36 protein-coding genes (2 of these 36 running past the window's edge) are annotated in these 57,671 nt (G+C 70.0%); 18 read left to right on the top strand and 18 right to left on the bottom strand.

The features are described 5' to 3' along the window. The 5 genes from A6I89_RS13460 to A6I89_RS13440 form a co-directional block, all read right to left on the bottom strand. On the bottom strand, positions 1-22,002 hold the 5' portion of the coding sequence (locus tag A6I89_RS13460; protein WP_044990988.1) for a non-ribosomal peptide synthase/polyketide synthase. 4,803 nt of this gene lie to the left of the window's left edge; 22,002 of the gene's 26,805 nt are visible here — the first part of the coding sequence; the start codon lies at positions 22,000-22,002; the stop codon falls past the left edge of the window. A 202-nt stretch (positions 22,003-22,204) separates the two neighbouring features. Then, a complete protein-coding gene (locus A6I89_RS13455) occupies positions 22,205-22,429 on the bottom strand; it encodes an MbtH family protein (RefSeq protein WP_022595992.1) in 225 nt (74 codons plus the stop codon). 158 nt (positions 22,430-22,587) lie between these two features. Beyond that, the gene (gene lnt, locus A6I89_RS13450; protein WP_060934560.1) at positions 22,588-24,219 is read right to left on the bottom strand and encodes an apolipoprotein N-acyltransferase; all 1,632 of its coding nucleotides are present in this window, start codon (positions 24,217-24,219) and stop codon (positions 22,588-22,590) included. Then, positions 24,209-25,810, bottom strand: a complete 1,602-nt coding sequence (locus A6I89_RS13445) for an amidohydrolase (protein WP_022595988.1) — start codon at positions 25,808-25,810, stop codon at positions 24,209-24,211. Before A6I89_RS13445 ends, lnt begins: the two co-directional genes overlap by 11 nt. A 12-nt stretch (positions 25,811-25,822) precedes the next feature. Beyond that, positions 25,823-26,314 (bottom strand): FxsA family protein, encoded by a 492-nt coding sequence (locus A6I89_RS13440; protein WP_013416060.1) that lies wholly within the window; start codon positions 26,312-26,314, stop codon positions 25,823-25,825. 213 nt (positions 26,315-26,527) lie between these two features. Here A6I89_RS13440 and A6I89_RS13435 point away from each other — a divergent pair, with 213 nt between their 5' ends. Further along, positions 26,528-27,178, top strand: coding sequence for a hypothetical protein (locus A6I89_RS13435; protein WP_005513165.1), 651 nt, complete (start codon positions 26,528-26,530; stop codon positions 27,176-27,178). A 70-nt stretch (positions 27,179-27,248) separates the two neighbouring features. Here the strand turns inward: A6I89_RS13435 and A6I89_RS13430 are convergent, their stop codons facing one another. Further along, a complete protein-coding gene (locus A6I89_RS13430) occupies positions 27,249-27,851 on the bottom strand; it encodes a hypothetical protein (RefSeq protein WP_005513167.1) in 603 nt (200 codons plus the stop codon). A 164-nt stretch (positions 27,852-28,015) separates the two neighbouring features. Between A6I89_RS13430 and A6I89_RS13425 the strand changes: the two genes are divergently transcribed. From A6I89_RS13425 to A6I89_RS13390, 8 genes are all read left to right on the top strand, one after another. Then, positions 28,016-28,651: a TetR/AcrR family transcriptional regulator gene (locus A6I89_RS13425; protein ID WP_022595987.1), complete on the top strand. Its 636-nt coding sequence runs from the start codon at positions 28,016-28,018 to the stop codon at positions 28,649-28,651. A 108-nt stretch (positions 28,652-28,759) separates the two neighbouring features. After that, positions 28,760-30,280, top strand: a complete 1,521-nt coding sequence (locus A6I89_RS13420) for a DUF1254 domain-containing protein (protein WP_022595985.1) — start codon at positions 28,760-28,762, stop codon at positions 30,278-30,280. Positions 30,281-30,347: 67 nt separating this feature from the next. Beyond that, positions 30,348-31,898 (top strand): TldD/PmbA family protein, encoded by a 1,551-nt coding sequence (locus A6I89_RS13415; protein WP_022595984.1) that lies wholly within the window; start codon positions 30,348-30,350, stop codon positions 31,896-31,898. A gap of 25 nt (positions 31,899-31,923) precedes the next feature. Beyond that, positions 31,924-33,291 (top strand): metallopeptidase TldD-related protein, encoded by a 1,368-nt coding sequence (locus A6I89_RS13410; RefSeq protein WP_022595982.1) that lies wholly within the window; start codon positions 31,924-31,926, stop codon positions 33,289-33,291. A gap of 8 nt (positions 33,292-33,299) precedes the next feature. Further along, positions 33,300-33,692 (top strand): YchJ family protein, encoded by a 393-nt coding sequence (locus A6I89_RS13405; RefSeq protein WP_022595981.1) that lies wholly within the window; start codon positions 33,300-33,302, stop codon positions 33,690-33,692. 24 nt (positions 33,693-33,716) lie between these two features. Then, positions 33,717-34,703: an LLM class F420-dependent oxidoreductase gene (locus tag A6I89_RS13400; RefSeq protein ID WP_022595978.1), complete on the top strand. Its 987-nt coding sequence runs from the start codon at positions 33,717-33,719 to the stop codon at positions 34,701-34,703. A 44-nt stretch (positions 34,704-34,747) separates the two neighbouring features. Beyond that, positions 34,748-36,181, top strand: coding sequence for a lipase maturation factor family protein (locus A6I89_RS13395; protein WP_022595977.1), 1,434 nt, complete (start codon positions 34,748-34,750; stop codon positions 36,179-36,181). Positions 36,182-36,407: 226 nt separating this feature from the next. Next, positions 36,408-37,610 (top strand): site-specific integrase, encoded by a 1,203-nt coding sequence (locus A6I89_RS13390; protein ID WP_022595975.1) that lies wholly within the window; start codon positions 36,408-36,410, stop codon positions 37,608-37,610. Here the strand turns inward: A6I89_RS13390 and A6I89_RS13385 are convergent. From A6I89_RS13385 to A6I89_RS13375, 3 genes are all read right to left on the bottom strand, one after another. Next, positions 37,576-38,022: an ABC transporter permease gene (locus A6I89_RS13385; protein WP_232244728.1), complete on the bottom strand. Its 447-nt coding sequence runs from the start codon at positions 38,020-38,022 to the stop codon at positions 37,576-37,578. The genes A6I89_RS13390 and A6I89_RS13385 overlap by 35 nt on opposite strands. A 27-nt stretch (positions 38,023-38,049) precedes the next feature. Beyond that, complete coding sequence (locus A6I89_RS13380; RefSeq protein WP_005513182.1) at positions 38,050-38,568, bottom strand: Rv2253 family sensor-like surface protein; 519 nt, start codon at positions 38,566-38,568, stop codon at positions 38,050-38,052. Between the two features lie 71 nt (positions 38,569-38,639). Further along, positions 38,640-39,026: a PPOX class F420-dependent oxidoreductase gene (locus A6I89_RS13375; protein WP_005513183.1), complete on the bottom strand. Its 387-nt coding sequence runs from the start codon at positions 39,024-39,026 to the stop codon at positions 38,640-38,642. Between the two features lie 141 nt (positions 39,027-39,167). On the opposite strand from A6I89_RS13375, the gene A6I89_RS13370 reads away from it, so the two are divergent. Continuing rightward, positions 39,168-40,235, top strand: coding sequence for a metallophosphoesterase (locus A6I89_RS13370; protein ID WP_005513184.1), 1,068 nt, complete (start codon positions 39,168-39,170; stop codon positions 40,233-40,235). Between the two features lie 4 nt (positions 40,236-40,239). Here the strand turns inward: A6I89_RS13370 and A6I89_RS13365 are convergent, their stop codons facing one another. Beyond that, the gene (locus tag A6I89_RS13365) at positions 40,240-42,549 is read right to left on the bottom strand and encodes an FHA domain-containing protein (RefSeq protein ID WP_060934559.1); all 2,310 of its coding nucleotides are present in this window, start codon (positions 42,547-42,549) and stop codon (positions 40,240-40,242) included. Between the two features lie 178 nt (positions 42,550-42,727). Between A6I89_RS13365 and A6I89_RS13360 the strand changes: the two genes are divergently transcribed. After that, entirely contained in the window at positions 42,728-43,366 is a 639-nt protein-coding gene (locus A6I89_RS13360) for a dihydrofolate reductase family protein (RefSeq protein ID WP_022595971.1), read from the top strand. A 60-nt stretch (positions 43,367-43,426) separates the two neighbouring features. Here the strand turns inward: A6I89_RS13360 and cobN are convergent, their stop codons facing one another. Beyond that, positions 43,427-47,023, bottom strand: a complete 3,597-nt coding sequence (gene cobN, locus A6I89_RS13355; protein WP_022595969.1) for a cobaltochelatase subunit CobN — start codon at positions 47,021-47,023, stop codon at positions 43,427-43,429. Between the two features lie 209 nt (positions 47,024-47,232). Between cobN and cobG the strand changes: the two genes are divergently transcribed. The 3 genes from cobG to cobJ are packed head-to-tail and all read left to right on the top strand — an operon-like array spanning position 47,233 to position 50,505. Continuing rightward, positions 47,233-48,372 (top strand): precorrin-3B synthase, encoded by a 1,140-nt coding sequence (gene cobG / locus A6I89_RS13350; RefSeq protein WP_022595967.1) that lies wholly within the window; start codon positions 47,233-47,235, stop codon positions 48,370-48,372. Between the two features lie 19 nt (positions 48,373-48,391). Then, on the top strand, positions 48,392-49,018 hold the full coding sequence (locus A6I89_RS13345; RefSeq protein WP_013416044.1) for a precorrin-8X methylmutase: 627 nt from the start codon (positions 48,392-48,394) through the stop codon (positions 49,016-49,018). Continuing rightward, positions 49,015-50,505: a precorrin-3B C(17)-methyltransferase gene (cobJ, locus tag A6I89_RS13340; RefSeq protein ID WP_013416043.1), complete on the top strand. Its 1,491-nt coding sequence runs from the start codon at positions 49,015-49,017 to the stop codon at positions 50,503-50,505. Before A6I89_RS13345 ends, cobJ begins: the two co-directional genes overlap by 4 nt. 85 nt (positions 50,506-50,590) lie before the next feature. Here cobJ and A6I89_RS13335 read toward each other — a convergent pair whose 3' ends face one another. Continuing rightward, positions 50,591-51,343, bottom strand: a complete 753-nt coding sequence (locus tag A6I89_RS13335; protein WP_022595965.1) for a hypothetical protein — start codon at positions 51,341-51,343, stop codon at positions 50,591-50,593. 110 nt (positions 51,344-51,453) lie between these two features. On the opposite strand from A6I89_RS13335, the gene A6I89_RS13330 reads away from it, so the two are divergent. The 4 genes from A6I89_RS13330 to A6I89_RS13315 are packed head-to-tail and all read left to right on the top strand — an operon-like array spanning position 51,454 to position 54,102. After that, positions 51,454-52,188 (top strand): DUF6226 family protein, encoded by a 735-nt coding sequence (locus A6I89_RS13330; RefSeq protein ID WP_232244727.1) that lies wholly within the window; start codon positions 51,454-51,456, stop codon positions 52,186-52,188. Between the two features lie 35 nt (positions 52,189-52,223). Continuing rightward, complete coding sequence (locus tag A6I89_RS13325) at positions 52,224-52,655, top strand: hypothetical protein (RefSeq protein WP_022595962.1); 432 nt, start codon at positions 52,224-52,226, stop codon at positions 52,653-52,655. Between the two features lie 32 nt (positions 52,656-52,687). Next, on the top strand, positions 52,688-53,422 hold the full coding sequence (locus tag A6I89_RS13320) for a FadR/GntR family transcriptional regulator (protein WP_005513195.1): 735 nt from the start codon (positions 52,688-52,690) through the stop codon (positions 53,420-53,422). Beyond that, the gene (locus A6I89_RS13315) at positions 53,419-54,102 is read left to right on the top strand and encodes a sterol desaturase family protein (RefSeq protein ID WP_005513197.1); all 684 of its coding nucleotides are present in this window, start codon (positions 53,419-53,421) and stop codon (positions 54,100-54,102) included. Before A6I89_RS13320 ends, A6I89_RS13315 begins: the two co-directional genes overlap by 4 nt. Positions 54,103-54,118: 16 nt before the next feature. On the opposite strand, the gene A6I89_RS13310 is transcribed toward A6I89_RS13315, so the two are convergent. The 6 genes from A6I89_RS13310 to cbiE form a co-directional block, all read right to left on the bottom strand. After that, positions 54,119-54,331, bottom strand: a complete 213-nt coding sequence (locus tag A6I89_RS13310) for a DUF4287 domain-containing protein (RefSeq protein ID WP_005513199.1) — start codon at positions 54,329-54,331, stop codon at positions 54,119-54,121. Between the two features lie 10 nt (positions 54,332-54,341). Further along, on the bottom strand, positions 54,342-55,031 hold the full coding sequence (locus A6I89_RS13305; RefSeq protein WP_044990984.1) for a rhomboid-like protein: 690 nt from the start codon (positions 55,029-55,031) through the stop codon (positions 54,342-54,344). Positions 55,032-55,064: 33 nt separating this feature from the next. Then, positions 55,065-55,871: an SDR family NAD(P)-dependent oxidoreductase gene (locus A6I89_RS13300; protein WP_044990981.1), complete on the bottom strand. Its 807-nt coding sequence runs from the start codon at positions 55,869-55,871 to the stop codon at positions 55,065-55,067. A gap of 219 nt (positions 55,872-56,090) precedes the next feature. Further along, a complete protein-coding gene (locus A6I89_RS13295) occupies positions 56,091-56,843 on the bottom strand; it encodes a cobalt-precorrin-6A reductase (protein ID WP_005513202.1) in 753 nt (250 codons plus the stop codon). A gap of 8 nt (positions 56,844-56,851) precedes the next feature. Continuing rightward, a complete protein-coding gene (gene cobM / locus A6I89_RS13290) occupies positions 56,852-57,601 on the bottom strand; it encodes a precorrin-4 C(11)-methyltransferase (RefSeq protein WP_005513203.1) in 750 nt (249 codons plus the stop codon). After that, positions 57,598-57,671, bottom strand: partial view of a precorrin-6y C5,15-methyltransferase (decarboxylating) subunit CbiE gene (gene cbiE, locus A6I89_RS13285; protein ID WP_080668407.1) — the 3' portion only. The gene runs 1,171 nt beyond the window's last position; the window shows 74 of its 1,245 coding nt (coding positions 1,172-1,245); the start codon falls outside the window, past its right edge — the gene reads right to left on this strand; it ends in the stop codon at positions 57,598-57,600. Before cbiE ends, cobM begins: the two co-directional genes overlap by 4 nt.

Raw genomic sequence — 57,671 nt, 5'->3', positions numbered from 1 at the left:
ACCGATGGTGATCTGTTCGCCGACGGTCATGGGCGCGCTGATGTTCGACATGATCGTCGTCTCGGTCGGCCCGTACGCGTTGTGCAGGTCCCGGCCCGGGGCCCAGCGCGCGACCAGTTCCGGCGGGCAGGCCTCGCCGCCGACCGCGACGTGGGTGAACTCGTCGAGCCCGGTCGGATCGACGGTCGCGAGGGCGGCGGTGGTCACGAACGCGTGGGTGACGTGACCGTCGGCGAGGACGCGGGCCAGGTCGGCTCCGCCGAACACCGTGGGTTCGGCGATCACCATCGTCGCGCCCACACCGAACGCCTGCAGGTACTCGAACACCGCGCCGTCGAAGCTGGGGGTGGCGAAGTGCAGGGTCCGGGATGTGGCGGTGGCCCCGAAGCGGGCCTGCTGGTCGAGGGCGAAGTTGTCGAGGCCGCGGTGCGCGACGACGACGCCCTTGGGCCGGCCCGTCGACCCGGAGGTGTAGACGACGTACGCGGCGTGTTCGAGCCCGAGCGGCGCGGTGCGGTCCGCGTCGGTGACCGGGGCGTCGGAGTGGGCCGCGCAGGCCGCCGCGACGTCCGGATCCTCGAGGGTGAGCCAGGTGACGGTGTCGGGCAGCCGGTGTCGATGCGCCGCGACGGTCAGACCGAGGCCGGCACCGGAATCGGCGAGCATGTGTTCGATCCGTTCGGGCGGATAGTTGGGGTCGATCGGGACGAAGGCGGCACCGGTCTTGGTGACCGCCCACACCGCGAGCACCGACTCCACGGACCGGGGTATCCCCAGCGCGACGTACGACTCCGGTCCCACACCCTGGTCGATGAGGACGCGGGCGATCCGCGACGACCGGGTGTCGAGTTCGCGGTAGGTGACCTCGCGACCGGAGAACGACAACGCGATCGCGTCGGGGTCCAGGGCCGCGGCGTCGGTGAAGATGTCGGGCAGGGTGCGGATCGATCCGCCGACCGGGCCCTCGACCGGCGCCAGATCGTGGCGCTCGGTGTCGGTGAGCAGGTCCAGGCGGGCGAGCGGACGGTCCGGGTCGGTCGCGATGTGTTCGAGGACGACGGTGACGCGTGTCGCGATCGACTCGACCACGGCGGGATCGAAGACCTCGGGGAAGTACTCGAACTTGAGGTTCAGGCTGCCGTTCACCGACGCCACCAGCGACAGCGGGTAGTGCGCGGCGTCGCGGCCGTCGATACCGGTGACCTTGAGGCCGGCGATGTCGGTGTCCGCGGTCAGAGCGTTGCGGTCCACCGGGTACGACTCGAACACCGTGAGAGTGTCGAAGGTGGCGGCGGGGCCGGTGGCGCGCTGGATGTCAGCGAGCCCGAGGTAGTGGTGGTCGAGGAGCGCGGCCTGCTCGCGTTGGACGCGATCGAGCAGTTCACCGAGGGTTTCGCCGGCGTCGAGGGTGACCCGCACCGGCAGCGTGTTGATGAACAGACCGACCATCGACTCGATGCCGGGAATCTGCGGGGGCCGACCGGACACGGTGCCGCCGAACAGGACATCCGTGCGCGCCGTCAGCGCGCCGAGCACGATGCCCCACGCGGCCTGCACGACGGTGTTGAGGGTCAGCCCGCGCTCCCGGACGAGGGACCGCAGCGTGTCGGTGTGCTCCGCGGTCAGGGCCACCTCCAGTTCGGCGGTCCCGCCGCCGGCACTGGGGACGGCGGGGGCCAGCAGGGTCGGCTCCTCGAGCCCGGCGAGCGCCTTGCGCCACGCGTCGGTGGACTCGGCCGGGTCCTGCGTCGCCATCCACGCCAGGTAGTCGCGGTACGGGTGCACTCGCGGCAGCACGGACGCATCGGCGTCGGTCGCGTACAAAGTCAGCAGATCGCGGATCACCAGGGGTGTGGACCAGCCGTCGAGCAGGATGTGGTGGTTGGTGACGACCAGGCGGTAGTCGCCGGCACCGAACTTCACCAGCGTCATCCGGATCGCGGGCGCCGCCGTCAGATCGAATCGGGTCCCGCGATCGGCGGCAATCAGTTCGTCGAAGCGGCGGGCGCGGGTGCCCGGATCGAGGCGCGAGAGGTCCACCTCGGTCCACGGCAGTTCCACGCGGTCGGGGATCACCTGCACCGCGCCGCTGTCCGACGCGGCACCCTCGACCCGGACGAACGCCGCCCGCAGATTCGGGTGCCGGTCGAGCAGCGCCTGTCCCGCCCGCCACAGCCGGTCGGTGTCGACCGTGCCGCCCAACGACAGCGTCAGCTGCACCAGATACGCGTCCACGGAGTCGTCGGCGAGCATCGCGTGGAAGTGCAGGCCCGCCTGCAGCGGCGACAGCGACCACACGTCGTCCAGGCCCGGGTACCGGTGCTCGAGTGCCTCGATCGCGTCCTGGTCGAGCCGGACCAGGTCCAGATCGGACGGGGTGAGCCCGCCCGCTCCGGGATGCGCGGCGTGCCGTGCGAGCGCGGACAGCGCCCGCACCCACAGGTCGGCGAGTTCCCCCACGTCGACGGTCGCGAGGACCCCGCTGGGGAACGCCCACGTGGCGCGCAGCCGCGGCCCGTCGGGGGTGTCGCCGACGACGGCATTGACGTCGAGGGCGGACGCGACCGGCATCGTGGCGCTCGGGGCGTCGTCGAGTTCGGTGTCGGACCTCGGAACCCACGGCACGTCGGTGCCGGTCGAGGTTCCCCCGAGCCGGCCGAGGTAGTTGAACCCGACCTGCGGCACCGGCAGTTCCGCCAGCACCGGCCCCGTGCGCGGATCGAGGTACCGGAGCATCCCGAACCCGATGCCGTGATCGGGGATCGCCAGCAACTGTTCCTTGACGGCCTTGAGGGCTGCCCCGGCGGCCGGCCCCGCGGCGAACGCGTCGTCGACGTCGATTCCGGTCAGATCCAGGCGGACCGGGAAGATCGTCGTGAACCATCCGACGGTTCGTCCCAGGTCGGCCCCGGGCACCACCTGATCCTCGCGGCCGTGGCCCTCGAGGTTGACCAGTGCGGCGTCGGTGTCGGCCCCGCGGGTGCGCCGCCACCGGGTCAGTGCCATCGCCAGCGCGGTGAGCAGGGCGTCGTTGACGTTGCCGCGGAACACCTCCGGCACCGTCGTGAGCAGTGCCTCGGTGACCGCGGACGGCAGTTCCACGGACACCTTGTCGACCGTCCCGTACACGTCGACCGCCGGGTCGAGCGGACGCGACCCGATCACCGGGTCCGGGGTGTCGAGGGTGCCCTGCCACAGCTCGAGCTCGCGGTCCCGGCCTGCGGTGGCATCGGCCAGACCGTGCGCCCAGCGCCGCATGGAGGTGCCGGTCGGCGCCAGGTCGGGCAGCTCCCCCGCGGCGATCCGCGTCCACGCGGCGGCCAGGTCCGGAACCAGGATGCGCCAGGAGACGCCGTCCACGGCGAGGTGGTGGATCACCAGGAGCAGCCGACCCCCGGTCTCGCCGGCGTCGAACCACACGGCCTGCAGCACGGCTCCGGCAGCGGGATCCAAGCGGCCGGCGGCGTCGTCGAGCGCCGCACCCGCCACGGCGGTGAAGTCGGGTCCGGACAGTGCGTCGACGGGGATCCTGCTGATCAGGTCGTCGGCGTCGACCGCCCCGACCGGCCGGACCAGCATGTGCGGGTCCGGGCCGGTGTGTAGTTGCGCGCGCAGCATGTCGTGCCGGTCGACGACGGCCTGCAACGTGCGCGCGAGACGATCCCGGTCGGTGCCGCTCGGCAGCGCCAGGAGGGCGGTCTGCGTGTACCGACGCACGTCGTCGCTGCGCTCGAGGAGCCAGTGCATGATCGGGGTGAGTGGGAACTCACCGACCCCGCCGCCGGGGAGTTCGTCGAGGTGCACCGGAGTTTCCCCCGAATCGGCCGCGGCGACGGCCGCGAGGCCCGCGACACTGCGGTGTTCGAACACGTCACGCGGCGTGAAACGCAAGCCCGCGTCCTTCGCCCGCGACACCAGCTGGATCGACATGATCGAATCGCCACCCAGCCCGAAGAACGAATCGTCCACACCGACCGAATCCAGACCCAGCACCTCCGCGAACAGGCCGGCGAGGGTGCGCTCGACGTCGGTCTCGGGAGCGCGGCCGCGGGCGGCCCCGGTGCCGAACTCCGGTTGCGGCAGCGCCTTGCGGTCCAGCTTGCCGTTCGCGGTGAGAGGAAGCTCGTCGAGCAGCATCAGGGTCGCAGGAACCATGTACGACGTCAGTTCCCGGCCCACGTGACCGAGCACGTCCTGCGGGTCGACGTCGAGTCCCTGTTCGGGCACCGCGTAGCCGACCAGCCGCGCTGGTCCGGCGCCGTCCCGGTGCACGGCCACCACGGCCTGTGCGACGCCGGGGTACCGCAACAGCGCGGCCTCGATCTCGCCGAGCTCGATCCGGAAGCCGCGGATCTTCACCTGGAAGTCGCTGCGGCCCAGGTATTCGAGCCGCCCGTCGCGGTTCCAGCGGGCGAGGTCGCCGGTGCGGTACATCCGGGATCCCGGCGCACCGAACGGGTCGGCGACGAACCGGCTCGACGTCAGGGCGCTCCGGCCCAGGTAGCCGCGGGTCAACTGCTCTCCCGCGACGTACATCTCGCCGACGACGCCCGGCGGGACCGAGTGCAGGCGTTCGTCGAGGACGACCACCCGCAGGCCGGGGATCGCGCGGCCGATGACGCTGGCGTCGGCGGCCTCGGCGAACGCGCGGTCGAGTTCGAGATGGGTGACGTGCACGGTGGTCTCGGTGATGCCGTACATGTTCACCAGCCGCGGCGCGCTGTCCGGATGCCGCGTGTACCAGCGGCCGAGCTGGCCGAGGTCGAGGGCCTCGCCACCGAACACGACATACCGCAACGCCAGATCGGTTGCCGTCGTGCCCTGTTCGCTCGCGAGGCGGTCGGCCTCCGCGAGTTGGTAGAACGCGGTCGGCGTCTGGTTGAGCACCGTGACCTGCTCGGTGCGCAACAGGTCGAGGAACATCTCCGGCGAGCGCGCGGTGTAGAAGTCGACCACGACCAGCCGACCGCCGTGCAGCAGCGGGCCCCACAGCTCCCAGACCGAGAAGTCGAAGGCGTAGGAATGGAACATCGTCCACACGTCGTGTTCGTCGAACCCGAAGGCACCGGTGGTGTTCGCGAACAGGGTCAGCACGTTGCGGTGGGTGACCTGCACGCCCTTGGGGCGGCCGGTGGAACCGGAGGTGTAGATGACGTACGCCACGTCGTCGGGGCGCAGGGGCGTGAGCCGGTCGGCGTCGGTGACCGCCCGGTCCGGCGCCGCCGCGAGCGCCGCGGCGGTCTCGTCGGTGTCGAGACGGATCAGGGGAACGTCGGTCGACGGGATGGCGTCGGCGTCGGCGCCGGTGGTCAGCACACACACCGGCGCGGCGTCGGTGAGCATGTAGGAGAGCCGTTCGGCCGGATAGGTGACGTCCAGCGGCAGGTAGCCGGCACCGGACTTGATGACGGCGAGCAGCGCGACGACGAGGTCCGCCGACCGCGGCAGCGCCACCGCTACCAGTGTCTCCGGGCCCACCCCGAGCGAGACGAGATGCCGCGCGAGGCGGTTGGCGCGGGCGTCGAGTTCGGCGTACCCGAGCGTCGACGCCTCGTAGGTGAGCGCCGGACGGTCCGGGAAGCGGGCCGCGGCGAGCGCGAACCGCTCGGCCAGCGTCTCGTCTGCCGCGCGGGCCCCCTCCGCGTTCCACCGGTGCAGCATCGTGTCGAGTTCGGTCGCGGTGGTGATCGTGATGTCGCCGATCGCCCGTTCGGGCTCCGCCACGAGAGCGTCGAGCAGTCGGGTGAACCGCTCCCCCAGCTCGCGCACCGTGCCCGGGTCGAACAGATCCGTCGCGTAGGTGAAGACCGCGGCGATACCGTCCGGGACGCCCGCGTCGTCGTGACGCTCGGCGAGGGTCAGTTGCAGGTCGAACTTCGCCACCGCCAGATCGGCGGCGACCGGGTCCGCGACGAGGCCGGGCAGCTCGAGCCGGGGCAGCTCGTTGTTCTGGAACTCGAGCATCACCTGGAACAGCGGCGAATGCGCGGTGGAGCGTTCCGGGGCCAGCACGTCGACGAGGCGCTCGAACGGCAGATCCGCGTGCCCGAACGCCGCGAGGTCGAATTCGCGGGTGCGGGCGAGCAGGTCCGCGAAACCGCCCCCCGGGTCGACGTCGGACCGCAGCACCAGGGTGTTGACGAACATGCCGACCAGGTCGTCGAGTTCCGCCTCGCCGCGGCCGGCGATCGGGGTGCCGATCGCGATGTCGTCGGTGCCGCTGAGCTTGGCCAGCAACACCGCCAAGGCGGCGTGCGTGGCCATGAACATCGTCGCGCCGTGCCGCCTTGCCGACTCGGCCAGCGCCCGGTGCACCTCCGCGGGGATCTCGAACTCGACGCGGGCGCCGTCGAAGCTCTGCCGGGTGGGACGGGGTCGGTCGGTGGGCAGCGTGATCGCCTCAGGGAGCCCGGCCAGCGCCTCCGTCCAGAACGCCAGCTGTCGACGCCCCGGCGAATCCGGGTCGTCCTCGGAGCCGAGCACCTGGTGCTGCCACAGCGCGAAGTCCGCGTACTGCACCGGCAGCGGCGCCCACTGTGGGACGTGGCCGCCCGTGCGGGCGACGTAGGCCGCCATGACGTCCCGCGCGAGGGGTGCCATCGAGAAGCCGTCGGCGCAGATGTGGTGGACCACGATCGTCAGGACGTGCTCCTGCGGGCCGAGCCGCAGCAGTTCGGCGCGCACCGGCACGGCGGTGGTGACGTCGAACCCACGGGAGATCAGCGCCGCGATCCGCTCCGGAACGCGGTCCGGTGGTACGTCGACGGCGTCGAGGCTCGGCGCGGCCTCGGCGGCCGGCACCACCAGCTGGACCGGTTCGCCGTCCCGCGACGGGAACAGGGTGCGCAGCGTCTCGTGGCGCTCCTGCACGTCCGCGACCGCCGCGGTGAGAGCGTCGACGTCGAGGTCGCCGGTGAGGCGGACCGCGAGCGGGATGTTGTAGGCGGCGGATTCGGTGTCGAACTGGTTGATGAACCACATCCGCTTCTGGGCCAGCGACAGCGGAAGCGGGTCGGGCCGGTCCTGGGGCCGCAACGGTGGCCGGGCCGCCGCGTCGAGGTGCGCCCGCGAGACCCAGCGCGCGAGTTCGTGTGCGGTCGGCGCCTCGAACAGCGCCCGCACCCCGAGGTCGACGCCGAGAGCCGCGCCGAGTCGGGCGATCACCCGGGTGGCGATGAGCGAGTTGCCGCCGAGGTCGAAGAAGCTGTCGTCGACGCCGATGCGCTCGAGCCCGAGGACCGCGGTGAACGTGTCGACGATGGTCTGCTCGGTGGGATCGGTCGGGGCCCGGAACGTGGTGGCGGCGGGCAGGAACTCCGGTGCCGGGAGTGCGGCGCGATCCAGTTTGCCGATCGGGGTCAGGGGGATCTCGTCGAGGATCATGATGCTCGCGGGCACCATCTGCGCGGGCAGGTGCTCGGCGACGTACTCCCGCAGCGCACCCGGCTCGGGCTGCGCGCCGGCGACCGGCAGCACGTACGTGACCAGCGCCGTCTCCCCGGTCGGTCCGGGCCGTCCCAGCGTGACCGCGAACCGGATGTCGGGGTGGTCGCCGAACGCGTTGTCGATGTCGCCGAGTTCGATCCGGAAGCCGCGGATCTTCACCTGGAAATCGGATCGTCCGACGTACTCGATCGTGCGGTCCGCGAGCACACGCACCACGTCGCCGGTGCGGTACATGCGTTCGCCGGGGACCCCGTGCGGGTTCGCCACGAACCGTTCCGCCGTGAGGCCCGGACGCCGATGGTAGCCGCGCGCCAGGTTCGGTCCGGCGATGTACAGCTCGCCGGGAACCCCCGCCGGCACCGGCCGCAGGTTGGTGTCGAGCACCAGCTCGGACACCCCGCGCAGCGGCGCGCCGATCGTGACGGTTTCGCCGGTGACCAACGGCGCGCTGACATTCGCCATGACGGTGGCCTCGGTGGGCCCGTAACCGTTGTAGAAGCGCCTCCCGTGCGCCCACCGCGCCACCAGTTCCGGTGGGACGGCCTCGCCGCCCACCATCACCTCGGTGAACTCGTCGAGACCGGCGGGGTCGACGGTCGCCGCCGCCGCGGTGGTGATGAAGGCGTGCGTGACGTGCTGGTCGCGGATCAGGTCCGCGAGTTCGCTGCCGCCGTACACGCTGGTGGGAGCGATGACCATGGTCGCGGCCGGACCGAACGCCAGCAGGTAGTCCAGCACCGCGGCATCGAAGCTCGGAGTCGAGAAGTGCAGGGTCCGCGACGAGGGCCGGGTCGCGAAGTGCGTGAGGTACTCCTCGGAGAGGTTGTCGAGGCCCTCGTGCGTGACGACCACACCCTTCGGGGTCCCGGTGGTGCCGGAGGTGTAGATCACGTACGCCGGGTGCGTCAGCCGCAGCGGCACCGGCCGCGCGTCGTCGCCGACGGGCGCGGTGGACTGCGCGGCGCGGCGGCTTTCGAACGCGGGATCGTCCAGGACGGTCCACGGCACGGTAGCGGGCAGCCGGTCGCGCGCCCCGGTCACCGTCAGGCCCGCCGTCGCGCCGGAGTCCTCGAGCATGAACGCGATCCGCTCCGCCGGATAGTTCGGGTCGACGGGCAGGAACGCGGCACCCGTCTTGGCGACCGCCCACACCGCGACGACCGAATCGATCGACCGGGGAATTCCCAACGCCACGAACGACTCCGGACCCACCCCGTCGTCGAGGAGGACGCGGGCCAATCGGTTGGATCGTTCGTCGAGTTCGCGGTAGGTGACCTCGGTGGTGCCCGACACCAGTGCGATCGCGTCCGGATCGGCCGCGGCCGCATCGGCGAACAGCTGCGGCAGGGTGCGCACGGACCGGCCGGGACGGCCACGCAGCGGCACCAATTCGGCCCATTCCGCGTCGGACAGCAGCCGCAGGCGCGCCAGCGGGCACTGCGGATCCTCCGACATCTCGACGAGGACGCGCTGGACCCGCTCCGCCAGCGACCGGGCCTGCCCGCGGTCGAACAGGTCGGGCAGGAACTTGAGCTTCATCCGGAGCCGGTCGTCGGCGTTGGCGACGAGGGTGAGCGGATAGTGTGCGGCGTCGGAGCCTTCGTGCACGCGCACCAGGCGCAGCCCGGAGATGTCCGCGTCGGTGATCGCCGACCGGTCCACCGGATAGGACTCGAACACCGTGAGGGTGTCGAACGCCAGCGCCGGTCCGACGGCGTCCTGGATGTCGGTGAGGCTCACGTGGTGATGGTCGAGGAGTCCGGCCTGTTCGGACTGGATCCGGCGCAGCAACTCCCCCACCGATTCCCGCGCGTCGAGCCGCACCCGGACGGGCAGCGTGTTGATGAACAGCCCGATCATGGATTCGATGCCGGGGATGTGCGGCGGGCGACCCGACACGGTGCCGCCGAACACGACGTCGTCGCGGCCCGTGGTGGCGCCCAGCACGATCGCCCACGCGGCCTGCACCATCGTGTTCAACGTGACGCCCCACTGTCGGCCGATCGACTGCAGCCGGGCGGTGCGGGTGACGTCGAGCGAGATGTCGATCTCGGCGGGCACGGTGGCCTGTTCGCGGCCGCGGTCGAGCGGCGCCAGCAGTGTCGGTTCGTCGAGACCGGCGAGCGACCGGGTCCACGCCCGCACCCCGGCCTCCGGATCCTGTGCGGCGATCCATGCCAGGTAGTCCCGGTAGGCGTGCACCCGCGGCAGCACGGTGGTGTCGCCGTCCGTGGCGTACAGGGTGAGCAGCTCCTGCATCATCAGCGGTGTCGACCAGCCGTCGAGCAGGATGTGGTGGTTGGTCAGGATCAGCCGGTGCTCGTCCGGGCCGGTCCGCACCAGCAGGAACCGGATCAGCGGGGCCTCCGCCATGTCGAAGCGTCGGGTCCGGTCGTCGGCGATCAGCCGCGCCAGTTCGGCCTCCCGCACCGGCTCGTCGTGCTCGGACAGGTCGATCTCGTTCCACGGCAACGGCACCCGCTCCTGCACCACCTGGACGGGGGTGCCGTCGGGCCCGTGCACGAACGCGGCCCGCAGGTTGGGATGGCGGTCGAGCATCGCCTGCCCGGCCCGCCGCAGCCGGCCGGGGTCGGCGCCGCGCACGTCGAGCATCATCTGCACCAGGTAGGCGTCGACCGAGCGGTCGGCCAGCTGGGCGTGGAACAGCAGACCCGACTGCAGGGGCGAGAGCGACCACACGTCGGCGAGGTTCGGGAAGCGCTGCTCGAGCGTCTCGATCTCCGGCTGCCCGAGGTCGACCAGATCCAGATCCGACGGGCTCAGTCCGCCCGCCCCCGGCCGGGACACGTGCCGGGCCAGCGCGACCAGGGCCTCGGTCCACAGCCCGGCCAGCTCGGTGACGTCCGCGGCGGTCAGGACGCCGGCCGGGAAGCCCCACGTGGCGCGGAGCCGGGATCCGTCGGCCCCGTCGGTGGTGACCGCGTTGATGTCGAGGACCGACGCGACCGGCAGGTCGGCGTCCTGCAGGACGCTCAGGTCGGCGTCGTCGGTCGGTACCCAGCCGGCGGCCCGCTGGTCCTCCGGGACCGCCGCGGTGAGCCGGCCCAGGTAGTTGAAACTCACCTGCGCCGACGCCAGGCCGCGCAGCGCGCGTCCGCCCTCGTCGTCGAGGTACCGCAACATCCCGTATCCGATGCCGTGGTCGGGCACCGCCAGCAACTGTTCCTTGACGGCCTTGACCGCCGCGCCGGCGCCGCGCCCGCCCGTGAAGGCGTCGTCGATGTCGATTCCGGTCAGGTCCAACCGGATCGGGAACAGGGTGGTGAACCACCCGACGGTCCGCGCGAGGTCCGCGCCGGGCAGCACGTGGTCCTCGCGCCCGTGACCCTCGAGCGTCACCAGCGCGGTGTCGGCGTCGACGCCGTGGTCCCGGCGCCAGCGGACCAGGGCCATCGCCAGCGCGGTGAGCAGGCCGTCGTTGACGCTGCCGCGGAACGCGTCCGGCACCGTCGTCAGCAACGCGTCGGTCACGTCGGGTGAGACCTCGACGGTGACGGTCCGGGCGGTGGAGGCCACGTCCACCGCCGGATCGAGCGGGCGCGCTCCCAGCAGTGGGTCGTCCCCGGACAGCATCGCGCGCCACAGCTCGAGCTCGTCGCGGCGGTCCGCGGCGGCGTCGACGAGACCGTGCGCCCACCGCCGCATCGACGTGCCGACCGGTGCCGGGTCGGGCCGTTCACCGGCGACGATCTGCGCCCACGCGGTCGCCAGATCCGGTACCAGGATGCGCCACGAGACACCGTCGACCACGAGGTGGTGCACGACGATCAGCAGCCGCCCACCGCCCGACGCGGATTCGAGCCACACCACCTGCATCATCTCGCCCGCGGACGGGTCGAGACGATCCTCGGCCGCGTCGAGCTCGGCGCGGACGGTGTCGGCGAAGGCGTCGGTGCCGGGCGCCGCGTCGACCCGGATGCGCCGGATCAGCCACTCGGCGTACACCGAACCTGCCGGCGGCACGATCATGCGGTGCTCGCCGGGACGGATCCGGGCCCGGAGCATGTCGTGCCGATCCAGGACCGCCTGGACGGCACCGGTGAGCGAGGCGTCGTCGAGCCCCTCCGGCGCGGTCAGCAGCGCCGCCTGCGAGAACCGGTCGTGGTGTCCGCCGCGGTCGAGCAGCCAATGGGCGACGGGCAGCAGTGGCACGTCCCCGACGCCGCCGCCGTCGAGTTCGGCCAGGGTGGCGGTGTCCGCCCCGCTCTGCGCCACCCGGGCGAGCGCCTCGACCGTCTTGTGTTCGAACACGTCCCGGGGTGTGAAGTGCAGTCCCGCCGACTTCGCCCGCGACACCAGTTGGATCGACATGATCGAATCGCCGCCCAGCCCGAAGAACGAGTCGTCGACGCCCACCGAGTCCAGCCCCAGGACCTCGGCGAAGAGGTCGGCCAGCTGTCGTTCGCGTTCGGACCGCGGAGCGCGTCCCGCCGTGCGGGCGCCGAAGTCGGGCGCGGGCAGTGCCCGCCGGTCCAGCTTGCCCGCCGGACCGAGCGGGAGCGCGTCGAGCACCATCACCGCGGACGGAACCATGTACGACGCGAGGAACGTGCCGACGAACTCGGTGACGTCGGCGGGGTCGACCGCGGCGCCGGCTTCGGGCACCACGTACCCGACGAGTCGGCTCGCCGGCCCGGATCCGTCGACCGTGACGACGGCACGCGCCACCCCCGGGAACCGGCGCAGGGCGGACTCGATCTCGCCGAGCTCGATGCGGAAGCCGCGGACCTTGACCTGGAAGTCGGTGCGGCCCAGGTACTCCAGCTGTCCGGAGCCGTTCCATCGGACCAGGTCGCCGGTGCGGTACATGCGGCTGCCCGGGTCCCCGAACGGGTTCGCGACGAAGCGTTCCCCGGTGGTACCGGGACGGGCGTGATAGCCACGCGCCAGGCCGCTGCCGAGAACGTACAGCTCCCCCGGCACGCCGGCAGGCACCGGATGCAGCCGCGCATCGAGCACCACGAGCGACGTGCCCAGCGGGGGACGTCCGATCGTGACCGGGACTCCCACCGCGAGCGGTTCGCTGATGCTCGCGACGACGGTGGCCTCGGTCGGCCCGTACGCGTTGAACATCCGACGGCCCGGCGCCCACTGCGCCACCAGTTCGGGCGGGCACGCCTCGCCTCCGGTGGCGACGCACTCGAGCGCCGTCAGACCGGCGGGGTCCACCGAGGCGAGCGCGGCCGGCGTGACGAACGCGTGCGTGACGCGGTTTTCGCGCAATAGGTCCCGCAGCTCGTCGCCGCCGAGGACCGTGGGCGGCGCGACGACCATCGTGGCGCCCGAGCCCACCGCGAGTAGCAACTCGAGGATCGAGGCGTCGAAGCTGGGCGACGAGAAGTGCAGGGTCCGCGAGCGCGGTGTGATGCCGAACCGGGTCCGCTCCTCGGCCGCGAAGTTCGCGAGGCCGCGGTGCGAGACCACGACACCCTTGGGAATGCCGGTGGAACCGGACGTGTAGATCAGGTACGCGGGGTCGTCGAGCCGGACCGGTCGGACCCGGTCGGTGTCGGTGACCGGCCCACCGGGCTGGCGCTGCATCCGATCCCGGACGGCACTGTCGTCGAGCACGAGCCACTCCGTGACGGGAGGCAACGCGTCGCGGTGCCCGTGCACGGTGAGCCCGACGACGGCCCCGGAGTCGGTGAGCATGTGTTCGATGCGGTCCGCCGGATAGTTGGGGTCCACCGGGACGAACGCCGCACCGGTCTTGGCGACCGCCCACGTCGCGGTCACCGACTCGAGGGACCTGGCCAGTGCCAGTGCGACCACCGACTCGGGCCCGAGGCCGCGGGCGATCAGCAACCGCGCCAGCCGGTCCGAGTCCGCGTCGAGCTGCCGGTAGCTGAGTTCGCGTCCCTCGAACACCACCGCGGTGGCGTCGGGATCGACGACCCCGGCCGTCGCCAACAGCTCGGGCAGGGTCCGTGCGGGCACCCCCGCGCCGCCGCTCACCGGGGCGATCGCGGCCCGCTCGTCCGCCGTCAGCAGGTCGACGTCACCCACCCGGACGGCGGGATCGGCGGTGACGGCGCGCAGGACGGCACCGAACCGTTCGGCGAGGCGGGTCACGGTCGCCGGATCGAACAGGTCGGTCGCGTAGGTGAATCCGGCTGCCACCCCGGCCGGTTCACCGGACTCGGTGAACTCCTCGGTGAGAGTGAGTTGCAGATCGAAGTTGGTGGAATCGGTGCCGGTGTCGACGACGGTGACCGTCAGGCCCGGCAGCTCCAGTCGTGGCTGCTCGTTGTTGCGGAACTCGAGCATCACCTGGAACAACGGCGAGTGCGCGGTGGAACGCTCCGGTGCCAGCGCATCCACGAGGCGCTCGAACGGCAGGTCGGCGTTGTGGAACGCATCGAGGTCGCCGTCGCGGACCGCGGCGAGCAACTCCGAGTAGGTGGCGGCGGGATCGAAGTGGCTCCGCAGCACCAGTGTGTTGACGAACATGCCGACCATGTCGTCGAGGGCGGCCGCACCGCGGCCCGCGATCGGTGTGCCGATCGCGACGTCGTCGGTGTCGCCCAGTCGGGCCAGTAGGGCTGCCAGCGCCGCGTGTACCGCCATGAACACGGTCGCGTTGTGGGTACGGGCGACGGCGGTGAGCCGACGGTGCACGTCGGGTCCGAGCCGGAACCCGTGGACCGCGCCGCGGAGCGTACGTTCCGACGGCCGCGGCCGGTCGGTGGGCAGATCGAGGACCTCCGGGAGTCCGTCGAGGGTGCGCGCCCAGTACTCGAGTTGCCTGGACAGCACGCTGTCCGGATCGTCAGTGCCGCCCAGCACCTTCTGCTGCCACAGTGCGTAGTCCGCGTACTGCACCGCGAGCGGTGTCCAGTGCGGGGCCCGGTCCTCGGTGCGGGCGATGTAGGCGCTCATCACGTCCCGCGCGAGCGGTGCCAGCGAGAACCCGTCGGCGCAGATGTGGTGCACGACGATCACCAGTACGTGGGTCTGCGGGCCCACGCGCAGCAGCAGCGACCGCACCGGCGGGGCGACCGTGACGTCGAACCCGCGTCCGGCGAACTCGGCGACCCGTTCCGCGACGTCCTGTTCGGCCACCGACTCCGGCTCCAGGTCTGGTGCGACGGCCGCGGTCGGAACGATCACCTGGACCGGTTCGCCGTCGATCATGGGGAACCGGGTGCGCAGCGATTCGTGCCGGTCGAGGACGTCGGCGACGGCCGCGCGGAGCGCTCCGCGATCGAGGTCGCCGTCGAGGCGGACGGGCAGCACCACGTTGTACGCGGCGGAGCTGGTGTCGAACTGGTTGATGAACCACATCCGCTTCTGCGCCAGCGACACCGGGACGGCCGCGGGCCGTTCGGCGGGTCCGAGCGGTGCCCGCTCGGACCCGCGCATCCCACCGGACTCGATGCGCAGCGCGAGAGCGGCCACGGTGGGGGCGTCGAACACGTCCCGCACCCCGATGTGCGCGTCGAGCGCGTCGTTGACGCGCGCCACCAGCCGCGTCGCGGTCAGCGAGTTGCCGCCGAGGTCGAAGAAGCTGTCGTACACACCGATCCGCGTCGTGCCGACGAGTTCGCCGAAGATCAGTGCGAGGATTTCCTCGACCGGGCCACGAGGTGCCACGAACTCGGCCTCGACGGAACCGAATTCGGGAGCCGGCAACGCCCGGCGATCCAGCTTGCCGGTCGAGCCGAGCGGGAACTCGTCGAGCACCAGGATCTGCGACGGCACCATGTACGCGGGCAACGACTCGGCGAGGGACTCCCGCAGTGCCGCCGGCTCGAGTTCGACGCCCGGATCGGCGATGACGTACCCGACGAGCGCCTCCCCCACGAGCTCGTCGCGGCGCACCACGACGACCGCCTGTGCCACACCCGGTCGGGAGAGCAGTGTGGCCTCCACTTCGCCGAGTTCGATCCGCAGCCCGCGCAGCTTCACCTGGAAGTCGGTGCGCCCCAGGTAGTCGAGGGAGTAGTCGAGGTGTCCGGCCTTGCGCCAGCGGACCAGGTCGCCGGTGCGGTACAACCGGGTGCCCGGAGCGCCGAACGGGTTCGCGACGAAGCGTTCCGCGGTCAGGTCCGGACGTCCCACGTAGCCGCGGGCCAGCTGGACACCGGCCAGGTACAGCTCGCCCGGCACCCCGACCGGCGCCGGATGCAGGCGGGCGTCGAGCACGTACACCTGGGTGTTCCAGACGGGCGTGCCTATCGGGACGGAAACGGTGTCGGCGGCGGTGTACTGCCGGTAGGTGACGTCGACGGCGGCCTCGGTGGGGCCGTACAGGTTGTGGAGTTCGGCGCCCGCCGGACCGACGAACTCGGCGAACGCCTCCGCGGTGCTGGGTGGGAGCGCTTCACCACTGCAGAACACGGTGCGAAGTGACCGGCACTGCACCGGGTCGGCGCCGACGACGAACGCGGCGAGCATCGACGGCACGAAGTGGGCGACGGTGACACCCCGGTCGTGGATCAGCTGCGACAGATAAGCCGGGTCGCGGTGCCCCTCGGGCAGCGCGATGGCCAGGCTCGCGCCGTTCTGCAGCGGCCAGAAGAACTCCCACACCGAGACGTCGAAGGTGGCGGGGGTCTTCTGCACGACGACATCGGTGCCGGTGAGGTGGTACCGGTCCTGCATCCAGGCCAGCCGGTTCACGATCGCGCGGTGGCTGACGGCGACGCCTTTGGGCCGGCCCGTCGAGCCCGACGTGTAGATCACGTACGCGACGTGGTCCGGGCGGAGGGCGCCTACCCGCTCCTCGGGACGGATCGGGCCGTCGCCGCGGCCGGCGAGGTCGAGACTGTCGATCTCGAGCACGTCGATGTCGGTCTGCAGACCGGCACGGTCGCGGCGGGTGGTCAACACGCACGCCGGGGCGGCGCTCGCGAGGACGTACTCGGTACGGGCGGCGGGGTGGTCCGGGTCGAGGGGGACGTACGCGCCGCCCGCCTCGGTCACCGCGTACATCCCGATCAGCAGGTCGAACGACCGCCGCATCGACAGTGCCACCCGGCTCTCCGGACCCACGCCGCGGGCGATCAGCTCACGCGCGAGGCGTCGGGCGCGGGAGGCGAACTCCGCGTAGGTGAGCTGTTCGTCGCCGAACGTGAGGGCGACCGCGTGCGGGGTGCGTCGGGCCTGGGCGTCGAACAGATCGGTCAGCGTCGCGTCCGGCACCGAGTGCGCGGTGGCGTTCCACTCGTCGAGGACGAGTTCGCGCTCGCCGTCGACGAGGACGTCGATGTCGCCGACCCGGACCGCCGGATCGACGCTGACCGCGTCGAGGATCCGCAGGTAGCGTTCCGCGAGGGCGGCGACCGTGTCGGGATCGAACAGGTCTGTCGCGTAGGACAGCGTGGCCTCGATCGGGCCCGGGCGGCCCTCCTCGTCCGATTGTTCGGTCAGGATCACCTGGAGATCGAATTTAGCTGTGCCGGTGTCGATCTCGTCCACCTCGACGGCGAGCCCGGGCAGTTCGAGCCGATTTCGCTCGGATCCCTGCAACACCAGCATCACCTGGAACAGCGGCGAGTACGCCTCCGAGCGGGGCGGGTCGAGCACCTCGACCAGACGCTCGAACGGCACGGCGGTGTTGCCGAGGGCCGCCAGGTCGGTGGTTCGGGTGTGCGCCAGCAGATCGCTGAACGTCCCGCCGTGGTCCACCCGGCTGCGCAGCACGAGGGTGTTGACGAACATGCCGACCAGGTCGTCGAGTTCGGCCTCCCCGCGACCGGACACCGGTGAGCCGATCGTGACGTCGGTCGCGCCGCTGGCGCGGGCCAGCAGCACGGCCAGGGCCGCGTGCAGGACCATGAACAGGCTCGCCTCGTACTCGCCGGCCACCTCCAGGAGACGGCGGTGCAGGTGCGGGGCGATGGTGCAGCTCACCGTGCCGCCGCGCATCGACTGCTGCGGCGGCCGGGGGCGGTCGGTGGGCAGTTCCAGCAGATCGGGTGCCCCGGTCAATTCGTCGCGCCAGAAGGCGATCTGACGGGCAGCGAGGCTGCGCGGGTCGTCCTCCGCGCCGAGCAGTTCCCGCTGCCACACCGCGTAGTCGGCGTACTGCACCGCGAGCGGCGGCCACGCCGGTTCGGTGCCGGCCGCGCGGGCCCCGTAGGCGACCATGACGTCGCGCGCGAGCGGCGCCATCGACAGTCCGTCCGCCGCCACGTGATGCGCAACCAGGGCGAGCACGTGCTCGGTGGGGCCGAGCCGCCACAGATGTGCCCGTACGGGCAGCTGCACGGAGACGTCGAAGGGTGCGGTCGCGACGCCCTGGAGGCGCTGTGGCAGCTGCGTCTCGGTGACGTCCTCGGGCTCGAGGTCGAGCGCCGCGTCGGCGACCGAACGCACCTGTTGCACCGGGCCGTCGGAGGTGTTCGGAAACACCGTGCGCAGCGTTTGGTGGCGTTCGACTACGTCGGCGAGCGCGCCGCGGAGTGCGGCAACGTCCAACGGGCCGCTCAGCCGGACCGCGATCGGGATGTTGTACGCGGCCGATCCCGGGGCGAGCTGATTGACGAACCACATCCGCTGCTGCGCGAGAGAGACCGGCACCGGTCCGGTGTGGTCGCGCGGCACCAGTGGCGGGCGTGCGCCGTGGCCCGGTCCGGCGGCCTCGACGCGTGCGGCGAGCGCCCCCACGGTCGGTGCCTCGAACAGGTCGAGGACCGAGAGTTCGGTCCCGAGGGTCGCATTGATGCGGGCCACGATCCGGGTCGCGGTCAGCGAGTTGCCGCCGAGATCGAAGAAGCTGTCGGTGGTGCCGATCCGCTCCACGCCGAGCAGTTCGGAGAACACCCCGGCGATCTTCTTCTCGTCCAGGGTGGCCGGCGCGTGGAACTCGCCGGTGCCCACGTCGAACCGGGGCTCGGGCAGGGCCCGGCGATCGAGTTTCCCGGCCGGGGTCAGCGGGAGCGAATCGAGCACGACGACGCTCGCGGGCACCATGTGCGGCGGCAGCACGTCCGCGGCGTGCGCGGTGACCTCGGACGCCAGATGCTCCCCGACGCCGGTCTCCCGGTTGCTCTCCGCCTGCACGTACGCCACCAGCAGTGTGTCCCCCGACGGTCCGACGAACCCGGTGGCGAGCGCGAACCCGACGTCGGGGTGCGACCGGAGGGCGGCCTCGACCTCACCGAGTTCGATCCGGTAGCCGCGGATCTTGATCTGGAAGTCGGTGCGCCCCACGTACTCGAGCGAGTGCCGCCGACCGAACCGGCGCCAGCGCACCAGGTCACCGGTGCGGTACATCCGGGTGCCGTCGAACGGGTTCGCCACGAAGCGTTCGGCAGTGGTCCCCGCCCGCGCGTGGTAACCGCGGGCCAGCCCCTCCCCGTACACGTACAACTCGCCGGCGACACCCGGCGGCACCGGCCGCAGCCGAGCGTCGAGCACCAGTACCCCGGTGCCGATGGGCGGGCAGCCGATCGTGACGTCCTGCCCCACCACCAACGGGTCGGACACACTCGACACGACGGTCGCCTCCGTGGGGCCGTACGCGTTGAACATCCGGTGCCGCGGCGCCCACTGTTCCACGAGATAGGGAGGGCAGGCCTCGCCGCCGGTCACCACGCACTCGAGCTCGGGCAACGCGTCCGCGTCGACCGATCCCAGCGCGGCCGGGGTGACGAACGCATGGGTGACCCGTTCGTCGCGCAGCAGCGCGGTCAACTCGGCGCCGCCGTAGACGGTCGGTGGTGCGATCACCATGGTCGCGCCCGCGCCGAACGCGAGCATCAGTTCGAGCACCGATGCGTCGAAGCTCGGCGACGAGAAGTGCAGCGTGCGCGAATCGGGCCGCACCCCGTAGCGCCGACGTTCGTCCTCGGCGAAGTTCGCCAACCCGCGATGAGTGACGGTGACGCCCTTGGGGGTTCCGGTCGACCCGGAGGTGTAGATCAGGTAGGCCGGGTTGTCGATGCGAACCGGGGCCGAACGGTCGGCGTCGGTGATCGTGTCGGGCGACCACTGGTGCACCTGTGCGCCGAATCCCGGATCGTCGACGACCAGGGCCGGCACGATGTCCGCGACCGCGGCCGCATGCGCGGCGACGGTCAGTGCCAGCGTCGCACCGGAATCGGTGAGCATGTGCTCGATGCGATCGGCCGGATAGTTCGGATCCACCGGTACGAACGCGGCACCGGTCTTGGCGACCGCCCACACCGACGCCACCGACTCGATGGAGCGGGGCATCGACAGCGCCACCACCGATTCCGGGCCGACACCCCGGGAGACGAGCAGCCGAGCCAGCCGATTCGAGTCCTCGTCGAGGGCGCGGTAACTCAGCTGTCGGCCCTCGTACGTCAGCGCCGTCCGCGTGGGGTCGGTGTGCGCGGCCGCGGCGAGGATCTCGGCGAGCGTGCGCGGCTCCACGCCGTCGCCGCCCCACACCCCGGACAGCTGTCGGCGCTCCTCCTCGGAGAGCAGATCGATGTCGGCGACGACCGTCGACGGATCCTCGAGCACCGCGTCGAGCACGCGCAGGAACCGCGCCGACAACGTCTCGATGGTCTCCGGATCGAACATGTCGGTCGCGAACGCGAACGACGCGTGCACACCGTCCGGGACCGCGTCCCCGGCAGCGTTGCCGGCGAAGCGTTCCTCCACCGTCAGCCGCAGATCGAGGGCGGAGATGTCCGGTCCGGTGTCGACGCCGCGCACCACCAGGCCGTCCTCGTCGAGATGCGGGGTGCGGCCGTCGAGGAACTCGAGCATCACCTGGAACAGCGGCGAGTGCGCGTTCTCCCGCGTCCGGTCCAGCGACTCGACCAGCTGCGCGAACGGTGTCTCGGCGTGCCGGAATGCAGCGGTGTCGGCGCGGCACACGTCGGTGAGCAGGTCGTCGAACGTCAGGCCCGGCGACAACCGGGTCCGCAACGTGAGGGTGTTGACGAACTCTCCTGCCGGGCTGCGGCCCGTCACCGGCGTGCCGATCGCGACGTCGTCGACGTCGGCCAGGCGTGCCAGCAGCACCACCAGCGCCGCATGGACGGCGGCGAACACCGTGCAGCCCCGGGCCTCGGACTGCGCGACGACGGCCCGGTGCACCGCCGCGGGGATCTCGAAGTCCACCCGGTCGCTGGCGAGGGCGCGCCGTGCCGGGCGGGGCCGGTCCGACGGCAGCGACAGGATGTCGGGCAGGCCGGCCAGCTCCCGCGACCAGAACTCGAGTTGCGCCGCGGTGCGCAACAATTGGGCGCCCACCACCGAACTCTCGGCGTGGATGTCGGCGACCCGGGTGTCGGCGGAGGCCTGCACGAACTCCTCCACCAGTTCGAGGAACCGGCGGTGGTGGGTGTGCAACGCTTCCTGCGAGTAGCGTCCGGGATTCGCCCGGAACTCCACGAATGTTCTTGTCGGACTGCCGCTCTGGAAGAAGTTGACGAGCAGGTCCTCGACCGGGCCGGAGGTGACGATGTGGTATTCGCCCTCGATGTCGCCGAGGGTCATCTTCTGGTGGAAGAGCATGACGTTGACCATCGGTCCGGCCAACCCGCGGGCGGTCCCGGTGAGACCGGCATCGCGGCGGATGTCCTCGATGCTGCACCGCTGATGCCGCAGGGCGCCCATCAGTTCCAGCTGGATCCGGCCCACGAGGTCGGCGACGGTGTCGTTGGGCAGGACCGTCGCACGCAGCGGTGCCACGTTGACGAGCATGCCGCCGGACCGCTGCAGCGGCGCCGTGGTGCGGGCCGAGACGGGCATGTTGACCAGCACGTCGGTGCGCCCGGTCATGCGGGCGAGGTAGCACGCGAAGGCCGCGATCAGCACGGCGGCCGGCGTGGCCTCGAGTGTCCGATCGGTGGAGTCGAGTGCGGTGATGACGGCCTCGGGCAGCGGTGCGCTCTCGAGCCGGCTCACCGCGGAGACCGGTGCGTCCGTCTCGGCCAGCGTGGACCCGGCCTCGATTCCGGCGATGTGGTCGGCCCAGTACTCACGATCGGCCTGGAAGCGACCGGACGCGCGATACTTCTGGTCGATCGCGAGGAGCTCGTGCAGATCGAGCGCCCGGTTCGGTTCCGGATCCCGGTGCTCGAGCGCGGCGGTGTAGAGCGCGGCGATCCGGTTCGCTACCGTCATGCCGCTGTACCCGTCGAGGGCGACGTGATGAATCCTCGTGTACCACAGGTACTCTCGATCACCGACCTGCAGGATGGTCATGTCGATGAGGCGATCGCGGGTGAGATCGATCGGGACCGAGTAGTCGTGTTCCATCCAGGCGTGCGCGGCGGCCGTCGGATCCGGGTGATCGCGTAGATCGACCTGTTCGATGGATGTGTCGGTGTCGGGGTCGATGAACTGGTAAGGCTCGCCGTCGACGTCGATCAGGTGCAGGAACGGCGACTGGAACTCCTCTGCAGCGGTGACCGCGCAGCGGCTCAGCAGGTCGACGTCCAGGTCGCCCTGGAGCGTGACGTACTGCGCGATGAAGATGGGGACCGCCGGCGTGAGTTGCTGGGCGAACCACATACTTCGCTGCACCGCGGAGAGCGGAAACGCTTCCGCGGGAAGAGCTGGTGTGCCGGAACCGTGACCGACCGGTTCCCGAGATCCTGACATCGTCATTTACACGCCCCCTGCGAGCAGAATGCCCTGGTTGCATCGGGACCACACCATATCAAGATCCACAACACGCACGGACGGTTTCCGGACCCGTGAAGGTTGCTCATATGGCCTGGTAGATAGTGGTATTTGACCCTTCGGTCCGGTTGGTCCCGGGCGGTGGTCCGGGGTCGGTCCGAAGGGGGTCGCGGCGCTCGTCCCGCGCCTAGCCGAGCGACGAATCATGCTCCGATGCGACGACCGTTGCCGGCGGCCGCAGATCGGTCCAGTGCGCATCGATGTAGGCGACGCAGGCGCGGCGCGTGTCCCGGCCGTGCACTACGGCCCAGCCGGACGGAACGTCCGCGAAGGCGGGCCAGAGTGAATGCTGGTTCTCCTCGTTGACCAGCACCAGGTATTCGGCATCGGCGTCGTCGAACGGATTGGTCACCGTCTCACCTCTCGATCGTTGTCGACGAAATGTGATGCACACCATTCTTTAGTTCGACCGCCGGACGCTGGCTGTTACACCATGTTAGGCGCGCGAAAACGCCCCTGCACCGACATCGAGACGGTGCAGGGGCGTTTTCGGTGAATCCGCCGGGTGGATCAGGCTTCGCCCGGACCCCGCCGGGCGGTTTCCGTCACCGTCCGGTCGGTCTCTGGATCCGCGTGGCCGCCCGACGTGCTCCTCGAGCGACGCCCGCCGACGACTGCCAGGGCGAGCGCGACGAGCGCACCCAGGCTCAGGAGGTACTCGGGGATCGGTCCGAGTCGGGTGGCGAGCGTGGTCTCGGTGCGCAGCGACACCTCCGACACCAGGGCCGCCGGCACGAAGAGCTCCGACTTCTGCAGCACCGAGCCGTCGGAACCGATGATCGCGCTGACTCCGCTGGTGGCCGCCACGACGACGTCGCGCCGGTGTTCGACGGCCCGTACCTGCGACATCGCCAACTGCTGATAGGTCATCTCGGTGTCACCGAAGGTGGCGTTGTTGGTGGGCACGGCGATCAGTTCCGCGCCGTCCCGCACCGATTCGGTGAGAGCGCGGTCGAACGCGACCTCGTAGCACGTGGCGACACCCACCGGAATGCCGTCGGCGTGGACGACACCGTTGCCGTCGCCGGGCACGAAGTTGCCGGCCTTGTCGGCATACTCCGAGAAGAACCGGAAGAAGTCGCGGTACGGCAGGTACTCGCCGAAGGGCTGGATGATCCGCTTGTCGTGCCGCTCGCCCGCACCGGCGGACCCGTCCCACACGATGACGGAGTTGGTGGTGGTGCCGTCGGAGTTGACGAGCACGGCGCCGACCAGGATCGGCGCTCCCACCGCCTCGGACGCAGCGGTGATCTCCTCGGCCGCGTCGGCGTTCCGGAACGGGTCGATGTCCGACGCGTTCTCGGGCCACACCACCAGGTCCGGCTGCGGCTGCCGGCCGGCGGCGACGTCGTCGGCCAGCTCGAAGGTGCGCCGCACGTGGTTGTCGAGCACCGCGCGACGCTGCGCGTTGAAGTCGAGGCCGAGCCGGGGCACGCTGCCCTGGATCGCGGCGACGGTGACGGTTCGGTCGCCGTCCGCATCGGTGTGCACGTAGGGCACGGTGGCCACGGCCACGATCGAGGCGCCGCACGCGACGAGGACCGGACCTGCGAGGGCCCGCAACGGCCGGCGGCGCCACGCCGTGAAGGCGACGGCCGCCAGGCCCGTCCCCGTGACGGCCACCCCGAAGCTGAGCAGCGGCGCACCGCCGAGCGCGGCCAGCGGAAGCAACCAGCCCTCCGGCTGGCCGAATGCCAGCCGGCCCCAAGGGAATCCACCGAACGGCAGCGACGATCGGAGCCATTCGGTGAGGCTCCACACCGCCGCGACCGCGACGGCCAGGACCCAGATCGGTGTCCGTAGGCGCGTGACGAGGACCGCGGCGAGGCCGAACAAACCGATGAAGACCGACTCGGCCGCCGCGAGCGCGAGCCACGGCAGCGGGCCGACGTAGACGCCGATCCACGGCAGCAGCGGGACGAGGAAACCGAGACCGGCTAGATAGCCGTAGCCGAACCCGGCACGCAGCGTGCGCCCGCCGCAGCCGTAACCGGTGAGGACAGCGGTGAGCAGGGCGATGCCGACCGGGGCGAGGAACCACAGTGGTCGCGGCGGGAAGCTCGCGAACAGCAGCAGGCCCGAAGCGACGGCGAGTGCGGCGTCGCGTGCGGTCGCCGTCAGGGCAGACCGGTCACGCTTCATGGACGGTGACTCCGCGATGCACCGAACGCAGGCACACCGGCACCGGGGCGTCGTCCTCGAGGCGAGGCAGCGCCGGCACCCGGGAGCGGGGATCCGTCGACCAGCGCTGGACGGAGTCCTGGGGAGCGGACACGACCAGTTCGTCGGCGTCCCACACCACGTAGGACGCGGGAGCCCCCGGGTTCAGGGTGCCCGCCATACCGTCGCGGACACCGCCCGCCCGCCACGCGCCGCGCGTCGCCGCGGAAAACGCCGCGCGCGGCGACACCCCGCTGCCCGGAGTGCGGTGGTTGACGGCGGCGCGGAGCATCGCCCACGGTTCAGCGGGAGTCACCGGCGCGTCGGAGCCGAAGGCCAGCGACATGCCCGTCGACGCGATGGGGGCGAACGCGTTCATGCGCGCGGCCCGCTCGGCGCCGAGGCGCTGCGCGTACATGCCCTCGGTGCCGCCCCACAGGGCGTCGAACACGGGTTGCATGCTGGCGATCACGCCCCAGCTGCCGAGCAGGGCGGCCTGCTCGGGGGTCACCATCTCGAGATGCTCGAGCCGGTGGCCGCGCGCGGCGACGGCAGGTCCGCCCAGTTCGTTCGCGACGGTCTCGAACGCCGCGACGGCGGTGCGGATCGCGGCGTCGCCGATCACGTGGAAGCCCGCCTGGATCCCGGCAAGGGTGCAGGCGCGCACGTGCGCCGCCACCGCGTCGACGTCGAGGTAGCGGTTCCCGTGACGGCCGGCGCAATCGTGGTACGGCTCGACCAGTGCGGCCGTGTGGGACCCGAGCGCGCCGTCGACGAACAGGTCGCCGCCGAGGGCGTGCGCGCCGGTGTGGGCCAGAAGCTCGGTGGCCTCCTCCGCAGTGGTGACCGCCTCACCCCAGTAGCCGCGGACCTCGACCCCGTGCGTGAGCGCGAGCAGTTCGCGGAAGTCGGTGAGGCCGCCGATCGCGGGACCGCCGCACTCGTGGACGGCGACGACGCCCCGGGCCGCACAGTGGTCGAGGGCCGCACGGCGGGCGCTCGCGCGCTGCGTCTCGGTCAACAGCGCCCGGGCCCGGTCGCGGACCAGGTGGTGGGCGTCGGCGGAGAGCGCACCGTCCGGCGTGAACCCGGTGGCCGCGGTCAGGTCCGGCGTCGCGGCACGCAACGGCGTCGAGCACAGCGCGGAATGCGCGTCGACGCGGCTGAGGTACACCGCCCGGCCGGGTGCGGCGGCGTCCAGATCTGCAGTGGTCGGGGCGGTGTCGGGCCACGTGCTGTCGTCCCAGCCCTGGCCCCAGACGACCGCGTCGTCGTGCTCGCTCGCGAAGCGCCGCAGCAGCTCCAGGCATTCGGACCGGTTGCGGGCTCCCCCGAGGTCGAGGCCCGTCAACTGCAGGCCGAGCGCGGTGACGTGGACGTGGGTGTCGACGAAGCCGGGAGTGACGAACGCGCCGTCGAGGTCGATCACCTCGGCGTCCGGGTGCAGGGCACGGCCCGGACGGTCCTCGCCGGTCCAGACGACCGTGCCGTCGGTGACGGCCATCGCGGTGGCGTCGGGGGCACTGGGACTGTAGATGCGGCCGCCGACCAACAGTTGGGTACTCACGAGCATCCAGTCTGCCTGCTACGGCAGGGCGCGGGGTCCCTGGGTCGGGGTGTCGGAGCCGAAGTCCGGGTCCACGTCCACGACTTCGCCGTCGATGACGGTTCCACGCCGTGCACCTGCCGTGCGGGATGCGAACTCGACGCCTGCCAAGGTCACGTTGGCGCGCTTGCCGGCGAGCAGGACCGCGACCGGGCGCAGCGCCCATCGGGTGGGCGGCAGCAGCATGAGCAGCCCCAACACTGAGGTCACCAGCCCCGGCACGAACATCAACACGGAGCCGGCCGCAACCATCGCGCCGTCGGCGACCGCTCCGGTCGGCGACGTCTCCCCTCGGGTGGCTCGGCGGAAGCCGGCCATGACGGCGCGCCACTGCGACTTCACCAGCACCATGCCGACAGCGGATCCGGCGATGAGCAGCAGCACGGTCCACAGGACGCCGATCGTGCTGCCCACCCAGATCAGCACACCGACCTCCACGACGACGTAGAGAACGAACAGTGCGGCGATCATCGGTTGATCCTTTCGGTGGCGCGGACCGCCGGGGGCGGCGGAATGCTCTGTCTGCTCAACGATCGGCGACCCGAAAATGCTCCCACGTCCGCTCGCCGGCATCGGAGTCGATGCGGTAACGGTCTAACCCTAAAGTTGACGTAGAGACTTCCGGCGTGGTGCAGTACCAGGACAGATCGGCTGGGAGGGCTGGTCACTCAGGGAGGAGTTCACATGTCACGACGCTTCGGGCGCACCGCCGCACGCCGTCTGGCCGTCCGTGTCACCGCCACCGTTGCGGCCGCCGCCGCGGGAGCCGTCGTGTTCTCGGGCGTGGCGAATGCCGCGCCTGCACCGGCCGCGCCGCCGTCGCTGCAGACGCTCCTCGGCGACCTGACCAAGAACGTCCCGCTACCCCAGGATCTGTTGGGAGGGCTGCTCGCCACGCCCGGCGTCACCGAGGTCATCGAGGGAGTGACGGGCCAGGAGGTGGGCACCACCACCGCGAAGGACTTCCTGTTCCCCGCCCCGACGTTCGGTTGCGGTGTCGCCGACAATCCGATGACGGTGACGGTGGCGAGCGCGCAGTCCGGGCCGAACTTCCCCCTGCCCCCGTGGGTCGAACGCGGCCAGCTGCGTTTCCAGGCACTGCCGGCGCATCTCGGGATCCCGAAGAAGTCGGATCTGCAGGTCGCGTGGTTCAACACGACGACCCTCAAGGGCGGCGTGGTACCGCTCGACGACTCGATCGCGAACGTGCCGACGTTGTCGAAGACCGTCGAGACCGGTGAGGGCAACGTGCTGGCCGCGATGTTCGGGCAGGTGGGGTACGAGTCCGGCGTCACCTGCACCGCGCTCGGCACGGTGGGGCAGTTCACCGCGTAGCGTCTCGGAGTCGAAGTCCCCCGTCGAATCGGTGATTCGGCGGGGGACTTCTCGTTTCGGCCGCACCGACTCAGGTGCCCGACGTCACTTCCTCCACCTCGTCGCAGCGGATCGTTCCCGCGGCCGCCGTCCACCGCGGCTCGCGGTCGATGCTCGTCGCCAGGCTGTTGATCATGAAGGTGAGCGTCATGTGGTCGGCGCTCACCGCAAGCGAGAGTCCGTCCTCCCGGGTACCGCCGAGGCGGTGGTGACTGCCACCGGGACCCGAGAACACGATGTCGACCGCGTCCGTTCGATCGGCCTCCGCGGATCGGATCCCCAGGGCCGCGCGCACCGCGAAGTCCCGTCCCGGTAACTCTCCCCCGCCGTCGTAGTCGGCGAAGTCGCTCGACTCCACCTCGTACTCCCAGTACTCTTCGCTGCCCCGCGAGTACGTGACGTGACGGCACGTCGTGGCACCCTCGGCGGGCAGAACCGCGCCGCCCGTCCACGAGATCCCGAGTTCCAGCCGACTGGCCGTGGCCGTGTCCGGATCCGGCAGGTCGAGCGCCCTACCGCCCTCCTGCCGAGTGAATCCCGCCTCGGACGAAGTGCGTTCGCCGTCGTCGCTGCTCGAGCACCCCGTGGAAACCAGGGCCGCCGGCACCAGGACCGCCACGGTCGCGGCGAGCATCCGTCGAGCGTGTTTCCGCCTCCCCACCATGTATCCCAACGTAACCGAACGATTCGGGCATGCCCGGCATCCCTCTCAGTGGGAGCCTCCCTGGGAAGCGCCGCATCGGTGAGACAAGGTGACTTAACCGCGCCGCAGGGGCGTCGGACCCGAGAGGAGTGGGCATGACGTCGACGGCATCCGGCACGGACGTCGAGTCGGTCCTGTCCGACGTCCAGCGCAGGCTGCTCGTCGCGGCCGAACGCCTCTTCGCGGAGCGAGGTGTCGCGAACGTGTCGCTGCGCGAGATCGGCGCGGGCGCGCAGCAGCGCAACCATTCGGCGGTCCAGTACCACTTCAAGACGAAGGCGGCACTCATCCAGGCGCTGTACGACTTCCGTCTCGTCCCGCTGAACCGACGCCGCCTCGAGATGCTCGCCGCCCGCGACGAGCACACCTTCGAAGATCTGGTCGAGGCGTACATCCGGCCGCTGGGTGACGCGGTCGTCGAGACCGGCGGAGGCAGCTCGTACGCCCGCTTCGTGCACCGCTACCTCGGCGAGGGCGCCGGCGACTTCGAACCGTTCGACGACCGGCACAACAGTGGCGTCAAGGCCATCACCGCCGAGCTGCTCGTACGACTCGGCGACCTCGACGAGTCGTACCGGATGGAACGAATCCAGCAGTTCAAGCGGTTGGTGACCGCTGTTCTCGCCGACGTGGAACGACGTCTCGAACATCGTCAGATCACCGGCGCCCAGGCCACGGTCGCGGTGGACACCCTCGTCGCGGGAGCCGCCGCCTACCTGCGGGCGCCCTGACCCGGTCGGCCTACCCCTTCTCCCCCGTCTTTCGACCGCGCCCCCGCGTGCGGTCTCCCGCTGCCCGCAAGTTAAGTCACTCTGTCTTACACCGTGAGAGGATTTTCGATGAAGCTTCGCCCCCACTCCCGTTCGACGGCTCTCGCCGCTGCCGGCGCCTCGGCACTGCTGCTGATCACTGCGTGCGGTGGACCGTCCGCCGCGCAGTCGACCGAGCACGCCCTGATCGACCCCGCGCTGTCCACCGAGCAGATCGCCGACCTGTCCGAGGAAGCCTTCTACTGGGGCCTCAACATCGCCGGCTACTACGAACTGCGGCACGTCTTCACCGAACTCGAGGGGCAACCGGCATACCGCGGTATCAACCGGGTCCAGCCACAGTTGAACCTGTTCGACGCGAAGACCCGCTACGCCACCACGGTGAACGCATCGACGCTGTACTCCGGCGGCGCCTTCGACATCTCCGACGACCCGATCGTGGTCGAGACCCCGGCGGTCACGGACGGCCGGTACTGGAGCGTGCAGGCCACCGACCAGAACGTCGAATGTTTCTTCAAGGCCGGCTCACAGTTCACCGGAAATGCGCCGCAGCGGTACCTGATCGTCGGACCCGACTGGAAAGGGAAGCTGCCCAGCGGTTTCCGCGGCACCGAGATCATCCGCGCGTCGTCGAACTCGTTCACGCTGGCGGTCCGGGTGGCGGTGACGACCCGCGACGAACAGGACATGGCCGCCGCCCGGCAGACGGTGACCGGGGTGCTCGCCGCGCCGCTCGCGCAGTGGGAGGCGAACGGCGGCAAGGTTCCCCCGCTCGACCAGCAGCCGGTCGTCAAGGGCGACTACCGAACCTTCCCGCGGATGGATCAGATCTCCGCCATCGGCAAGTCGATGACTCCCATCGACTACCTGCAACTGCTGAGCCTGTCGATCAACGATCCGTCGCTGACCAGGCGCACCGACTCGGTCAAGGAGACCGACACGCTCGACCGGCTCGCGAAGTTGGGGCTGCGCGAAGGCACCATCTTCGAGCCCGAGGAGGTTTCGGCCGAGCAGAAGGCCGCCATCGAGGATGGTTTCACCCGTGCCCGCCGCGAGGCCAAGGACGCCTTCGAGTCCTCGCAGGTCGACATGAACGGTTGGCGCCTGCAGTCGAGCCTGTTCTTCGACGACCTCGACTACGTCGCCAAGGCCGGCGCCGACGACGTCGCCTGGGGCACCCCCGTCCCGTACGAGTCGCACACGATCGCCTACATCTTCGACGACAGCGAGGGCCGTCCGCTCGAGGGCAAGTACGACTACACGCTCACCTTCGACGTGAACGATCTGCCGCCGACCACCGAGTTCTGGGAGTTGCCGGTGTACGACTCGGCCGGCTACTTCATCGACAACCCGGTGAACCGGTACAGCGCGACCAGTGAACTGCTGAAGGCCGGCGACTACGCCGTGGTCGACGGCAAGCTCACGTTCTATCTGCAGCCGGAGAGGCCCACCGATCCCGAGCAGGCCCGCAACTGGCTGCCGACCGCACCGTCGGACGGATTCCAGTTGGCGGCCCGGTTCTACGGGCCCACCGCGGGGCTGATCGACGGCGGGTATGCGATGCCGTGCATCGTCCGGTCCGGGGGCTAGTCGACCCAGGCGCGGCGAGGGTGCCGGGGCGGACCTTCGTCGCGCTGCCGCGCTCTAGACTGACCCGGTGATCGTGACGCATGGCGGTGCCCGCCACTCGGACCGCGCCCCGCACGCGGTCGACGACGAATTCACCGCGCTCCCCCTGCGCGCCCTCGCCGACGCAGCGCTCGCAGTGGCTCGAGCAGCCGGAGCGGAGCACGCGGATCTTCGGGTGCACCGCACCGTCACGCAGTCGCTGCGCCTGCGGGACGGGCGGGTACAGGCGGTCGAGGACGGCACCGAGACCGGCTTCGCGGTCCGCGTGATCGTGGACGGCACGTGGGGATTCGCTTCCCACGCGCAGTTGACGTCGGACACTGCGGCCGCCGTGGCGGCGGAAGCGGTCCGGGTCGCTCGTGCGCTCCGCGCTCTCAACCGCGAACGGGTGGAGCTCGCGCCGGAACCGGTCTACCCGGGCGCGGTGTGGGTCTCGGACTACGTGACGGACCCGTTCACCGTGGCGACGGCCGACAAGGTGGCGCTACTCGGTGACTGGTCGCGCCGTCTGCTGGATGCGGACGGCGTCGACCACGTCACCGCGAGTTGCCTGCAGGTCAAGGAGCAGACGTTCTACGCCGACCTCGCCGGGTCGACGATCACCCAGCAACGCGTGCGGTTGCATCCGGAACTCGAGGCCACATCCGTCGACTCCGATGCCGGAACCTTCGAGACGATGCGCACACTCGCGCCGCCGGTCGGCCGGGGCTGGGAGTACCTCACCGGTGCGGGGTGGGAGTGGGACGCCGAACTGGCCGAGATCCCCGGCCTGCTGGTGGAGAAGGTCGCGGCCCCGAGCGTCGAGGCCGGCCCGACCGACCTCGTCATCGACCCCACCAATCTGTGGCTGACCATCCACGAATCCGTCGGGCACGCAACCGAGTACGACCGCGCCATCGGGTACGAGGCGGCGTACGCGGGAACCTCTTTCGCAACCCCGGACCTGCTGGGCACCCTGCAGTACGGCACCCCGCTGATGCACGTGACCGCCGACCGGACCGAACGGCACGGGCTCGCGAGCGTCGGATACGACGACGACGCGGTCGCCGCGCAGCGCTGGGACCTGGTGCGCGACGGCGTGCTCGTCGGCTACCAGCTCGACCGGGTATTCGCGCCGCGGTTGGGGCTGGACCGATCCAACGGTTGCTCGTACGCCGACTCCGCGCACCACGTGCCGATCCAGCGGATGGCGAACGTGTCGCTGCAGCCGGACCCGGGATCCGACCCGAGCACCGCCGACCTGATCTCCCGTGTCGAGAACGGGATCTACGTCGTCGGCGACAAGAGCTGGTCGATCGACATGCAGCGCTACAATTTCCAGTTCACCGGCCAGCGGTTCTTCCGGATCCGGAACGGCCGACTCGACGGCCAACTGCGCGACGTCGCCTATCAGGCCACCACCACCGACTTCTGGGGGTCGATGGAGGCGGTCGGCGGCCCGTCGACGTGGCGGCTCGGCGGCGCGTTCAACTGCGGCAAGGCGCAACCCGGGCAGGTCGCGGCGGTGAGCCACGGCTGCCCGTCGGCGCTCTTCCGCGGCGTCAACGTACTCAACACGCGGGTGGAGGGCGGGCAGTGACCATGACTCAGCCGGAGGGCGGCCGATGATCCCCGCGCAGGAACTGGTCGAGCGGGCCCTCGCGCTCTCGACGGTCGACGAGGCGATGGTGCTGGTCACCGACGCCGCAGAGGCGTCGCTGCGCTGGGCCGGCAATTCGATGACCACCAACGGGGTCTCGACATCCAGGTCGTGGACCGTGCTGTCCGTGATCCGCTCCGCCGACGGGTCCGCACGCGTCGGTGCGGTGACGTCGTCGACGGTCGACGCCGGTGCGATCGCCGACGTCGTGCGCGCGAGCGAGGACGCGGCCCGCTCGGCTCAGCCCGCCGAGGACGCCATGGACCTCCCGGCCGGGGACGGCGTCGGCGGCGTGGACTGGGCCGACGGTCCGGCGAGCCCGGGCGTCGAGGTGTTCGAAGGTCTGGTGCCCGGTCTCGCAGACGGTTTCGCGGGGGCCGACCGGCTCTACGGCTTCGCGCACCACCAGGTCCACTCCACGTGGCTCGGGACATCGGCGGGGGTGCGCCGCCGGTACACCCAGCCCACCGGGTCGATCGAGATCAACGGCAAGCGCGGCGACGCCAGCGCCTGGGTGGGTTCGGCGAGCCTCGACTTCACCGACGTGTCCGTGCCGAAGCTGCTGGCCGACCTCGACACCCGGCTGGGCTGGTCGGACCGAACGGTGGCGCTGCCGGCCGGCAGGTACGAGACGGTGCTGCCACCGTCGGCGGTGTCCGACCTGATGATCCCGCTGATGTGGGCGATGGAGGGCCGCGGCGCACAGGAGGGGCACACCGCGTTCTCCCGCCGGGGTGGCACCCGGGTCGGTGAGCGACTCACCGACATTCCGCTGACGCTCTATTCGGATCCACACGCCGACCGGTTGGGCTACACCCCGTTCGTCGCGACCACCTCCTCGTCCGACACGCTGTCGGTGTTCGACAACGGGATGGACGCCGGACGGGTCGACTGGATCCGGGACGGCGTGATCAACGCGCTCGCCTACCCGCGTGCGGCGGCCGCCGAGTTCGATGCGCCCGCCGCCGTGCCGGGTGACAACCTGCTGCTGACCGGCGGATCGGCGGCCACGCTCGACGACATGGTGGCGCGGACCGAACGCGGCCTGCTGCTGACGACGCTGTGGTACATCCGGGAGGTCGACCCCGCCACCGCACTGCTCACCGGTCTCACCCGCGACGGCGTGTACCTGATCGAGGACGGCGCGGTGACCGCCGCGGTCAACAACTTCCGGTTCAACGAGAGCCCACTGGATCTGCTGCGGCGGGTCACCGAGGTGGGCGCGACCGAGCCGACACTGCCTCGGGAGTGGAAGGACTGGTTCACGCGAACCGCGATGCCGCCGATGCGGATTCCCGACTTCCACATGTCTTCCGTCAGCCAGGCACAGTGAGGGTCCCGATGCCGACGATCTCCGACGACGACCGCTGTCCCTGCCTGTCCGGTGAGCAGTACGGCCGGTGTTGTGGCCGCTTCCATTCCGGGACGGCCGAGGCGCCCACCGCGGAACAGCTGATGCGGTCGCGTTACAGCGCGTTCGCCGTCGGCGACGAGGCCTATCTGCTGCGCACGTGGCACCCGGACACCAGGCCGAAACGGCTGGACCTCGACCCGGAGCAGGTGTGGCGCCGACTGGACGTGCTGACCACGTCGGGCGGCGGTCTCCTCGACCGCACCGGCACCGTCGAGTTCGTCGCGCACTATGTGGACCACGGGACACGCGGATCGATGCGCGAACACAGCACGTTCGTCCGTGAGGACGGACGATGGCTGTACGTGGACGCCGTGCAGTAAACCTCTAGAGAACAGGATCCTGTCATGCGTTTCGGACTCTTCGTGCCCCAGGGTTGGCGACTGGACCTCGTCGGCATCGATCCCGCCGACCAGTGGGGCGTGATGCGCGATGTCGCGCTGCGCGCCGACAACGGTCCGTGGGAGTCGATCTGGGTGTACGACCACTTCCACACCGTCCCGGAGCCCACCGACGAGGCGACGCACGAGGCGTGGTCGCTGATGGCGGCGTTCGCGGCGGTCACCGAGCGGGTACGGCTGGGGCAGATGTGCACCGCGATGAGCTACCGCAACCCCGCCTACCTGGCGAAAGTGGCGGCGACGACCGATCTGATCTCCGGCGGACGGGTCGAGATGGGCATCGGCGGCGGCTGGTACGAGCACGAGTGGCGCGCCTACGGCTACGGCTTCCCGTCGGCGGGCGAGCGACTCGGCCGGCTCGACGAGGGTGTCCAGATCATGCGGCAGGCATGGTCCACCGGCGCCGCGACTCTGGACGGCAAGCACTACCAGGTGGACGGCGCGATCGTCCGCCCCCTGCCACTGCAGGACGGCGGCATCCCGCTGTGGATCGCCGGTGGCGGCGAGAAGGTGACGTTGAAGATCGCGGCGAAGTACGCGCAGTACACGAACTTCGACGGCACCCCCGAGGTGTTCGCGCACAAGTCGGAGATCCTGCGGCGCCACTGCGCGGAGGTCGGCACCGACTTCGACGCCATCACCCGGTCGGCGAACTACAACGTCGCGATCGGCCGCACCGAGGCCGAGGTACAGGACCGCCTCGAGGCGCTGCGGGCGCGGCTCGAACCGGTCGTCGGTGCCGAGAAGGCCGAGGCGTCGCTGAACGCGTTCCGCGGGCTACCGGCCGTCGGCACGCCGGAGCAGATCGTCGAGAACCTGACGGCGCTGAAGAAGCAGGGCCTCGAGTACGCGATCTTCTACGTGCCCGAGGCGGCGTACGACCCGTCCGGTCTCGAACTCCTCGAGAAGGAAGTGCTTCCTCATCTGATGTGAGCGCTTGACGGGAGCGAGTAGCGTCCACAGCAGAGAGGCCTGCTGTGGTGTGGTTCGACGCGGACGGTTACTGGCTGTCGCGGCTGCTCTTCAAGGAGGGGCTCGCCGCCATCTATCTTGCTGCCTTCCTCGTCGCGGTCAATCAGTTCAGACCTCTCATCGGCGACGACGGGATGCTGCCGATCAGGCGGTTCATCGCCGGCAGCCGTTGGCAGCGCTCGCCGAGCATCTTCCACCTGCACTACTCCGACCGGTTCTACGCGATCGTGGCGTGGTCCGGGGTGGTGCTGTCTTCGCTCGCGCTGCTCGGGCTGGTGGACCGGTTGCCGCTTCCGCTGTCGATGCTGGGCTGGCTGCTGCTGTGGGGGCTGTACCTGTCGATCGTCAACGTCGGCCAACTCTGGTACGGGTTCGGGTGGGAGTCGCTGCTGCTCGAGGTGGGATTGCTCGCGGTGTTCGTCGGGAACTGGGACACCGCCCCGCCGCTGCTGACGCTGTTGCTGCTGCGGTGGCTGCTGTTCCGGCTCGAGTTCGGTGCCGGCCTGATCAAGATCCGCGGCGACCCGTGCTGGCGGGATCTGACGTGCCTGAACTACCACCACGAGACCCAGCCGATGCCTGGGCCGCTGAGCTGGTACTTCCACCACCTGCCGCGGCCGCTGCACAAGATCGAGGTGGCCGGCAACCACTTCACGCAGCTGATCGTGCCGTTCTTCCTCTTCGCTCCGCAGCCCGTCGCGGGCGGCGCGGCCGCGATCATGGTGGTCACCCAATTGTGGTTGGTGGCGAGCGGGAACTTCGCGTGGCTCAACTGGCTCGCGATCGTGCTCGGACTGTCGGTGCTGCCCGACGGGTTCTGGGAGTTCGTGCTCCCGGTGTCGTCGCCGTCGGAGATTGCGTCGTCACCGCCGTGGTTCGTCAGTGTCGTGGTGGCCTTCACGCTGGCGATTGCGGCGCTGAGCTATCGGCCCGCCCGCAACCTGTTCTCGAGCCATCAGATGATGAACGCGTCGTTCGATCCGTGGCATCTGGTGAACACGTACGGAGCGTTCGGCCACATCACCCGTGTCCGACGCGAAATCGTGGTCGAGGGCACCACCGATGAACACATCACCCCCGACACCGAGTGGCGTGAATACGAGTTCAAGGGCAAACCCGGCGGATTGCGTCGCCGTCCCCGCCAGTTCGCGCCCTACCACCTGCGGCTGGACTGGCTGATGTGGTTCGCCGCGATCTCCTCCGGTTACGCGGCCTCGTGGTTCGGCGGATTCGTCACCCGCCTACTCGCGGGCGACGACGCGGTGCTGAAGCTCCTGCACCACAATCCGTTTCCCGACGCTCCCCCGGCGGTGATCCGGGCGCGGATGTACCGCTACCGCTTCACCACGCCCGCCGAACGCCGGGAGACCGGCGCGTGGTGGCACCGGACCCTCGAGGGCGAGTTCATGCCGCCGGTGTCGCGGCGTGAAGCGCGTTGAGGAACGGGTTCCCGGCCGCGCGCACCCACCTCACGCTAATGACAGTTAGCGCCGTGACCGACCCGGGAAGGCGGAGCGGCAAAGTCGCCACACCACCGCGGCCCGGCGGGTACTCCCTCCATGACCACTTTTCGTCACTGTGACAGTCGGCGGCCGCTGGCGCGGACATACGGAACTGTCGGTCGCACTCGGTAGGGTCGCTCGATGACGCGAGAGGAGCACGGGTGTGAGTGAAGAGGTCGACACGGTCCGTGTCGTGCCCGCTCTGCCCGCGATTGCCGAACGGCCGACGGAATCGACCGGGCCGGGACTCGAACCCGCCGTCCCGGTGCTGTCCGCGTCCGCCGAGGCCCGGATCGTCGCCGCCCTCGAACAGCGGCACTCCCCGTCCACCGCGCGAAACTATCGCACGGACTGGGACAAGTTCCGCAGCTGGTGCGCCGAGCGAGGACACGTACCCATGCCGGCGCACCCGCACACCGTCGCCGACTATCTCACCGAACACGCCGAGTTGCGCGCCGCCACCGGCGAACGGCGGTACGCGACGAACACCCTCACCCGATGGGTGGCGTCGATCAACTACTGGCACCGGGCGTGCGCCCGTCCCGCCCCCGGACAGGCCCAGATCGTCAAGGACACCTTGGCCGGCCTGCGTCGCACCTATGCCGCAGCCGGGGAACGTCCGACCAAACGCGTCGCACCGCTGCTGGGCGACGAGATCGGCTACATCCTCGCCACGATGCGGCAGAACGCGGACACATGGCAGGACCGGCTGCGCGAACGGCGCGACTCGGCGATCATCCTGATCGGGTTCCTGGGCGCCTTCCGACGCGCGGAGTTGTCCGGCCTGCAACTGCGCGACATCACCCTGCACCCCCAAGACGGGCTGCACATCCTGGTCCGGCGATCGAAGACCGACCAGGTCGGCGACGGCATGGTCAAGGCCACCCCGTTCGCGATCGGGCACCGCGCCTGCCCGCCGTGCGTGTACCGCCGGTGGCTCGACGTCGTACTCGCCCACCACCGGGGTGGCCGCGACGCCGTCGCCGAATTCCTCGGCGCCCCCGACACATTCCGCACGCACGTCTGCCACGTCCCCTACCCTGACCTGCGCCCCGAAGCTCTGACGGCGCCGGTGTTCCGGCCGCTGCGCGTAAACGGCAACATCGGTGACAGCGCCCTCACCGGGCAGGGCATCCACGGTGTGATCCGCCGCGCGGCCGCCGACGCCGGGCTCTCCCCCGCCAAGATCGCGAAACTCGGCGGGCACTCCCTGCGTGCCGGGTTCGTCACCCAGGCGTTCCGCAACGGCGCGCAGGCCCACGAGGTGATGCGGCAGACCGGACACAAGAACCCGGCCACGCTGGAAATCTATGCCCGCGAACACAATCCGCTCACGGGGAACGCGGTCGCCGGCTTCGAGATCTGATCGACCGTCCATCGGACACTCTCACCTTGGGACCCGGGCCGCGCTGCAACACGGTAGCGACGCACCCGAGAGCGGCCAGGGGCACAGCGAAGAGCAGTGATCCCCAGAAGGACGACCAGTTCACCAGCCCGGCGATCGACAAACCGGCGAGTACGGCGACCATCAACCAGGAGACCCACCTTCGCATCGACAGCGCCGCCGCCGCCGGCGGTGTGCCGAGCAACAGGCCCAGGCCGACCAGCGGCCACACGCCAAGCACGTCGACGATCGAGTCATCGCACCGGAAGGAGGAACCGCTCTCGCCGATCTTCGCGCACGACATCGAGATGTCGGCCATCGACGACGTGGTGGCGACCCACACGGTGATCGTCAACGCTGCCAGGGCGGCGGCCCACCACACAGTTCGCGACACGTCCGCAGCTTAGGACAATTGCTGGGGTCAGCTCCCGCTGCCGAACGCCGGCGGCGGGTCGACCGGATAGGCAGCGACGTCCATGATGACCGAGCCTGCGCAGGGGCCGCTCGCGATGTCGGTGCGCCACGAGCCGACCAGGGTGCCGTCCGGTTGTGGGGTGTAGTAGGCCTCCGAGTGGGCCGGCGCCCACACCTTCGGATTGCCCTCCCCCATCCAGCAGTCCCACTCCCAGTCGTAGGGGTGCACCCAACTGGCGCCGTCCCACGTGTACCGCGCCGGTTGCGGCAGCGTCGGATTGGCGGGCGCGGGTCCGCCGACGACGGTGGCCACGCACGTACCGTCCGTGCACGTCGTCTCGAACGTGTAGACGTCGGCGAAATCCGGTTCCCACTGGCTCGCAGCGAGACTCGTCCCGGTCTTGGTCGCGGCGAAGCGCTTGACGGAGTAGTCGCCGGACCATGACGGCTGTGCGGCGCCCGCGGGCAGGGACCCGGCAACCGACCAGACAGCGACCAATGCAACCGCCGAGAGCGCTTTTCGCATGGGCGAATTGAAGCACCGGGCGACCCTGCGGCGGCGGCGAACGCCCGAATGACCGATTCGCCGCCGACGCGTCAGGGGGACGGAGCGGTGATCGCCAATCCCACCGTGCCCTTACGGCCCCGCCGCAGAATGCTGCCCTTGACGGCGATCCACCCGATCAGGCCGTACTTGCGGGCGATCGCGTCGCGTGTCTCCTCGGTGCAGGCGTCGTCGAGCACCACCGCGGTGGCGTCGATCTGCGGGCCCTTCGGATTTCCGCGCGCGTCGCACACCCCAACGGTGACACGAGAGCGGTTCCGGATGCGCTTGACCTTCCACGACTTCGTCTCGGTCCACATCAGCATCCGATCGCCGTCCATTGCCGCCCACAGTGGGGTGGGCACTCCGGAGCCGTCCTTCTTGAAGGTCGTCAACAGAACGTATTTCGCGGCACCGATCTCGCTCAGCGTGGCAGTCATGATGGCCAGCGTACGTGCGACCCGCCGATGAACGTCTCGTGAATACCCGCTCGGATATCGCTGTTTCGGGCGTTCGGGTGTCGCCGGTGGGGTTTGCTGGGACCGGCATCCCGACAACCTGGACATCGACGAGGAACACCCGTGACAGAGTTCAACCCGATCGACCGCCGCCGCTTCCTCGCCGGAGTCGGCGTCACCGGTGCGGCCGTCTCGCTGGCTGCGCTGGCCCCGACCGCCTCCGCCGCCGCTGCACCTGCCGCCGGCAAGCTGCCCTTCCCCACCGGGTCGAGCGTGCGGGTGCTCGTGACCGGCGACGCCGGCACCGGCACGCCGCCGCAGTGGGCGGTGGCCGACGCCGCCCGCAAGCTGCACGAGGCCGAGCCGTTCGACATGGCGTTGGGGCTCGGTGACAACATCTACGAGGCCGGCCCGAACGGCGACCGGGACGTCCAGTTCGCCACCAAGTTCGAAGACCCCAATCACGGGCTGGATTTCCCCTGGGTGATGGCGCTGGGCAACCACGACAACAGCGCGGTGTTCCCCGGCGACGGCGGCTGGCTGCTGCGCGGCAACGACGAGGTCGAATACCACGCGACGTCGCGCAAATGGTGGATGCCGTACCGCTACTACTCGGTGCGAGTGCCCGAGGAGAACCCGGTCGTGGAGTTCTTCGTGCTCGATCTCAATCCCGTCGCCGCCTATCTGCCTCCGCTGTTCGTGCCGTACTGGGCGGTGGACGGCCAGTTCATGAACGAGCAGCGGGCCTGGCTCGACGCCGCGATCGCGGCATCACCGGCCAAGTGGAAGATCGCCTGCACCCACCACCCGTACCTGAACAATGGATCGCACGGCGATGCCGGTGCGTACGACGGCATCCCGATCGAACCCATGAACGGGGTCCACGCCAAGCGATTCTTCGAGGACCACGTGGTCGGGCGATGCCAGTTCATTCTCTCCGGCCACGATCATTCGCTGCAGGTTCTCGAGCCGACGGTCGAGTCCAAGGGCACTCGGCAGATCGTCTCGGGCGCTGCCGCGAAGAACAACCACGGCAAGTCGACCCGTCCGGATCGGGCGAATCTCTATCAGAACTTCGACGACGTCGGATTCATGGTGATGGACCTGTCCCCGGAGTCGGTGCGGCTGCGGGTCTACACCGTGGACCTTCCCACCGCCGAGCCGACACTCGCGTTCGACCGCCGGCTGTAAGCCCCTACCGACGCCGCAGCCGAAGCCTGCTGTAGGTGACCGCGGTGAGCACAACACTGATGAGCACCAACATGGCGATGCTGAGCCACCACCACGATGCGGTGTGCTCCCACAGCGTGTCCGGCTCGGTGCCGGTGGAATTGGTGACCAGGTCCACTGTCGAGGCGGCGGCCGCGAACCCCCAACGTGACGGGAACAGCCACGCGACCTGTTCGAGCACGGCGCGGCCGGTGATCGTGATCAGACCTCCGCACATCACCAGCTGCGCCATGATCGTCACCACCAGCATCGGCAGTACCTGCTCGCTCGAGCGCGCCACCGACGACAATGCCAATCCGAGCACGACGCAGCAGCAGGTGGTGGCGGCGATGTCCACGATCAGTTCCACGGAGCCCGACGGGAGAACACTGCCGCGGCCCGGGAAACCCTTGCCCAGGTACACGATCAGCACCATGATCACCGACTGCACGATGCCGGCGGCGCAGAATACGACGATCTTCGCCGCCAGGTAGGCGGACGGCAACAGGCCTGCGGCGCGTTCACGCTGATAGACCATGCGCTCTCCGACCAGATCGCGGATCGTCAATGAACAGCCCATGAAGGCTGCGCCGAGTATCAGCACCACCAGGATCTGGGTGAGTTCGCCGGACACGTCGGCGCCCGACGGCCCGAACCCGGTGTCGCCCGGCACGAGCAGGGCCAGGCCGCCGAGCACGAACGGCAGGAGCGACAGAAAGATCAGGTAGCCCCGGTCCGCGCGGATCAGCCGGACCTGGCGGCGCGCGACGGTGCTCACCTGCTTTCGCCGCGAGGTGTGCGCGGGAGTGCCGAGCGGTCCGGGCAGGGCCGGCGGCACCTCCGCGACCGTGCGGGTGGCGCGGTACTCGGCGAACACGCCGTCGGGATCGGAGGCGACCCGCGCGAAGATGTCGGCCCAGTCCGAGCTGCCGAGCGCTCTGCCGACCCGGTCGGGCGGCCCCACGTACGCGGTCTTGCCACCGGGTGCGAGCAGCAGGACCTGATCGCACATCTCGAGGTACGACAGCGAATGCGTGACGATGACGACGACGCGGCCCGAGTCGGCGAGGCCGCGCAAGGTCGCCATGATCTGTCGGTCGAGCGCGGGGTCGAGACCCGAGGTCGGTTCGTCGAGGATGAGCAGGGAAGGGCCTGTGAGCAACTCCAGCGCCACCGATGCGCGTTTGCGTTGCCCGCCGGAGAGGCGATCGACGCGGGTGTCGGCATGCTCGGTCAGTTGCAGCTCGTCGAGAACCCCGGCGATCACCGCTTCACGGTCGGCGCGGGTGGTGTCCGGTGGCAGCCGGAGCTCTGCGGCATAACCGAGGGCCCGCCGGAGGGTCAGCTGCCGATGGACGACGTCGTCCTGCGGGACCATGCCGATACGCGAGCGCAGTACCGAGTATTCGGTGTGCACGCTGCGTCCGTCGAATTCGACGACACCCTCGGTGGGGCTTGCCGCACCGGAGATGATCTTGGCGACGGTGGTCTTTCCCGCTCCGGAGGGCCCGATCACCGCGGTGAGGGTGCCGGGTCCCGCGGTGAAGGTGACGTCCTCGAGCAGACGCCGACCACCTTCGATGGTGAGCCCGACGCCGTCCACACGTAGACCTCCCGTGGTCGAGGACTCGACCTGGCGTGGAACGAGACGGCCTTCCTGTACGACGAAGTCGGTGTTGCCGACGGTGACGACGTCGCCGTCGGTCAGTCGTGCGCGTGACACCCGGGCGCCGTCGACGAACGTTCCGTTGACGCTTCCCAGATCGTCGAGTTCGAGGCCTGTCGGCCCGTCGTGGACCATCGCGTGCCGGCGTGAGGCCAGCACATCCCGGACCACGATGTCGTTGTCGGGGGCCCGTCCGATCGTGAGAGCCCCCGCCGGGGCGGCCGCGTGCGGTGTCAGGGGCGGGCTTGCCGGGGCCCCCACCTCGATCGTCGACTCGTCCCATCGGCCGCCCAGGTCCCGCCGCGTCGCGTCGGGATCTTCGATCGAGATCCGCACGGCGGGTCCGTCGACCGCGTCACCCAGGCGGACCAGGACGGTGTCGGTGACGGGTACCTGGTCGCAGCGTGTGCCGTCGACGTAGATCCCGTTCTTGCTGTGGGAGTCGACGAGCCGCCATCCGTCGTCCCACCGCAGTTGTGCATGCTCGCGGGACACCATCGGGTCGACGATCGTGATCTCGAGCTGCGGGTCCCGGCCGATGCGTACCGCTGTGCCCGCGCCGTGGCTGGTGCGGCCGTTTGCGGTCTCGACCACGACTCGCGGATGCGCGCTTCGCGTCCAGTCGTCCATCGCCACGGCCTCCGGTCAGCATCAGGCGTAGAGCGTCGGCTTTTCCATGGTCGCACGCATCGACGGACCGACGACAGAACGGTCAGTCTCGTATCCGCGCGGCGGGGACGCCATGATGAGTTTCGTCCCCACGGCGAGTCTGTCTTCTCGTAACCCCCACCGGAGAGCGGAGCATCACGTGAGTCAACTGTTGAAGGTCCAGAACTTCAATGTCTCGAGCGACGGGGTCGCGTGCGGCGAGAACCAGACCCTCGAGAACCCGTTCGGCCTCGACCCCGGCGAGATGTTCGCGTGGGCGGGCGCCACCGCGAGCTGGCCCATGCGCACCGACGGCGGCGGCAGCCGCGGCCTCGACGACTACTTCACCCGCGACTTCTCCCACAACATCGGCGCCGAGATCATGGGCCGCAACAAGTTCGGCCCGCAGCGCGGCCCGTGGGAGAACCTCGACTGGGAGGGCTGGTGGGGCGAGGAGCCGCCGTTCCACACGCCGGTGTTCGTTCTCACCCACCACGCCCGGCCGTCGATCACCCGCGGCGAGACCACCTTCCATTTCGTCGACGGCGAACCGGCCACGATCCTCGAGGAGGCCAGGGAGGCGGCACAGGGCAAGGACGTCCGGCTCGGCGGCGGGGTCACCACGATCCGAGAATTCCTCGACGCCGACCTGGTCGACACGATGCACGTGGCCGTCTCCCCGATCACCTTCGGAACGGGCCTGCGGCTGTGGGACACCCCGGACGAACTGCGCGACCGATTCCATCTGGAAACAGTGCCCAGTCCGAGTGGAGTCACCCACCACCTGTTCTGGCGATAGGCGGCTCCGCCGCCTGTGCGCCTTTCTGGTAGTGGGCGCTACCGAAAAGGCGCACAGGCGTCAGCCTTCGAGTTCGCCCTCGGTCTCGAGGTACACCTGGCGTAGGCCGTCGAGCACGTCGGGCGACGGCTCCTCCCACATCTTCCGTTCGACCGCCTCGAGCAGTCGCTCGGAGATGCCGTGCAGGGCCCACGGGTTCGACTCGGACATGAACTTGCGGTTCTGCTCGTCCAGGACGTACGTCTCGGCGAGCTTCTCGTACATCCAGTCCGCGACGACGTTGGTGGTCGCGTCGTAGCCGAACAGGTAGTCGACGGTCGCGGCCATCTCGAAGGCGCCCTTGTAGCCGTGGCGGCGCATAGCGTCGAGCCACCGCGGGTTCACGACGCGGGCCCGGAAGACGCGCGCGGTCTCCTCCGACAGCGTCCGGGTGCGGACGGCGTCGGGGCGGGTGCTGTCGCCGATGTACGCCTCCGGGTCCTTGCCGGTGAGCGCGCGGACCGTGGCGACCATGCCGCCGTGGTACTGGAAGTAGTCGTCGGAGTCGGCGATGTCGTGCTCGCGGGTGTCGGTGTTCTTCGCGGCCACCGTGATCCGCTTGTACGCGCTGCGCATGTCGTCCGACGCGGGAACGCCGTCGAGCCCGCGGCCGTACGCGTAGCCGCCCCACGTGGTGTACACCTGCGCCAGGTCGGCGTCGTCGCGCCAGTTCTTCGAGTCGATCAGCTGCAGCAGGCCGGCGCCGTACGTGCCGGGCTTGGAGCCGAAGATGCGGGTGGTGGCGCGGCGGTCGTCGCCGTGTTCGGCCACGTCGGCCTGTGTGTGGGCGCGGACGTAGTTGTCCTCCGGGGACTCGTCGAGGCCGGCGACCAGGCGGACGGCGTCGTCGAGCAGCGCCAGCACGTGCGGGAACGCGTCCCGGAAGAAGCCGCTGATCCGGACGGTGACGTCGATGCGCGGGCGGCCGAGTTCGGCGAGGTCGATCACCGCGAGGCTCGTGACACGGCGCGACGCCTCGTCCCACACCGGGCGGACACCGAGCAGCGCGAACACCTCGGCGATGTCGTCACCCGACGTCCGCATCGCGGACGTGCCCCACACCGACAGGCCTACCGACTTGGGCCACTCGCCGTGGTCGGCGCGGTAGCGCGCGGCGAGGGACTCGGCCATCGCCTGACCGGTCTCCCACGCGAGCCGCGACGGCACGGCCTTGGGGTCCACGGAGTAGAAGTTGCGGCCGGTGGGCAGCACGTTGATCAGCCCGCGCAGCGGCGACCCGGACGGGCCGGCCGCGATGAAGCCGCCGTTCAGCGCGTGCAGCACCTGGTCGATCTCGCCGGACGTCTGCCGCAGCCGCGGCACCACCTCGGTCGCGGCGAAGCGCAGGATCTGCCGGACGGTGTCGTCGTCCGACAGTCGGTCGGCGGCCTCCGGATCCCAGTCCGTCTCGGCCAGCGCGGACAGCAGCGCGTGCGCCTGCGCCTCGATCTGGTCGACGCGGCGACGGTCCTCGTCGCCGGCTTCGCTGAGCCCCAACGCCTCCCGCAGACCCGGCACGGTCTGCTCGCCGCCCCACATCTGCCGGGCCCGGAGCATCGCGAGCACCAACTCCACCTCGGCGTCGCCCTGCGGCGCCGTGCCGAGAACATGCAGGCCGTCGCGAATCTGGACGTCCTTGATCTCGCACAGCCAGCCGTCGACGTGCATGAGCATGTCGTCGAACACGTCCTCCTCGGGACGTTCGGTCAGGCCCAGGTCGTGGTCCATCTTCGCGGCCCGCATCAGCGTCCAGATCTGCTGGCGGATCGCGGGCAGCTTCGCCGGGTCCAGCGCCGAGATGTTGGAGTGCTCGTCGAGCAGCTGCTCGAGCCGCGAGATGTCGCCGTAGGACTCGGCGCGGGCCATCGGCGGGATCAGGTGGTCGACCAGCGTCGCGTGCGCGCGGCGCTTGGCCTGCGTGCCCTCGCCCGGGTCGTTGACCAGGAACGGGTAGATCATCGGCAGGTCGCCGAGCGCGGCGTCGGTGCCGCACGACGCCGACATGCCGAGCGTCTTGCCGGGCAGCCACTCGAGGTTGCCGTGCTTGCCGAGGTGCACGATCGCGTCCGCCGCGAATCCACCCTGCTCGGCGGTCGCTGCAATCCAGCGGTACGCCGCCAGATAGTGGTGGCTCGGCGGCAGGTCCGGGTCGTGGTAGATCGCGACCGGGTTCTCGCCGAAGCCGCGCGGCGGCTGCACCATCAGCACGACGTTGCCGGCGCGGATCGCGGCGATGACGATCTCGCCCTCGGGATCCGACGAGCGGTCCACGTACAGCTCGCCGGGCGCGGCGCCCCAGTGTTCCTCGACGCCCTCGCGGAAGTCCTGCGGCAGCGTCTGGAACCACTCGCGGTAGCGGGCGGCGGAGATGCGGATCGGGTTGCCCTCGAGCTGCTCGGCGGTGAGCCAGTCCGGATCCTGCCCGCCCGCGGCGATGAGCGCGTGGATCAGCGCATCGCCGTCCTTGGCGGCGAGCCCGGGCAGCGCGTCGTCGCCGTCGACCGGGCCGAGGTCGTAGCCGTGGTCACGCATCGCGGCGAGCAGGTCGATCGCGCTGGCCGGGGTGTCCAGGCCGACGGCGTTGCCGATGCGGGCATGCTTGGTCGGGTAGGCCGACAGCATCAGCGCGATCTTCTTGTCCGGGTTCGGGATCCGTCGCAGACGTGCGTGCCTCACGGCGATCCCCGCGACCCGGGCGGCCCGCTCGGCGTCGGGCACGTAGGCGGTGAGGCCGTCGGAGTCGATCTCCTTGAACGAGAACGGCACGGTGATCAGGCGGCCGTCGAACTCCGGGACCGCGACCTGGGTGGCGACGTCGAGGGGCGACATGCCGTCGTCGTTGGCCTCCCACGCCTCGCGGCTGCTGGTCAGGCACAGACCCTGCAGGATCGGCACATCGAGCGCCGCGAGTTCCGCGACGTCCCACGCCTCGTCGTCGCCGCCGGCCTGCGCGTTGGCGGGTTTGGTGCCGCCGGCCGCGAGGACCGTCACGACCATCGCATCGGCGCGGCCCAGCGTCTCGAGCAGATCGCCGGGAGCGGTGCGCAGCGAGGCGCAGAAGATCGGCAGCGGGTTCGCCCCGGCATCCTCGATCGCCCGGCACAGCGCCTCGATGTACGCGGTGTTCCCGGCCAGGTGCTGGGCGCGGTAGTACAGCACCGCGACTGTCGGGCCGTCCACCGCGCGGGTCTCGCGTTCGAGAACCCCCCAGTTCGGCAGGTGCACTGCGGGTTCGAAGCCATGGCCGGTGAGCAGCACCGTGTCGGACAGGAAGTTGTGCAGCTGACGCAGGTTGGCGGCGCCGCCCTCGGCCAGGTAGGTGTGCGCCTCGGCGGCGATGCCGGCGGGAACGGTCGAGCACTCCATCAGTTCGGCGTCGGGGGCCTGCTCACCGCCCAGCACCACCGCCGGCAACCCGGACGCGAGCACCGCGTCGATACCGTCCTCCCACGCCCGGCGGCCGCCCAGGATGCGGACGACGACCAGGTCGACGCCATCGAACAGTCCGGGCAGATCCTCGTCGACCAGCAGACGGGCCGGGTTGGCCCAGCGGTACTCGGCGCCACTGGCACGGGCGCTGAGCAGGTCGGTGTCGGACGTCGACAGCAGCAGGATCACTGTTGCAGCCTTTCCGGGGTTTCGCGCCCCACGGCAGGGTTCCGGCGAGACACGTCTCGGGAACGGGTTCGGGCGGCGGAAGAGGGTCTGACTTTCACAGTGGCGCGACCGCCCGGAATCTCACCGGCTTCCTCTTCTGCCGCGGTCGCCGGTGATCCTACCGGTCAGGCGTGCGCGCACCCGCCCCCGCACTTCTCTAGCCTGGAGACGTGTCATCTCCACGTTCCGGCCCGGACAAGTGCCCGGGTGCCCTCCAGGTCCACCAGGCCGCCGACGGCCCGCTCGCCCGGGTTCGCCTGCCCGGCGGCGTGATCACATCGCCGCAGCTCCAGGCCTTGGCGACGGCCGCGCACGAGATCGGTAACGGCGAGATCGAGCTGACCTCGCGTGGCAACGTCCAGTTGCGGGCGGTGTCCGATCCCGAGGAGTTCGCCCGCCGCATCGCCGACGTCGGCCTGCTGCCGTCCACGACGCACGAGCGGGTTCGCAACATCCTGGCCTCCCCGCTGTCGGGACGGATCGGCGGTTTCGCCGACGTGCGCGGCCTCGTCACCGACCTGGACCGCGGCCTGTGCGCCGACCCGGCGCTGGCCGAGCTGCCCGGACGCACCCTGTTCACGCTCGACGACGGCACCGGCGACATCTCGGGACTGCGCGGCGACTTCGGCGTCCACGCGCTGGACGACGGCAGGTTCGCGCTGGTCCTTGCGGGTACGGATACCGGCGCCCGGCTCGCGGAGGCGGACGCGGTCGACGTGCTGCTGGCGTCGGCGCGCACGTTCGCCGAGATCCGCGGTGACGCGTGGCGACTGAACGAGGTTCCGGGTGGCACGAAACGCGTGCTGGGACGGCTCGGGCTCGCGTACGGGGACCCGGTGCAGTTCCCGGGGGCGATCGACCGTGGCCCGATCGGGTGGCTCGATCAGCCCGACGGCAATGTCGCGCTCGCCGCCGGTCTCGCGTTCGGCACCCTCCCGGCCCGGCTCGCGGAGTTCCTCGCCGCCGTCGAGAAGCCGATCATCGTCACCCCGTGGCGGTCGATCGTGCTGCCCGACCTCGAGGAGTGGGCGGCCGAGCAGGTGGTGCGGGTACTCGCGCCGATGGGTCTGATCTTCGACGAGAACTCACCGTACCTGCAGGTCAGCGCGTGCGCGGGGCAACCGGGCTGCGCCAAGTCGCACACCGACGTCCGGGCTGACGCCCGGGCGGCGATCGAGAACGACGACCTGCCCGCCGACGGCCGTCAGCACTGGTCCGGCTGCGATCGCAAGTGCGGGCGTCCACGCGGTGAGATAACAGACGTGGTCGCCGACCCCGACGGTTACCGGGTGGAGAACCCGCCCACGTGATGCCTCTATCGTGTGGCGCATGATCGACTACATCCGCGACGGTGCGGAGATTTATCGCCAGTCCTTCGCGACCATCCGCGCCGAGTCCGACCTCGCCCGTTTCCCCGCGGACGTCTCGCAGGCCGTCGTCCGGATGATCCACGCGAGCGGTCAGGTCGATCTGGTGGACGACGTCGCGTTCACCCCGAACGTCGTCGCCGATGCCCGCGAGGCGCTGCGCCGTGGTGCCCCGATCCTTTGTGACGCCAAGATGGTCGCTGCCGGAGTCACCCGCAAGCGCCTGCCTCGCGACAACGACGTGCTGTGCATGCTCGACGACGCGCGAGTTCCCGTGCTGGCCAAGGCGATCGACAACACCCGCTCGGCCGCCGCGCTCGAGCTGTGGGGCGACAAGCTCGACGGCGCGGTGGTTGCGATCGGGAACGCCCCCACCGCACTGTTCCATCTGCTGAACCTCATCGAGGCCGGTGCACCGCGGCCCGCCGCGATCGTGGGCGGACCCGTCGGGTTCATCGGCGCGATGGAGTCGAAGGAAGCGCTGATCGAGCATCCCGCCGGCCTCGAGTACCTGGTGGTGCGTGGACGCCGCGGCGGCAGCGCGATCACCGCGGCCGCCCTCAATGCGATTGCGAGCGAAATCGAATGAGTGCCAACGGAAAACTGTGGGGTGTCGGCATCGGACCCGGAGACCCGGAGCTGATGACGGTCAAGGCCGCCCGCGTCATCGGTGAGGCCGACGTCGTCGCCTTCCACAGCGCCCGGCACGGCCGCAGCATCTCTCGCGGTGTCGCCGCCCCGTACATGCGGGAGGGGCAGATCGAAGAGCACCTGGTCTATCCCGTGACCACCGAGACCATCGACCATCCGGGCGGCTACCAGGGTGCGATGGACGAGTTCTACGAGCAGGCCGCCGAACGTCTGGCCGCGCACCTCGAGGCCGGCCGCAGCGTCGCACTGCTCGCCGCGGGCGACCCGCTGTTCTACAGCTCCTACATGCACATGCACAAGCGTCTGGCCGACCGGTTCGAAGCCGAGGTCATCCCCGGCGTCACCGCCGTCAGCGCCGCGTCAGCCGCCCTGGCGGAGCCGCTCGTCGAGGGCGAGGAGGTGCTCACCGTCCTGCCCGGGACGCTGCCGCAGGAGGAGCTCACCCGACGGCTCCGTGAGACCGACGCGGCCGCGATCATGAAGCTCGGCCGCACGTATCCGGCTGTGCGCCAGGCGCTCAAGGATTCCGGACGGATCGACGAGACGTACTACGTCGAGCGCGCCAGCACCGACCGGCAACGAGTCGCGAAGGCCGACGACGTCGAGGACGCCGACGTGCCGTACTTCGCGATCGCCGTCGTGCCCAGCCCGGTGAACAACCGCGTCGAGGCCGAACCGTCGCGCGGCGAGGTGGTCGTCGTCGGCCTCGGTCCCGGAGACCAGGCCTGGACCACCCCGGAAGTCCGGCAGGAGCTCGCCCTGGCCACCGACCTGGTCGGCTACACCACGTACATCGATCGGGTCCCGATCCGGCCGGGCCAGCGCCGGCACGCCAGCGACAACCGCGTCGAGGCCGAACGCGCCGCGATGGCGCTCGACATGGCCAAGCGCGGCGCCCGCGTCGCCGTCGTCTCGTCCGGCGATCCGGGCGTCTTCGCGATGGCCGCCGCCGTGCTCGAGGTGGCGGCCGAGGAGCAGTGGCGCGACGTCCCCGTCCGGATCCTGCCCGGCATGACCGCCGCCAACGCGGTCGCGAGCCGGGTCGGTGCCCCGCTGGGCCACGACTACGCGATGCTCTCGCTGTCGGATCGGCTCAAGCCGTGGGACATCGTCGCCAAGCGCGTCTCCGCGGTGGCAAGCGCCGACATGGCGTTCGCGGTCTACAACCCGGCGTCGAAGTCCCGCACGTGGCAGGTGGCCGCGATGCGCGACCTGGTGCTCGAGCACCGCTCCCCCGACACCCCGGTGATCATCGGCCGCGACGTCGCCGGCCCCGAGGAGTCGATCAAGATCGTGCGCCTCGCGGACCTCGACCCCGCCGACGTCGATATGCGCTGCCTGCTGATCGTCGGGTCGTCACAGACGACGGTCGTCGAGAGCGCATCGGGGACAACGGTCTTCACGCCGCGGCACTACCCGGCCTGACATCGCTCTCCCGAACGGGAGTTCACGGCACACTTTCGCTCAGATCCCGTGCCCGGAATTCCCGTTCGACGGTGGTGGGTGCCGATCAGCCGTAAGGTTCCGACGGCAGCGGATTGACAGTGTCGCTGTCCCAGGTCAGCCTCTGGTCCGCGCACACGGGAAACGCCTCGAGATCCGGCCCGGCCAGGACTGCGGCGACGCACTCCGCGGAGGCCCCGAGGTAGGTGGACATCAGGTCGATGTCGGTTGCCACGCACCACGCGTGGTCGTCGGGCCACCACAGATGTGCGCTCATCCCGGTGGGAAACTGTTGTGTCGCGCCGAACTGTGTGTCGGCCATGTCCAGGGGACCGGCGAAGAGAATCATGTCCCGCGCCGGCATGCGAAGGCGTCGATAGTCGGAAGGTGCACAGATGTGCCCGGAGCCCTCCCAGTGCGCGAACCAGCACATCTCCGGCGTTCCGGTGAAGCGACGCAGGATCGCGGCCAGTGCGCGGGCGGTCGCCGGAGGCAGCGAACCTCGCGACGGTTCGTCGTCCCACACTCCGAGCTGGTTCGGGAGATCCCATGCGCGAACGATCGACCCCCATTCCATAACCGGGTGCGCTGTTGTGCCGTTCGCGGCCGCAACCTCGGACCAGCGCACCGGCCGCTCGTCGGCCATGGCTGCCGGATGGAAAATGCGGGCGTAGGCAGGAAAATGCGGCGGCAGCAGCGACGCGATCGTGTGATCGAAGCAGTGAACCCGGTCGACGATCCACTGTCCCGCGTCGACGTCGGGAACCATCCGAAGACCGCGCTCGTCCCAGTCGCGTCCGTCGGTCTTCGATCCATCCATCGGTACATCACACCTCGGCGAGCGGTTCGATGCCATCGAATCCCGTGCCACTCATTACGCCGACAATGCCGTCACAGACATCTCTCCCGCAGCCGGGTAGCGTCCCACAAGTGGGTGCTGATCCGGATATGTCGTGGTGGGAGGGGTACAACACCGGTATTCGACGCATGCACGAAACCGGCTGGGGTGCGGACGTAGCGGTGCTCTCGCGCGAAATCTGCGAACTGCTCGACGACGTCGACGCGACGTTCGCGGTCACCGGCGCGGCCACCCCGGGATGGCCGAACCCGTACGAGGACGGCGCTGAGCCGGACGAGGCGGAGTACGAGCGACTCACGAACCCGGAGAAGTTCCTGATCGTGGTGGCACGCGCACAGGCCTGGACGAGGGTTCTCCTCGATCGGGGGTGGGCGCGTGAAGCGCCGCACGTGGACTGGGCCTTGCGGCCCTTCGATACTGGCGGGGCCGAGACGGTCCTCGAACCCGCAGTCGACGGTGCGGTGCCCCTGGTCTTGACGACGCACACGCCGGTGGAGAGCGACCACATCTTCACCGTCACGGTTGCGGCTGGCGACCCGGCGGTGCGGCTGGCGGAGATTCCCGATTGTGGATGCGACGCCTGCGATCGCGGGTCCGCCGGGTTGCTTGAAGAACTTGACCGGTGGGTGCTGGCGATCGTCGACGGTTCCCTGCAGGTCGACGTCCACGCGGACGGCGCCTCGATTCGCTCGTCGTTCGGCGCCCGAGGTGGCACGGTCCAGCACCTCGACGAGCCGACGTCGTTCACAGCAGCCCCGTGGTCGGCGAACTGGACCCCGCGACCGATTCCGGGTGGCCGCGACTGACGCGGGCGCCGTGGTGCGCATGTTTGGATCACCGGGTGATCTTCGTCCGAATCGAGTGGCTGATACTCGTGGCCCTCACCGTCATGCTGGCCATCGGCACAGCGATCGAACCCATGTGGTGGACGAGTGAATGCCAGTTGGGTCTGCTACCGACAGAGTTGATTTCCGATTGGGACGACTGCACGACGTCGACGTACGCCTTCTACGGCGCCGGCCTTCTGGTTCCGCTCGCGCTCCCGGTGGCACTGTGCGCGATACCGATACTCGCGCCACGAAGACTCGTCGCATGGGGCGTCGCGGCCACGCTGGTTGCACTCATCGTCATCGCGATCCTCCTCGGGGATCGACCATTTCCGGGCGACGGCCTTCCCCTCGCGTTCGTCGGGTACTGCCTACCCAGTGTCTTCGTTGCGATTCTGCTCGCCTGGTTCCATCGCTGCCTCGACGGAACTGGTCTGACCACTTGACCTCCTAGCCGGCGCGGGCTTAGCGTTGTGATATGGATCTCACTCCGGTGCAGCGCCGCTCGATTCCCGACGACGTGTTCGACCAGTTGCTGGGCCGCGTGGTCGATGGTCGAGTGGCACCAGGTGAGACGCTGCTCAGCGAGCGGCGCATGGCGGAGGCGCTCGGGGTGTCCCGCCCGGCGGTGCGCGAGGCTCTGGGCCGGATCGCCGCGATGGGGCTAGTCGACGTCCGGCAGGGTGGCGCGACAGTGGTCAACGACCTGCGACGGCGCGGGGGCCTGGACCTACTCCCCCGGCTGCTCGTCCGGGGCGGCGAGATCGATCCGGCGGTGGCGCACAGCATTCTCGAGGCCCGGCTGTGGAATGGGCCGAAGGTCGCGGAACTGGCGGCACAGCGCGCACCGGAGGGTACGGCGGACGTGCTGGACTCCGCCGTCGATGCCCTCGCGGCCGACGACGATTCCGTGGCCAGGCAACGCATCGCCCTCGACTTCTGGGATCTCGTGGTCGACGGTGCCGACTCGATCACGTTCCGGCTGATGTTCAACACGCTGCGCAGCGCATACGAACCGATGATCGACGCATTGGCGATGGTGATGGCGGCCGAGGTGAACGAGAGCGACCGCTACCGTGCGATCACCGACGCAATTCGACGCCGCGACCGACCAGCGGCCTTCGCCGCGGCGCATGCCCTGCTCGAGCCGGCGACCACACTCCTGGGTAGCGCCCTGGTGGCCGCACGGGATGCATCCGAGGAAAACTCGTGACCATCGCCCGCTCAGAGTCGCCGGCCTTCGGGCGCAACGTCACCCTTGCTGCCGCGTTCCGGGAGTTCGTGCATCACCCGAGTCCGTGGATCATCGGAACGTTGTCCCTCGGCGCGGTTGTGGCCCGGTCGGTCGTCGGAAATTGGACCTGGGCCGACGCCCTGGTGCCGTTGGTGATGCTCGCACTGTTCCCGGTGCTCGAGTGGATCATCCACGTGTTCGTCCTGCACTGGCGCCCGAAGCGGGTAGCCGGGTTCACGATCGACCCACTGCTCGCCCGGAAACACCGCGCGCACCACGGGGATCCGCGGAACATTCCGCTGGATTTCATTCCCGCGCCGGTGTTCGTGTGGCTGGTGCCACTCCTCCTCGCGATCGCGCTGCTCGCGACACCCCGCCTCGAGCTCGGGTTGACGTTCCTGATCGGTATCACCGCGCTGGGCCTTGGCTACGAGTGGACGCACTTCCTCATCCACACCGACTACAAGCCGAAGACTGCGCTGTACAAGGCGACGTGGCGGCATCACCGGAACCACCATTACCGCAACGAGCACTACTGGTTCACGGTCACCACGTCCGGGACCGCCGACCGCCTGTTCGGCACCGAGCCGGATACGGAATCCGTCGACAAGTCGCCCACCGCGAAGCGGCTGCACGGACTCGACGTCGCCGGCGCCTAGGCCGATACTCGGCGCATCAGCCCGTCGCATCCTCCTTCAGCGTGTGCGCGACGAGGGCATTCGCATGCCCGTGGCCGAGGCCGTGCTCGCTCTTGAGCCAGCTCACCAACTCCATGTGCTTGGTGAGATCCGAGGAACGAATCAGGCTCTGCCACTCGCTGATGGGCTTGCCGTACTTCTTCTCGATCGACGGAAAGTAGGACGCGGGACCCTTCACCGGTTCGGTCATGGCGCGAACGCTACCTGTGCGCTCCGACACGTTGACGCATTCCGCGCAACCAGTCCGCCGGATCCCACACTCCCGGGCGCGACCGGGTGAGCGGATAGCACCCGAAGCCGATGAGCACCGCGGTGAAATGGCCGATGTCGGTGAAGGTGAGCCCACCGAACAGGGGGAGCCCGTAGACGAGCAGCACGCCGACTACGTACACGTAGCGCCACGGCGGCGCGATCCGGTACGCCAACACAGCCGTGACTCCCGCGAGGGCGTAGCTGACCCCGACATCGAGGGTGTTGACAGCCGATTCCGGGGCGCGGTGATGCTGGATCGCCAGGTACAGCACTCCCTCGCTGATGTACGTCGCCCCGACGTGCGCGATCACTGCGACCGACAACCATCGCCACGTCCCGAGCCAACGCTCCACCGGCACGTGGAACAGGTTGAAGAGCAGGAAATAGCCGATCCACGTGCCGCCCGCGATCCAGAACGCGCTCGTGACCAGGACTCGGATCGGATCCTCGCGCAGGTGGTGCAGATTGGTCGACCGGTCGCCGAGGACGTCGTTCAGCACCTGCGGCGACAGATGATGCATGACGACCGTCGTCACGAACAGGATGGCCAGCCACACGAAGGTGCCCGGCGCGCGGCGAACGTATCCCCACGCCGCGGACGCGACGTCCGACACCCGCAACCGCCTCTCGGCCTCCACCCGACCAGTATGGCGCTGCGGGACCGCGGCGAACTACCGGACGACGGACTCGATGCCGTGCCGTGCCCGATATCGCCGCAGGTTGCCACGCGAGAGCTTGGCGATCCACGGCAGGGCCCGCAGCGTCAGGCCGGGAACGAGCATTCCCGCCTTGACCATCCACCCGTCCGATCGAGGCACGTTCGTCTCGATCCTGGGCCGGTCGACGAGCCTCAGCACCCGCGCGGCCACCGCCTCCGGCCGGACAGGGGTGCTCAGGAAGTTGAGCGCCGATCCACCTGTGGCCGCTTCGTGCCGCAGCATCGGGGTGTCGACCGATCCGGGATTGACAACGCTCACCCGTACGCCGGTTTCCGGGGTACGGGCCGCGAGCGCGAGCAGAAACCCCCGAAGTCCGAACTTCGACGCGCTGTAACCGGGACTCTCGGCCAACGGCAGCATTCCGCCGATGGACACGATCGCGACGACGTGGCCCTGGGAATCTCGAAGCGCCGGGTACAGAGCGCGGGTGAGGTGGACCGGTGCCAACAGATTCACGCCTAGCTCGCGATCCGTCTCGACGTCCGTCACCCGCTCGAACGGTGTCGTGACGACGACACCCGCGACGTGGACCAACAGATCACAGCGTCCACCCACGGCCTGCACCAATCCGTCGCGTTGCGCCGCGTTGGTGAGGTCGCACCGATGCGGGGTCACCCGCCCGGGCAGCTCCCGGGCGAGGGCCTCCAGCCCGTCGGGGTCCACATCCACCGCGACGATGTCGTGCCCCCGCCCGGCCAACCCCCGGCAGATCGCCGACCCGATCGCGCCGCCGGCGCCGGTGACCACCGCCCGACTCATGCGCGGCCCGCCCCGACGACGTACATCCGATCCATGACCTCTCCCCTTCGTCCCGGACATTCAACCCTTTCGTCGTTGTGGGAAGTGGAGTTGTCGGGAGGTGAGTCAGCATAGGACTGTGGGGGCTCCGCGACCCTTCGGTGAGCTTCGGATATTCCCACTTTTCCGTCCGGCACGAAATTCGCCCACCGTCGCTTACGCGATCGCAGTCGCGGGACGTCACTTCGGGAGCGGAAGCACCCCGTCGGCCGCCCAGGCGGCCGCGACGTCGAGATCGGACGTCGACGCGATCCCCTCCGGAATCGGGGTGCGGGCCACCATCACCACTGGCACCCCCACCTTCCGTGCCGCCTCGAGCTTCGCCGACGTGAGCGCTCCCCCGCTGTTCTTCGTGACGACGACGTCGATGCGGCGCTCCCGCAACAGCGCGACCTCGTCGCCGACGGTGAAAGGTCCACGCGCGAGCAGCAGTTCGGACTTCTCCGGCAACCGCACCTCGGGTGGATCGATCGCACGGATCAGGAACCAGCCGTCGCCGTCGGCGAACGCGTCGACCCCCTGCCGGCCGATCGTGAGGAACACCCGCTCCCCCAGCCCGGCCACCGCCTCGGCGCCCGCGGCCAGATCCCGTACGACATGCCAGTCGTCCCCCGGTCCGGGTGCCCATTCGCGGCGGCGCAGCACCAGCAGCGGAACCCCTACCCGCGCGGTCGCGGCGGCCGCGTTCGCCGTGATCTGCGCGGCGAACGGGTGCGTCGCATCGACGACGGCGTCGATCTCGTTGTCCCGCAACCAGTGCGTCAGGCCGTCGACGCCACCGAAGCCGCCCACCCGGACCTGTCCGACCGGGAGCACCGGTTCACGCACCCGGCCGGCGAGCGAGGAAATCACCTCGACCGACGGAGCGTCGGCGAGGCGCGCCGCGAGCATCCGCGCCTCGCCGGTACCGCCCAGGACGAGGACTCTGCGCATCGAGGCACTCAATGCGTGGTGCGCGACCGCGTCGCCGAGTACAGGTAGCTGTCCGGGAAGCCTTCCGCAGCAAGGACGCGCCCCACGATCACCACTGCGGTCTTCGTGATCCCTGCCGCGTGAACCTGGTCGACCAGCGTTGCGAGTGTGCCGCGCAGCACCACCTCGTCCGGGCGGCTCGCGAACGCGACGACCGCTGCGGGACAGTCGGAACCGTAGTTCTCGGACAGTTCCTCCACGATCTGCTCGATCCGGTGCGCACCCAGGTGCACCACCATCGTGGCCCCGCTTCGGCCGAGCGAGCGCAGGTCCTCCCCCGGCGGCATCGCCGTCGACAACGTCGACACGCGAGTCAGCACGATCGACTGGGAGACCCCGGGCACCGTCAGTTCCCGGCCGAGAGCGGCGGCGGCTGCGGTGAAGGCCGGTACGCCGGGCACGATGTCGTATGCGACACCGGCGGCGTCGAGGCGTCGAACCTGCTCGGCCACCGCCGAATAGATGGACGGGTCGCCCGAATGCAGGCGTGCCACATCGAGTCCGGCCGCGTCGAAAGCGATGATCTGCTCGATGATCTCGTCGAGACTCAGTCGCGCGGTGTCGATCACCTCTGCGTCGTCCGGGCACAGCGTCAGCAACTCGGCCGGGACCAGACTGCCCGCGTACAGGCAGGCGGGGCTCTGGGCGATGATGCGCGAAGCCCGCAGCGTGATCAGGTCCGCGGCGCCCGGTCCGGCGCCGATGAAGTGGACTGTCATTGCTCTTCCTTTTCGGTGCTGTGCGGCTTGGCGACCGACCATTGCGCCACCGGCAGTTGCGGTCGCCACG

The sequence above is a fragment of the Prescottella equi genome (assembly GCF_002094305.1).
GTDB classification, from domain to species: Bacteria; Actinomycetota; Actinomycetes; order Mycobacteriales; family Mycobacteriaceae; genus Prescottella; species Prescottella equi.
Note: the sequence above shows the minus strand (reverse complement) of the source record. Positions and strands in the feature narration are given on the sequence as shown.

What these genes read in the sequence shown, in the direction of transcription:
- lnt (WP_060934560.1), bottom strand. Translation starts at nt 24,219, where the DNA reads ATGAAGCGTGACCGGTCTGCCCTGACGGCGACCGCACGCGACGCCGCA.
- A6I89_RS13445 (WP_022595988.1), bottom strand. Translation starts at nt 25,810, where the DNA reads ATGCTCGTGAGTACCCAACTGTTGGTCGGCGGCCGCATCTACAGTCCC.
- A6I89_RS13440 (WP_013416060.1), bottom strand. Translation starts at nt 26,314, where the DNA reads ATGATCGCCGCACTGTTCGTTCTCTACGTCGTCGTGGAGGTCGGTGTG.
- A6I89_RS13435 (WP_005513165.1), top strand. Translation starts at nt 26,528, where the DNA reads ATGTCACGACGCTTCGGGCGCACCGCCGCACGCCGTCTGGCCGTCCGT.
- A6I89_RS13430 (WP_005513167.1), bottom strand. Translation starts at nt 27,851, where the DNA reads ATGCTCGCCGCGACCGTGGCGGTCCTGGTGCCGGCGGCCCTGGTTTCC.
- A6I89_RS13425 (WP_022595987.1), top strand. Translation starts at nt 28,016, where the DNA reads ATGACGTCGACGGCATCCGGCACGGACGTCGAGTCGGTCCTGTCCGAC.
- A6I89_RS13420 (WP_022595985.1), top strand. Translation starts at nt 28,760, where the DNA reads ATGAAGCTTCGCCCCCACTCCCGTTCGACGGCTCTCGCCGCTGCCGGC.
- A6I89_RS13410 (WP_022595982.1), top strand. Translation starts at nt 31,924, where the DNA reads ATGATCCCCGCGCAGGAACTGGTCGAGCGGGCCCTCGCGCTCTCGACG.
- A6I89_RS13405 (WP_022595981.1), top strand. Translation starts at nt 33,300, where the DNA reads ATGCCGACGATCTCCGACGACGACCGCTGTCCCTGCCTGTCCGGTGAG.
- A6I89_RS13400 (WP_022595978.1), top strand. Translation starts at nt 33,717, where the DNA reads ATGCGTTTCGGACTCTTCGTGCCCCAGGGTTGGCGACTGGACCTCGTC.
- A6I89_RS13380 (WP_005513182.1), bottom strand. Translation starts at nt 38,568, where the DNA reads ATGCGAAAAGCGCTCTCGGCGGTTGCATTGGTCGCTGTCTGGTCGGTT.
- A6I89_RS13375 (WP_005513183.1), bottom strand. Translation starts at nt 39,026, where the DNA reads ATGACTGCCACGCTGAGCGAGATCGGTGCCGCGAAATACGTTCTGTTG.
- A6I89_RS13365 (WP_060934559.1), bottom strand. Translation starts at nt 42,549, where the DNA reads ATGGACGACTGGACGCGAAGCGCGCATCCGCGAGTCGTGGTCGAGACC.
- A6I89_RS13345 (WP_013416044.1), top strand. Translation starts at nt 48,392, where the DNA reads ATGATCGACTACATCCGCGACGGTGCGGAGATTTATCGCCAGTCCTTC.
- cobJ (WP_013416043.1), top strand. Translation starts at nt 49,015, where the DNA reads ATGAGTGCCAACGGAAAACTGTGGGGTGTCGGCATCGGACCCGGAGAC.
- A6I89_RS13335 (WP_022595965.1), bottom strand. Translation starts at nt 51,343, where the DNA reads ATGGATGGATCGAAGACCGACGGACGCGACTGGGACGAGCGCGGTCTT.
- A6I89_RS13320 (WP_005513195.1), top strand. Translation starts at nt 52,688, where the DNA reads ATGGATCTCACTCCGGTGCAGCGCCGCTCGATTCCCGACGACGTGTTC.
- A6I89_RS13310 (WP_005513199.1), bottom strand. Translation starts at nt 54,331, where the DNA reads ATGACCGAACCGGTGAAGGGTCCCGCGTCCTACTTTCCGTCGATCGAG.
- A6I89_RS13300 (WP_044990981.1), bottom strand. Translation starts at nt 55,871, where the DNA reads ATGAGTCGGGCGGTGGTCACCGGCGCCGGCGGCGCGATCGGGTCGGCG.
- A6I89_RS13295 (WP_005513202.1), bottom strand. Translation starts at nt 56,843, where the DNA reads ATGCGCAGAGTCCTCGTCCTGGGCGGTACCGGCGAGGCGCGGATGCTC.
- cobM (WP_005513203.1), bottom strand. Translation starts at nt 57,601, where the DNA reads ATGACAGTCCACTTCATCGGCGCCGGACCGGGCGCCGCGGACCTGATC.